The following is a 56489-nucleotide window of genomic DNA, read 5'->3' as shown; positions in this document are numbered from 1 at the left end:
CATGCGGCCGGTGCAGGCCGCGTAACCGTCGGCCTCCACGCCGGCCTCCGTGTAGCGGCCGGTCGGGGTGAGGGTGACCGGGCCGGGTTCCGTTCCGAGGCGGAACTCAAGGCGGCCGTCGCCGCCCGCCTCCCCTTCCGCTACGTGGCGTCGGTGGAGTTCCGCGTAGCGCGCCGTCGAGGCGGCGGCGGTTTCGATCTGCTGGGCGACCACAGTTACGTGCGCGGACGCGTTCCCCGCGAGCAGGATCTCGGCGACGGCCAGGGCGTCGTCCCCGCCTCCCGCCACGATCCAGCTGTCCGCCGCCGTCGCCTGGACCTTCCCCTGCGCCACCTCGTCGCCGAAGCAGAAGCGGCCCCGGCCGTGCGCGAGGGCGTGACGGAAGCCGACGAGCGCGCGCAGGGCGGCGACGGGCGCGGCGAGTGGATCATGCGGGCTGGGCGCGGTGGGTGCGGCCGGCGCGAGGCCATGCGCCTCCAGCGTTGCCAGAACCGCCTCCTCTCCGCCCCCGCGCGTCAAGACGTCCATCAAGGCGATGCGCACCTGGGACGTCGCGGCGCCCTGGGAGATCAGGTGGCTCATCAGCACGTCCGTCACGCGTTCGAGGGAGTGCAGGCCGTGGCACCCGGGCACCACCTGCGACGGGAGGCCCTGGGCGACGACGGGGATGCCGTCCACCTCCAGCATCAGCGGCTCGCCCTTGTTCGGGTGGATGACCGCGACCAGCTTCCGTTCCATGTTCAGGGCGATGTACGCGCCGCCGTCGATGGTCGGGCCCTGCACGGCGAGGTGGTCCAGCCATACGCGTACGGCGAGGGCGGGCACCCGTTCGGCGGGGGCGGCGTACTTGTACGGGTCGAAGCCGTGACGATCCAACTCCCGCAGCATGTCGGCGGATTGGGCGAGGCGGGCGTCTGGCTCGCTGTGGTGGAACAGGTCGCCGGACGCGCTCACGAGGAGGGCTCCGTCGGGCCGGGCGAGTACGGCGGGGCCGCCGCCGATCATGACGGGGACGGGGCGGGTGGCGTCCAGCGCGGAGTGCGTGGTGCCGTCGTTCTCCGGCGCGTTCTCGGGCAAGTTCTCGGACAAGTTCTCGGACAAGGTGATGCTCCTCCCGGCCCGGAGGGCCTTCGGGTCGTGTGAGGTGCACCCGATCTGATCGGGCACAGGATGTCGGGTGCGGCGGTGTGGCCGCCGCCTAGCGTGGTGGTCAGGAAAGAGGAAGGGAAAGGAAGGAAGGGGACCGCTCGTGCTGGAGCGTCTCAACCAGGCCCTGGACCACATCGAGGGCCGTCTCGACCAGGACATCGACGTGGCCGGGCTGGCGCGCATCGCGGCCACCTCGGAGTACCACCTGCGCCGCCTGTTCTCCGCGCTCGCGGGGATGCCGCTGTCGGAGTACGTACGCCGCCGCCGGCTCACCGTCGCCGGTGCCGAAGTGCTCGCCGGGCGTGAGCCCTTGCTGGAGATCGCGGTGCGGTACGGCTACGGGTCGGGGGAGGCGTTCGCGCGGGCGTTCCGCGCGATGCACGGGGTGGGGCCGGGGGAGGCGCGGCGCGAGGGCGCGGCGCTCGTGGCGCAGCCCCGGTTGACCTTCCGCCTCACCGTCGAAGGGAGAAGCAGTATGCGATACCGAGTGGTGGACAGGCCCGAGTTCGACGTCGTCGGGCTCAAGGCCCGGGTGCCGCTGGTGCACTTGGGGCCCAACCAGGCGATCATCGACTTCGTCCGCGCGATCGAACCGGCGACGACGGAACGCCTGGTGAAGCTGTCGGACCAGGAGCCGCGTGGGATCGTCGCGGTCTGCGACGACCTGGACCCGAGCCGGGCCGAAGGCACTGAACTCGACTACTACCACGGGGTGATCACCTCGGGGGAGGCGTCCGAAGGGGACGCGGTTCTTACTGTCCCGGCGGGGACTTGGGCGGTGTTCGAGACGTCCGGGCCGGCGCCGCAGGCGATTCAGGAACTGTGGCGGGACGTGTTCACGCAGTGGTTCCCGTCCAACCCGTACCGGAGCCGGCCGGGCCCGGAGATCCTGCGTACGCGTCTGTCGGCGGACAGGGCGGAGGCGGAGGCTGAGCTTTGGCTTCCGGTGGAACGGGAGGGGGAGTGAGGCGTACGCCTATGCCTCCGCCTGTGCCTGTGCCTGTCGGCCTCGGGCGATGTAGGCGCGCAGGTTGGCGCGGGGGTCGGAGGGGTGGGCCCGCTTCTTGTTGAGTTCTTCGGCGTACCTGATGCCGGAGAGCAGCCACTCGCGCATCTGAGTGACGGCGGCGCTTCTCGCGCGGGCCATACGGGCTCGCCCTTCTTCGGGGTCGTCGGCGTCGGCGGCGGCAGCCAGCTCGCGGAGCAGGTCCTGCTGCCAGCCTCCGACCCGGTCGAGGGCGTACATCTCGCCCTGCGAGGACCCCATGTTCTGCAGGTAGACCAGCGTCCGCCCCTCGTCCATGGTCAGGGGGTGCTCGACGGTGACCCAGCCGGTGACCACTTCTGCGGCGTACTCGGCCAGCTCTTCGTCGGTCATCTCATGGGCAGGGGTGGGGAGTTGTGAGGGGGCGTCGTTCATGACCGCGACCTTATCGTCGATCAGACGATAAAGGCAAGGGTGGGTCGGTAGGCTGCGCTGCGGGGAAATGGGAGGCTGAAGCGCAGATGCCGGTCGGTGAGTTCCTGAGGATGGTTCCGGGCGCGCAGGTCGTGCTGGACGAAGTGGTCGCATCGGACCCCGAGTTCTACGGGCCCTGGGCGTGGGGGAGTGTCGACGACAGTCTGGAATTCCTGCTCCAGGCGTTCTCCAGGCCTGTGTTGCTGCCCCTGCTGAGGGCCGGCGCCGAGGCCGACGAGGCGGCCGTTCGGGCCTGCTTCGCGTACGTCGAATTCCTGGTGTCCGACCCGAATGCCTGTCTCGAAAGCTCCGTCTACTTCGGGATCCTGGAGCAGTTCCTGGAAAGCCGGGAGGTACTGGTGCGGGCTTGGCGGCACAGCCTTCCGGTGACGCGCGAGAAGCTCGCGGCGATGCTGGAGCACTATCCGGCGACGTACCGCGAGCTCCGGGAGTCGGGGGATCTCGGGTGACCGGGGCTCGTGTCGGCAGGGGGCAGATTCCCGGGCTGTTCTTGCGTACCGTTCCAGAGGCGCGGGGCGGGATCGAGGCGCAGGCGGGGCTGCCCGCCGAGGCGGCCGTGGCGCGGAGCGAGGAGTGGTTCGACCTCTACGACTTCCTGCGCGAGGTCGTCTACCGCGGGCTCGTCCGGCCCGCGCTGCGCACCCCCGCTGCCGAGCGTGATGCCGAACTCCTCGGCCGCTGCGCGTGGTTCGCGGAGGAGCTGTTCGTCAACTCCACCGAGACCGTCGCCTCCGCCGCGTTCTTCCAGCTCGTCGAGCCGCTCTACGCGAGTGAGGACCTGCTCGTCGCCGCGATTCCGCTGATGCTGCCGCGCACGCTGCATGTGGCGCTGGAGGACCTCGACGTGGACCGCCTCACTCCTGGTGCGCGGGCCGATTTGGCCCCCTACCTGACCTGACGTGATGCCACCCGGTCGCTACACGACGCACGACCGGCCCAAAGGTTGTACGGGCTTTGCCAATTGGTCATGTGAGAAGCGACTCGCGTGGGGTGCGTGATGCTTTGGTGACGGGATCCGCTGGGGCATGTACGGGGAGTGACCGCTTCCCTTTGACCCGAGTGAGGGACGGACAGCATGGGTGTCGGCCAGCAACCTCAGCCGCGCGCGGCGGACATGCGGCACCATGCCGCCGGATTCGTCGTGCGGGCCACCGCGCGGCACCGGCTTCCCCTCGACTTCACCGTCGCCAGCCTCCGCGTCGCGGACTTCCTCGTCGACGGCCTGCGGAAGGGGGCTTCGGAGCGGGCGTCCGTCGCGGGAGTTCTTTTCGGGATCGGCGCGTATGTAGGGGAGGTGCTCGTGCGGCGGGCCGGGGCCGTGTGGGTCGAGTTCGACGACGCCCAGCGTGCCTACTTCGGGCAGCCCGTCGGCGTACGGATGCCCGACGAGCGTGTGTGGAACCCCCTCGGCAAAGTCGTCAACCGCTTCGAACTCGGACGCGAGGAATCCCTCCACACCTTCTACCTGACCCTTCACGGGCGGGGCCGGGCCTGCGCGGCCCTGTGACATTTCCGTGGGTCCCGGCGCTGATGACTTAGGGGGCGTATACGCGATGACCTGTGTGCGCCCGGGGAGCGGTACGAGAACGTACGAAAAGGACGACGGTTGGGCCAGGGTGGGGAGCCTCGTCGCGCGCACGCGAGCGACGAGGAGCTGGGCACGGCCGTGGCGCGGGCGCAGGAAGGTGACGAGGCCGCCTTCGCGGTCGCGTACCGGCTTGTCCAGCCCGGACTCGTCGGTTATCTGCGCGGCCTCGTCGGTGACGAGGCCGAGGACGTCGCCGCCGACGCCTGGCTGGAGATCGCCCGCGACCTCGGACGCTTCCGCGGGGACGGCGCCGGGTTCCGCGGCTGGACCGCCACCATCGCCCGGCACCGCGCCTTCGACCTGCTGCGCCGCCAGAAGTCCCGCCCCCGCCCCTCGGGACTCGAAGCGGACATGCTCGAACTCCCCGGCACCCACAGCACGTCCGACCAGGCCCTCGAAACCCTCTCCACCGAGCAGGCGCTCACCTTGATCGGCGGTCTCCCGCGCGACCAGGCCGAGGCCGTGCTCCTGCGCGTCGTCGTCGGGCTCGACGGGCCGTCCGCCGCCCGCGTGCTCGGCAAGCGCCCCGGCGCCGTACGTACCGCCGCGTACCGGGGCCTGAAGCGGCTCGCGACGCAGCTCGGCGCGCGAAGTGTGACGGAAGACGGCCCCACGACGCTGGGGGAGTCGAGATGACTGAAAAACCACCTGTGCGCGAGAACGGGCCGGCCGGCCCGCGGGGTGCCGGAGGCTTCGAGGACCTGCTCGCCGACGCGGTACGTGCCGCGGCCCTGCGCGGCGGCGTCGCGGAGGCCGGGGAAGCCGAGGAGAGGGCCGTCGCCGCGTTCCGCGAGGCGCGCGCCCAGGGCGCGCACGCCGCCAGGACGCGGCGCCGCGACGACTGGCGCCCGCGCCCGCGCGGCCTCGCCCGCTGGTCGCTGCGCACCAGCCTCGGCGCGCTCGTCGCCGGCGTGGCCCTCGGCGGCGTCGCCGTGGCCGGGATCGGTGTCGTCAGCGACGCCCGGGGCGGCGGCAGTGAACAGAGCCCCGCGCCCCGGCGGAGCGCCGCCGCTACTCCGGCGCCGACCGGACCCGGCGAGAAGATCAAGCCATCCGACGGGCAGGCGCCCCAGTCGGGGAAGGGCGTGCGCGGCCGTTCCGGGGGACACCCGGAGCACGCCCGCGACCTCGCCGCCAAGTGCCACGCGTACGACTCCGTACGGGCCCGGGGCAAGGCCCTCGACTCCCGCGCCTGGCGCCGCTTCCTCGAGGCGGCGGGAGGCGAGGCCGGGGTGGACGTGTACTGCCGGGACATGGGCAAGGGCAAGGACAAGGGCGGCGGCAAGAGTGACCGCGGAGGCGGCGGTGACCGGGGTGGCGGTGGTGACCCGGGCGGCGGAAAAGCCGCCGGTCACCGGCACGGCCACGCCGGCCCCAAGCCGAGCCGGGGCAAGAGCGCGGAGAAGCAGGCGGGCGGGGAGAGTTCGGCCGGGGCAGACCCCAAGCCGTAGCCGAGGCCGACCCCAAGACGTAAGAGAGACGTGACCTGCGGCTTGAGTCTGGCCTGAGCCGGGGGCGGGCTGCGCCCACACGCCCCTCAAGTGGCTCCCCGTACGCCCCCCAAAGGGCTCCGCCGGGACGACCGGGGCCGCCACCCCCCACAGGAGAGGCCCCGGCCGTCGCGCGGTACGGGCCGCGCGGCGGCCCGTACTTTCTTCAGCGCCGCGCGTGCCGTTTGTGTCACACCGAGTTGTGTCACGCGCTAGTTGCGACTTGTACAAACGTGGACGGGGAGCGGTATCAGGCCGTAGCGTGCTGATTCGCGCCGGTGAGCGGCGCGGGGTTAAGCACAAGGGTGGCGCAGTGCTGGGGGACGACGCGGAACTGACGGCCGCGGTGCATTCGGCGCAGGACGGGGACGAGACCGCGTTCCGGACTGTGTACCGCGCCGTGCACCCGCGCCTGCTCGGGTACGTACGGACGCTGGTCGGCGAGCCGGACGCGGAGGACGTCGCGTCCGAGGCGTGGCTGCAGATCGCCCGCGACCTCGACCGGTTCAGCGGCGACGCCGACCGCTTCCGCGGCTGGGCGGCACGCATAGCGCGCAACCGCGCTCTCGACCACATACGGATGCGGGGACGCCGGCCCGCCATAGGCGGCGACGAGACCGAGCTCACCGGCCGACCCGCGACCTGTGACACCGCCGACGAGGCCATGGAAGCCCTCGCCACCGGTGACACCCTCGCGCTCATAGCCCAGCTTCCGCAGGACCAGGCCGAGGCCGTCGTCCTGCGCGTCGTCGTCGGGCTCGACGCGAAGAGCGCCGCCCAGACCCTCGGCAAGCGGCCGGGCGCCGTCAGGACCGCCGCGCACCGCGGCCTCAAGCGCCTCGCGGAGCTGATCGGCGCGGAGACTTCGCAGTGTGCGGAAACTTCGCAACTGCAGACGGTACGGCCGGAGTGCGACGAGGCGCTCGGCGCCGTACCGCTCCCAAGGGAAGCGCGCGGGCACGCGGTGTCGTCCGCCGGTGTGACGCATTCGCTTATGCGGACGCAGAAGGACATGTGATGGCGGACGAGCAGAACAAGTGGCTGGACCGGGACGCGGCCGAGCGTCTGCTGCGCGGGGAGCCGCTGGAAGCCGCCGACGCAGCCACCCTCGCCCGTGCCGAACGCCTGGCCCGCACGCTTGACGCACTCGCCGTGACCCGGGACGACGGCGGTGAACTGCCGGGCGAGGCCGCCGCGATGGCCGCGTTCCGCGAGGCCCGAGGCGCCGCCGCGAAGCACGCTGCCGCACCCCTGAGGGGCGTCGCCCCCGCCGCCGACGCCCGCCGCGGAGACAGCCGCGCGCAGCACGTCGGGGCCCACGCCGGTACGGCGCCGCTCACCCTCGCCTCCGTCTCGCCGCTGCGCGGTTCCGCGGGCCGCGAGAACGACGCGAACGCGAATACCGCAACGGCGTTGGGTACGGACTTTGACGTGCGTGCCGGTTCCGACGTCGGCAGCGTGCGGATCGGGCGGCCCGCCGCGCGCCCCGTCCGCTGGGGCCGACCCGTGCGCCTCGGCATGGCCGCCGCGCTCGCTGGCTGCATGATCGGCGGTGTCGCCGTCGCGGCCGGAACCGGAGTGCTCCCTTCGCCGTTCGGCAAGCGGGACGAACCGGCGCCCGCCGCCAGCGTCTCGGCCGCCGCCACCCCGGAGCAGCCCGAGCCCTCCGCGTCGCCCGACACCTCGAAGGCCGACGGCGGGCGCCTGGACGGGGAGTTGGCCGGCGAGGGTTCGCAGGAGCCCGGCAGCGGCACCCCGACCAAGGAAGACGCGGCGGGTGTGCCGGACTCGCGGGCCACCCTGCCCGGCACCGGCGTCCGTACGCCCGGCGTCCCGGGCACCGACGCATCGGGACAGGGGCTCGGCGGCGCCTGCCGCGCCTACCGTGACGGCACCCTCAGCGCCGCCCAGACGCAGCGCCTCAAGGACACCGCGAAGCGGATCGCCGCCCGCAAGCAGGACCGTGACCTCGACCGGTTCTGCGCGAACGTCCTCGAAGGGAACGGCGCCGGGAACGGGAACGCGAACGGCGGCAACGAGGGCGGCGACGGGAACGGCAACAAGGACGACGGCAACGGCGGCGGCCAGGGCGGCCAGGGCGGCGACGGGGACAACGCGAACGGCGGCCAGAACACCGGCGCCGGCTTCGCGGCGATACCGACGGCCACCTGGAGCGCCGCGACCCCGGGCGCCCCGGAGAGGACCCTGCCGACGACGCAGTCCCCGTCCGCGTCCCCGTCCCCGTCCCCCTCCGCATTGGCGTCCGAGTCGGCCTCGGCGTCCCCCTCGGCGACGACTTCGGCCTCCTACAGTGCGGGTCCGACAGCCCCCTGACCTGCACGGAAAAAATTTTCTGCTCAGGGTGTGACGTTTTTGGTCGACCAAGCGCAGTACCAAGTGAGCCGACTGGTCATCGGCCGTGCACGAGCCGAGGTTCCCCCCGTACCTTCGGCTCTGTGCCCCTGGCGCGGGCGGGACACGTTCCCCCGGTCCCGCCCGCGCCCTTTCTCCCGACCCACACGCTGAGCGTCACCAGTAGACGACCACCTTGTCGCCCGTCCGCACCTGCGCGAACAGCGACGCGATCTTCCCCTCGTCCCGTACGTTGACGCAGCCGTGCGACGCACCGCTGTAGCCCCGGGCCGCGAAGTCCGCCGAGTAGTGCACGGCCTGGCCGCCGCTGAAGAACATCGCGTACGGCATGGGCGTGTGGTAGATCGTCGACACGTGGTGACGGGACTTCCAGTACACGTGGAACGTGCCCTCGCGGGTCGGCGTGAACTGCGAGCCGAACCGCACGTCCGTCGTCAGCCGCGCCTTCCCGTCGATCATCCACGTCAGCGTTCGGCTCTTCTTGCTGATGCACAGGGCGCGGCCCGTCATACAGCGCGGGTCCGGCTTCGCCGCCGGCTGCCCGCCGGACGCGTACAGCTCGTCGCGCGTCGGGGTGTGCGTCATCGCCACGAGCCGCGCCCACGTCACCGCGTCCGTGACCCCCGTGCGCGGCAGCCCCCGCTTGCCCTGGAAACCGGAGACGGCCTTGGCGGTCGCCGGGCCGTACGTCCCGGTCGGCCCCACGGAGAGCCACGCCACCTGCCGCAGCCGCGCCTGGAGTTCGCGTACGCGCTTGCCGGTGTTGCCCGGGGCCATGAGGACTTTCGGGGGCGGCGTGGGCTTGACCGAGGGGGTCGAGGTCGGGGCGGGCTCTTTCGCGTCGCCCGAATCCGAACCGGAACCCGAGGCCGCCGGCCCCGGTGCCGACCCACTCACGCTCACCGGCGGCACCTTCCCCCCGCCCCCGGTCGCCTCCACCCGGCAGCCGCCGACCAGGGCGATCGCCCCGACGACGGCCAGTGACGCACGTATGACGGTCGAACGCATCAGGACCCCCGAGCCTCGCGCTTTATCCGTTGTGTCGTGGAAGATGCCTTCCCGCGCGCGTCCGGTTGCGAACTCGGGCCTGTTGCCGCGCATGGTGAGATGCGGGAACACGCGGCGCGGCCTGTGAGCAAGGTCCCAGCCTGCCGCTCTCCACCGCGGGCAGACCCGCCGCTACAGTCCGTCGCGAGGGCCGGACCCGACTGGTGAGCAACACTTGAGCTGGAGGCACAACCATGGCGCGCGAATCCGAGTCGGGACTGCCCATCGAGCCGGTCTACGGCCCTGATTCGCTGGCGGGCTGGGACGCGGCCGAGAAGCTGGGCGAGCCGGGCAAGTACCCGTTCACGCGGGGCGTGTACCCGTCGATGTACACCGGCCGCCCGTGGACTATGCGCCAGTACGCGGGCTTCGGCACCGCCGTGGAGTCCAACGCCCGGTACAAGCAGCTCATCGCCAACGGCACGATGGGCCTGTCCGTCGCCTTCGACCTGCCCACCCAGATGGGCCACGACTCCGACGCGCCCATCGCGTCCGGCGAGGTCGGCAAGGTCGGTGTGGCCATCGACTCGATCGACGACATGCGGATCCTGTTCGGCGGCATCCCGCTGGACAAGGTGTCCACGTCGATGACGATCAACGCGCCGGCCGCGCTGCTCCTGCTCATGTACCAGCTCGTCGGCGAGGAACAGGGCGTTCCGGCGGAGCAGCTGACGGGCACGATCCAGAACGACGTGCTGAAGGAGTACATCGCGCGCGGCACGTACATCTTCCCGCCGAAGCCGTCGCTCCGGCTGATCGCGGACATCTTCAAGTACTGCAAGGCCGAGATCCCGAAGTGGAACACCATCTCGATCTCCGGCTACCACATGGCCGAGGCCGGGGCCTCGCCCGCGCAGGAGATCGCGTTCACGCTCGCGGACGGCATCGAGTACGTGCGCACGGCCGTCGCGGCCGGCATGGACGTCGACGACTTCGCGCCGCGCCTGTCGTTCTTCTTCGTGGCCCGTACGACGATCCTGGAGGAGGTCGCCAAGTTCCGTGCGGCCAGGCGTATTTGGGCCCGCGTCATGAAGGAGGAGTTCGGCGCGAAGAACCCCAAGTCGCTGATGCTCCGCTTCCACACGCAGACGGCGGGCGTGCAGCTCACCGCGCAGCAGCCCGAGGTCAACCTCGTCCGCGTCGCCGTCCAGGGCCTGGGCGCGGTGCTCGGCGGGACGCAGTCGCTGCACACGAACTCGTTCGACGAGGCCATCGCGCTGCCGACCGACAAGTCCGCGCGCCTCGCCCTGCGCACCCAGCAGGTCCTGGCCTACGAGACCGACGTGACCGCCACCGTGGACCCGTTCGCCGGGTCGTACGTCGTCGAGAAGATGACCGACGACGTGGAGGCCGCGGCCCTCGAACTCATGGGCAAGGTCGAGAACCTGGGCGGCGCGGTCAACGCGATCGAGCACGGTTTCCAGAAGAACGAGATCGAGCGCTCCGCGTACCGGATCGCGCAGGAGACCGACTCCGGCGAGCGCGTCGTGGTCGGCGTCAACCGCTACCAGCTCGACGCCGAAGAGCCGTACGAGCCGCTGCGCGTCGACCCGGCGATCGAGGCGCAGCAGGCGGAGCGGCTCGCGCGGCTGCGCGCCGAGCGGGACCAGGAGGCCGTGGACACGGCGCTCGCCGCGCTGCGGAAGGCGGCCGAGGGCGAGGACAACGTCCTCTACCCGATGAAGGACGCGCTGCGTGCGCGCGCCACCGTCGGCGAGGTCTGCAACGCGCTGCGGGACGTGTGGGGCACGTACATCCCGACCGACGCGTTCTGAGACGAATTACACAGGAGTTGGCCAGGCCTTCCGCCCGGGAGTGTCGTACTTGCGTGCGACACTCCCTTTCATGCTCGGTGTCATCAATCTCCCCACTTATCTCGCGGGGCTGGTCCTGATCGTCCTGCTCCCCGGACCCAACTCGCTGTACGTGCTCTCCGTGGCCGCCCGCAAGGGCATACGCACCGGATACGCGGCCGCCGCGGGCGTCTTCACCGGGGATACGATCCTGATGACACTGGCCGCGCTCGGCGCCGCCTCCGTACTCCAGACGACCCCGCTGCTCTTCCTCGTCGTGAAGTACGCGGGCGCGGGCTACCTGAGCTACATGGCGTACGGCATGATCCGCTCCGCCTACGCGATGTGGAAGCAGCGCGGCGAGCCGGCCGACGCCCCGGCCGAGACCCAGCCGGTCGCCGCCGGCGCCGAGGAGCGCCCGTACCGCCGGGCCCTGATCGTCAGCCTCTTCAACCCGAAGGCGATCCTCTTCCTGATCTCCTTCTTCGTGCAGTTCGTGGACCCGCACTACGCCTACCCGGCGCTGTCCTTCCTGGTCCTCGGCGGCCTGCTCCAGACCGCGAGCTTCCTCTACCTCTCCACCCTGATCTTCAGCGGCACCCGCCTGGCCGACGCCTTCCGCCGCCGCAAGCGCCTCTCGGCGGGCGCCACGACAGCCGCCGGCCTCCTGTTCCTGGGCTTCGCGGTGAAGCTGTCGCTGGCGTAGGGCGGCTACCCGCGAGCCCGTCGTATGGCTCGGGTCACCACAGGCGGGAGCAGGTCGGCCGCCAGGCGGCGGGTTCGGCTTCGAGGCGCGGGGCGCGTCGGGGTCGGGACCTGTTCGGGCGCTCGGGGCGGCACTTCCGCCTGGTCTGTCGGGTCCGACTGGTGGCGTGAGTGGGGGAACGCCGGAGGCCTGACCCCCTTCGACTTCGTGCGGATCAGGCGGTGGCCCGCCGCCTCCTGGACGCTCAGGGTGATGTCGTCGCGGTCCCTGAGCATTGCGAGGAGCTCTTCCTGGAGGGGTTCCGGGTCGGCCCAAGTCGCGTACAGCTTCTGGGTGCTCAGGCACAGGGGGCGCAGGCCGCGATTGAGGACCGCCTCCCATGCCGCGACGGAAACGCCCGGGGTGTGTTCCGAGCGGAAGTCGTCGAGGACCACGATGCCGGACGGGCCGAGCAGTTCGCGGGCCGCGGTGATGTCGCCGTACACATGCTCGTAGAGGTGTGAGGCGTCGATGTGCATGAAGCGGCAGGTGCGCGGGGCGACCTCCGTGGTGATCACGGAGCTGGGGCCCTGGACGACCTTCGGCAGGCCGTCGTGGAACGCGAGGTAGTTCTCCTCGAAGGCCCGCCGGGTCAGTGAGCCGTACGACTTGGTGGCCTCGGCCCGGTTCGCGTCGTCCGGGGCGTCGCCCTCGAACAGGTCGCAGACGGTGAACTTCTCGGAGTCCTGGAGATGGTGGCCGAGCAGTACCGCGCTCTTGCCGAGGTAGACGCCGAGTTCCAGGAGGTCGCCGTGGACCCCCTGCCGTGCCTGCCCTTCGAGGAACCAGGTGAACAGGAGTTGGTCGAGCGGGGGAAACCAGCCGGGGACGTCGTCGAGGACGACGGGACGCCGGGCGGTGTGGTGCACAGCAGTCATGGAACGCGAACCTACGAGCTGTTTTCGGACAGGGTCAAGGCGCTCGCGGATCGCATCCGCCAATCGATGAGCAAACGCCCACTCGCATGAATCCTCAGTGAAGTCTCGTCGAAATCGGGGCCAGCCGTTTGCGAAGGAAGGGTCCCAGAGGCTTCTCGATGAAGTGGTTGAGGAGCCAGGCAAGCGTCAGCATCGCGGCCACCGTCAGCACGAAGGTCGCCGTCGACGGCAGGCCCAGGTCGCGGTGGAGGAGGGTGATCGTCACCCAGCCCAGATGCTCGTGCACCAGGTAGAACGGGTACGTCAGAGCGCCCGCGACCGTCAGCCAGCGCCAGTTCACCCGGTTCAGGAACCCCAGCGCGATCGCGCCCACCGCCACGTACCCGAGCGTCACGATCAGGATGATCGTGGTCGACGAGCGGTACGAGAAGAAGTGCGGGTCCGGCGCGTGCCACAGGCGGGACACCGCGTAGTGCTGGCCGATCAGCCAGCTCACGAGGACGATGCCCCAGGCCGTCATGTCACGCCGGTCGAGGTGGAGGAGGTAGAGGCCGACACCGCCGATGAAGAACGGCGCGTACTCCGGCATCAGGACGACGTTCAGGGCCGGCTCGCCGGACGCCTGGGTGATGGCCGCCGCGAGCGTCCACACCGCGCAGAACAGCACGATCCGGCGCCGGTTCGCGCCCGGCAGGACGACGCACAGGGCGAACAGCGCGTAGAAGCGGACCTCGGCCCACAGCGTCCAGCACACACCGAGGACCCGGTGCACACCGAGCGGCTGCTGCAGCATCGTCAGGTTGAGCAGCGCCTCACTAGGCGAGACCGCCTTGTACGCGACCACCGGCAGCGCGAACACCGCCGTCACGAGGATCACCGCCGCCCAGTACGAGGGCAGCAGCCGGGACGCGCGCGACGCGAAGAACACCCGCAGGGGCTTGCCCCAGCCGCTCATGCAGATCACGAAGCCGCTGATGACGAAGAAGACCTGCACCCCGAGACAGCCGTACGCGAACCACTGGTGCAGCGAGGGGAACTGGACCTTCGGCGAGGTGCCCCACGCCCGGGACACCTCGCCGTCCCGGCCGCCGTAGTGGTACGCCGCGACCATCAGGGCGGCTATCAGACGCAGGCCGTCGAGCGCCCGAAGGCGGGGTGCGTGGCCGGTGCGCACTGGCGGACTGGCGGTGTCCGCTCCCGGTGAGCGCTTCGGGAGCGTGCTCTGTCCGGTGCTCACCCGAGCGCCGCCCTCTTGAAGGACCGCGCCCGCCGCGCGACCCGCCGCACCGTCGCGTTGCGCGGGATGAACGCGAGCTGCGTCGGGACGCCGCCGGGCAGCGCGAGCGACGTGAGCCGGCGGCGCTTGAAGTAACGCCACGTGTGATCGTCCAGACGCGTGGCGAGATACCGCTCGGCCGCCGCCCGCAGGCCCGGGTAGATCTTCGCCTGCATAGCGAAGCCCACGGCCCGAACGAGCTGGTTCAGTTCGGCGGTCGCCGTGCCGGGTTCCTGCGCGGCAACCGCCGCCGCGTCCGACAGCTCCGGCAGCAGCGCGTCCACGATCGTGACGGGGACGCGGTTGCTGTTCTCGTACGGCGTGAGGCGGTCGAGGAGGGTGCCGGTGCCGGTACGGGCGACCGGGATGCCGTAGAGCGCGGACGCGGTCAGCAGGGCGGTGGAGAAGCAGCCGACCACGAGGGCCGGGCGCATCCGCTGGAAGAGGACCTCGGCGAGCACGGGCGTGTCCAGGACCGTGAGTTCGGCGCCGAGCTTCTCGGCCTCCGCCTCAAGGGTGCGTGACCAGTTGGCCGGTGCCGTCGGGTGCGGCTTGAAGACGATCCGCGTGTGGCCGAGGGCGACCGCGCCGCGCATCATCCGCACGTGCAGGTCCTCTTCTTCCTGCGCGGTGAGGATGTCGAGGGCCGACAGGTACTGCCCGAGGAGCACCGCGGGACCGGGCTCGACCGGCGGCAACTCGCCGCTCTCGTCGGCCAGTTCGGCGAGCACCTTCACGAAGATGTCCGTCGGCACGACCTCCGGCTCGACCCCGAACTCCGTGAGCAGCAGCGGCTTCAGGTCCGGTACGAGGTCCAGGTGCAGCAGCCTGCGGACGCGTGTGCCGACCAGCGGGTCGAGCTTGTTGCGCGTCGGGCCGTAGCTCATCAGCCCGTCCGCGTACACGTCGACGGGCGCGCCCGTGAAGATCTGCGCGACCGCCATCGCCGGGTTGACCTGGATCGACTCCACGGCCAGCTCGACGTCGTCGTCGCCCAGGCCCCAGACGAGCCGCAGATGACGCTCCCACAGCGGGACGTCGTCCAGGCGCGGGGCCCAACCGCCCGGGTGGAAGGGCGAGATGGTCTCGTTCCACGACACGACGTCGTCGAAGCGGCCGCGCAGCCGCTCGAAGCCCGGCATCGTGTCGACCGAGGGCGTCGTCTCGGGTGTCGCCGCGTTGTTGGCGACGAGCAGGATGCGCCGGTCGGCGGGCCGGAAGCAGTCCGCGTCGAGGGCGGCGGCGAGCGTGGCCGTCCCGTACAGCGTGGACGCGAGGAAGATCTGAGTGGTGGTCACGCGGCATCCACTCCCGCCGAGACGGGACGGCGCCGCAGCCGGCGCAGGCGCGTCGCGCGCTGCAGGTCCATCGAGTCGAGCGCGTCGTCGAGCACGTCCTGCGGCATCCGCTTCAGCGCCGCCGAACTCATGGTTTTCAATTTGCGCGCCACTGCGGGTTCGAACCTTTCGATGGATCCCAGGTGATGGGAAATAATCGCGCAGTACGTACGCACGGCCTTCGGCAGAAGCAATTCCGCGTCTTTGTCCCGTGAGGTGTCCGCGATCACCTGGTCGAACGCCTTGATGAAATCGAGTTGCCGTACGTCGCCGATCTGCGTCAGAGAGGACGCGACACCGCGCCGGTAGAAAACTCCGAGAGTTCCTACCGCGGCAAAGGATTTCGCCTCGCGGTGCAGCCGCCAGATCCACGGCCGGTCCTCGGCCGTGCGCAGGCCGTCGGTGAAGTGCAGGAGACCCGCGTCGGCGAGCCGCCGGTGATAGATGCCGGCCCACGCGTACGCGTAGTCGACCGACGTCGACCGGTCGGCGGGCAGGATCGCCTCGCGCGGGTCCATGACGACACCGCGCCGGCCGTGCGGCACGCGGTGGACGGAACGCGCCCGCCCGGTGCACTGGACATGGTCCGTACGGACGAAATCGCAGCCCAGGCCCTCGATCGCGGCGAGAAGCTGCTCGTAATAGCCGGGGGCGATCCAGTCGTCGCCGTCCAGGAAGGTCACGTATTCGCCGCGCGACGCGTCGAGTCCGGTGTTGCGCGCGGTGGCCAGGCCTCCGTTCTTTTCATGTCTGACCAAGGCGGCGCCGGGCAGCTCGCGCTCGGCGCGCGCGAGAATGTCCGGGGTCTCGTCCTTCGAACAGTCGTCGACGAGAATGAATTCGAAGTCGTCGCGCGCGTTCGCACGGAGACTTCTCAGGGTGTCGGGCGCGTATTGCTGCACGTTGTAGAACGGCACGATGACGGAGAGCTTGACCACGGGCAGGACGCTAGGCGGCCCGTCCGGCATTCGTCCTGACCGGCGGTGAGATGCCAGGTGAACGACGTGTGGCGGAACCGTTAACCGGCCTGATTCCCGGCGGCTTCCCGGCCCGATTCGCCATTCGTCGGTGCGCTGTTAACCGTTTGTTGAGGTCTGGTTGGGCCGCGGATATCCAGGCCTTCCTAGCTTCTTCCGTGTGCCAGCAAGTACCCCTGAGACCCGACGGGTCGCCGTGCTCGCGGACTCCGACACCCGGTGGAAGTGGGGCGCGCTCACCGCGCGCCGCCTCACCCCCGGCGAGAGTCCGCTCCGAGGATTCCTCCTGCGCGGCCGGGCCACCCCGACACCCCGCCAGCTCGACGAGGTCGGCGTCCGCGCCGACAGCCTCGACGAGGTCACCGCGGTCGAGTTCCTGCGCGAGATGGAGCGGGACGCCGACCGGTACGACGTCGTCGTCCTCGCCCTCGTCGGCGGTGCCGTCCAGGCGATGCTGCACGGCCTCGCGCGGATCTGGCAGGGCCGGGCCAAGCGTCCCGTCGTCGTCACCGGCTACGTCGGCGTGGTCTACGAGAAGCTCGCCGACGGACTCCTCCTGCGGCACGGCGCCGACCTCGTCCTCGCCAACTCCCGCCACGACGCGGACCGTTTCCGCGCCGTGTACGAGGGTGTGGACGCCGACGCGTCGTCCGTCACGGAGTGCGCGCTGCCGTTCCTCGGGGGCGCGCCCTACGAGGACGAGCACGACCCGTACACCGTGGTCTTCGCCGCGCAGCCCTCCGTCCCCGACACCGCCGCCGACCGCGCCTACCTGCTGAAGCGGCTCGTCGGACACGCACGCCTGCACCCCGGGCGCGAGGTACTGCTGAAACTGCGCAGCAAGCCCGGCGAGCACACCACCCACATCGAAGAGGCGCCCTACCAGAAGCTCGCGCAGCGGATCGAGGGCGGACTTCCCGCCAACTGCCGCCTTGTGTATGGGCACATGGGAGAGGTCCTCGACCGCACCGACCTGCTGGTCACCGTCAGTTCGACGGCCGCGCTCGAAGCCCTGCACCGGCGCATCCCGACCGCGCTGCTCACCGACCTCGGGGTGCGCGAGGCGCTCGGCAACCACCACTTCACCGGTTCCGGCTGCCTCGCCTCCTGGGACCAGCTCGACGCCGGGCACCTGCCGAAGGCCGACCCGGAGTGGGTGGCCCGCCAGGGCGTCGCCGCCGACGGCACGTACGACACCGCCTTCGACGAGGCGCGCGCCCGCGTCGCCGGTCTGCTCGCCGCCGACCGGCTGCCGCCCCTCGCCCCCTACTACAGCCTCACCACCGCCCCCGGCTACCTGCCGCGCATCCTCAACCGCCACCACCTCGCCCCCGACGGGACACCGCTGCCCGGCGCGCCCGCGGCCGGCAAGGAGGCCGGGCCCGTACGGCAGATCGTGCGCCGCGCCGCCCGCGGCGCCTACCGCCACGGGGTGCAGCGCGTGGCGCCCGTCATCCGGCGGATGGGCGAGCTGTGAACGCCGACGCCAACACCGAGGCCTCCCGGCGAGCCGCGAACGCCCGCAGCCCGCACGGAGACCTTCAAGGAGACCTGATGACCAACCCGGAAGCGGGCACAGCGGCACCGGTCCGCCGTGTGCTCGCCGTGATTCCCGCCCGCGGCGGCTCCAAGGGAGTGCCCGCCAAGAACCTCGCCCCCGTAGGCGGCGTGCCCCTCGTGGCGCGCGCCGTCCGCGAGTGCCGCGCGACCCGCCTCGTCACCGACGTGGTCGTATCGACGGACGACTCCGCGATCGCCGCCGCCGCCCGCGCGGCCGGTGCCGACGTGGTCCTGCGGCCCGCCGCCATCGCCGGCGACAAGGCGAGCTCCGAGGCCGCTGTCCTGCACGCTCTCGACGCCCACGAGGCAGCCCAGGGCTCGGCCGTGGACGTGGTCCTGCTCGTGCAGTGCACCAGCCCGTTCCTCATCCGCGAGGACATCGACGGGGTCGTCGACGCGGTCGTGGGGAAGGGCGCCGACTCGGCGCTCACCGTGGCCCCGTTCCACGGCTTCGTGTGGCGCGACGAGCCGGCCGAGTCCGCCGCGACCAGCGGCGCGCACGGCGTCAACCACGACAAGTCCTTCCGCCAGATGCGCCAGGACCGCCCCCAGGACCTCCTGGAGACCGGCGCCGTCTACGCCATGGACGCGCGGGGCTTCCGCGAGGCCGGGCACCGCTTCTTCGGCCGGACGGAACTCGTCCGCACCGACCCCGCGCGGGTCCTGGAGATCGACGACCCGCACGACCTCTCCCGCGCCCGCGCCCTCGCGCCGCTCTTCGACGGCGCGCGACCGGGCGCGCTCCCGACCGCCGAGGACATCGACGCGGTCGTACTCGACTTCGACGGCACCCAGACCGACGACAAGGTGCTGATCGACTCCGACGGACGGGAGTTCGTCACCGTGCACCGCGGTGACGGCCTCGGCGTCGCGGCCCTGCGTGACGCGGGCCTGCCGCTGCTGATCCTGTCCACGGAACAGAACCCGGTCGTCGCCGCACGGGCCCGGAAGCTCAAGATCCCGGTCCTGCACGGCATCGACCGCAAGGACCTCGCGCTGAAGCAGTGGTGCGAGGAACAGGGCATCGCGCCCGAGCGCGTGCTCTACGTCGGCAACGACGTCAACGACCTCCCGTGCTTCGGCCTCGTCGGCTGGCCCGTGGCGGTCGCGAGCGCCCACGACGTCGTACGCGGCGCCGCGCGCGCGGTCACCGCCCTCCCCGGTGGTGACGGCGCGATCCGAGAGATCGCCAGCTGGATCCTCGGCCCTTCTCTCGACTCCCTCGACAAGTAAGGAACCCCTCAAGTCATGAGCTCCGTGATCACCGACTCCCGTCTGCGCACGTTCGGTTCGAAGCAGGCCGGCCCCGGTCAGCCCGTGTACATCACCGGCGAGATCGGCATCAACCACAACGGTGACCTCGACAACGCCTTCAAGCTTATCGACGCCGCCGCCGAGGCCGGCTGCGACGCGGTCAAGTTCCAGAAGCGCACCCCGGAGATCTGCACCCCGCGCGACCAGTGGGACATCGAGCGCGACACCCCCTGGGGCCGGATGACGTACATCGACTACCGCCACCGCGTCGAGTTCGGCGAGGACGAGTACCGCGCCATCGACGAGCACTGCAAGAAGCGCGGCATCGACTGGTTCGCCTCCCCGTGGGACACCGAGGCCGTCGCGTTCCTGGAGAAGTTCGACGTGCCCGCCCACAAGGTGGCCTCCGCGTCCCTCACCGACGACGAGCTGCTGCGCGAGCTGCGCGCCACCGGCCGCACGGTCATCCTCTCCACCGGCATGTCCACCCCGAAGCAGATCCGCCACGCGGTCGAGGTCCTCGGCTCGGACAACATCCTTCTCTGCCACGCCACTTCGACGTACCCGGCGAAGGCGGAGGAGCTGAACCTGAACGTGATCAACACGCTCAAGGCCGAGTTCCCGAACGTCCCGATCGGCTACTCCGGCCACGAGACCGGCCTGCAGACGACGCTCGCCGCCGTCGCCCTCGGCGCCACGTTCGTCGAGCGCCACATCACCCTCGACCGCGCCATGTGGGGCTCCGACCAGGCCGCCTCCGTCGAGCCGCAGGGCCTCACCCGCCTCGTCCGCGACATCCGCACCATCGAGGCCTCCCTCGGTGACGGCGTCAAGAAGGTCTACGAGTCCGAGCTCGGCCCGATGAAGAAGCTCCGCCGCGTCACGGGCGTCGTCGCCGAGTCGGAGATCGCCGTCGCCGCGGGCGAGCCGGTCGGCGTCTGACCGTCGATCGCCCGCCCGTTGGGGCCGGCGCCCGACCCGGCGCCGGCCCCACGGGCCCCAACCTCACCGGTCCCTCGGAGGGCCCATGTCAGCAGCACGCTCCGGAACCCTGTGTTTCGTGGAGAGTCCCGTCCAGCTCCTCAACGTCCTGGAATGGGCGCACCTCGCCGGCGCCGCCGGCACCCTCGGCGCGGACGGCACCGTCACCCTGGTCGTCCTGTCGCCCACGGACCCCATGACCCGGGGCCAGCTGCGCCGCATGGCCGAACTCGCCCGCGACGAGGGCCACATCGTCCGCTGGGAAGAGGCACGCGGCGGCGCCACCGCCCCCTTCCACACCATCGGCGGACTCGCGGGCCCGCTGCGCAGGGCCGCCCGGATCGTGATGGGCGACCCGTTCTCCCGCTACGTCCAGCTGCTCCTGACGATCACGAAGGCCGCCGAACTCGTCGTCGTCGACGACGGCACCGCGACCATGGAGTTCGTGTCCCAGCTGGCGCGCGGTGAGCGCTTGGTGCGCTGGCACCGTCGCGGCGGCCGCCCGAGCCCGCGCGACCTCGTCTTCGCCCCCGTCTCGGCCGCCGCCCGGCGCCGCCTCACCCCCGACGGCGAGCGCCGCTCCGTCGAGGTCTTCTCGGCCATGCCGATCGACTCGGTCCCCGACCGGGTGCGTGTCACCCGCAACGACTTCACCTGGACCCGCGCCCGCTTCGGCCCGCCCCGCATAACGAAGGGCGCCGACCTCGTCGGCACGTCCCTCGTCGAGACCGGCGTCGTCGACCCGGACCGCTACCTGGAGGCCGTCCGCGCGCTCGCCCGCACCCACGGCGCGACCCGCTACTTCGCCCACCGCCGCGAGAGCGCCGACAAACTCCACCGCCTCGCCACCGAGACGGGTCTCGAAGTCGTCCGCCCCGACCTCCCCCTGGAACTGATCGCCCGACGGGGCCCCATCGGCCGTACGGTCCTCAGCTTCCCCTCGACGGTCGTGCACACCCTGCCCCTGGCCCTGGCCGGCACGGACGTCCGCGTGGCGGTGTGCGACATAGACCCGGCGTGGCTGACGGAGAACGCGTCCCCGCGCGCGCAGGGCTTCCTCTCCGGAGTCACCGGCACGGCGAGGGACGTACACCGCCTGGCGTCGGTGGCCCCGGCCCTCTGACTTCCCGGCTCTCTGACTTCTTGGGGATCCCTTGGTGATCACATAGCCGTCCGCAGGGCAACGCGACGGGGCCCGCGCAGGTCAAACACACGCACCCCCCGATTCGCCGAACGCCCAGAGGAAACGTGACCCACTCCCGACACCGCCAGTCCAAGAGACGCCGCTACCTCGCCTGGTCCGCCGCCGGCGCGGCACTGGCCGCCACCGGAGCGATCGTCGCCCAGTCCGCGACCGCCACCACGCTCCCCGCCCCCAAGACGTACACGGGCCGCGCCTTCGACACCTGCTCGGCACCGTCCCTCTCCGCCATGAAGGCCTGGAAGACCGGCTTCTACGGCGCCGCCGCTGTCTACGTAGGCGGCAAGAACCGCGGCTGCGCCCAGCCCAACCTCACCGCGTCCTGGGTGAAGTCGGTCAACGCATCCGGCTGGAAACTGATCCCGCTCTACGTGGGAGCCCAGCCGCCCTGCCAGTCCGGCGCCAACCCCGAGAAGATGACGGCGACCACGGCCGCCTCCCTCGGCACGACGGACGGCACCGACGCGGTGGCCAAGGCCACCGCCCTCGGCATGAAGCCCGGCACGCCCGTGTACCTGGACATGGAGGCGTACGACACGGCGAACACGTCCTGCAACAACGCCGTCCTCACCTACGTCCGCGCCTGGGACAAGGCGGTCCACGCGAAGGGCTACTGGGCCGGCTTCTACGGCTTCCGCAGCTCCAGCGCCAAGGCCGTGGCGACGGCCACGAACCGCACCGACCTCCCGGACATCCTCTGGTACGCCCTCTGGGACAAGACGAACACGACGACCTCGGACTGGCCCTTCGGCTCAACCCAGTGGACCGGCCACCGCCGCGCCCACCAGTACATGGTCAACAGCAAGGAATCCCGGGGCGGCTACACGATCACGGTCGACCGCGACGCCTGGGACGCGCCGGTGGCGATCGTGGGCTGAGCATCGGCCGGATCCTCGGCCGGATCGTGGGCGGCCATCGCCCGAGTGGCGGCGGAACTGGGCACTCCGGAAAAATGTGGCTTCATACCCGCCCGGGGCCGAGTCCAAGCGCGCTTCGGCCGATTTTCTTACCTCCACCGGTTGAAATTTTGCCGATCGAGCGGCCGTCACCCCCTGCCCCGGCCTACCCTTCAAAGGGTGAACCAACTGATGTCCCGAGAGACCGAGGCCGATCAGGTCGGGGTGGCGGTTCCCGCTGCCGCGTTGCCCGGCACGCTGTCCGAAGAGCTCCGCGGTGAACTGGTGCTCTTCCGGCGTGACTTGCACATGCACCCCGAGCTGGGCAACCAGGAGTTCCGCACGACGGCGGCGATCAAGGCGCGTCTGGAACAGGCCGGCCTCGAGCCGCGTGTCCTCTCCATCGGCACGGGTCTCATCTGCGACATCGGCATCACCGAGGGGGAGGTCCGGGGCGGACGCCCCATGCTCGCCCTGCGCGCCGACATCGACGCGCTGCCCATCCCGGACACCAAGACGAGCTGCGCCTACCGCTCCACGGTGCCCGGCCGCGCCCACGCCTGCGGGCACGACGTGCACACGACGGTCGTGCTCGGCGCGGGCCTCGTCCTCGCCGAGCTGCACCGCCAGGGCCGGCTCCCGTACCCCGTACGCCTGATCTTCCAGCCCGCCGAGGAGGTGCTGCCCGGCGGCGCTCCCGACGCGATCGAGTCGGGGGTGCTCGACGGAGTCGGCCGGATCATCGGCGTGCACTGCGACCCGAAGGTCGACGCGGGCCGCATCGGACTGCGGCACGGTGCCATCACCTCCGCCTGCGACCGGCTCGAGGTCGCGCTCGACGGGGCCGGCGGCCACACCGCCCGCCCGCACCTCACCACCGACCTCGTGACGGCCGCCGCGAAGGTGGCCACCGAGGTCCCCGCGCTCGTGGCCCGCCGTATCGACGCCCGCTCCGGCCTCGCCGTGACCTGGGGCCGTATCGAGTCCGGGCACGCGTGCAACGTGATCCCGCAGCACGCGGAGCTGTCCGGCACCGTGCGCTGCCTCGACCTCGACGCGTGGCGGCAGGCGCCCGACCTGGTGCACGGCGCGATCCAGGAGATCGCCGACCTCTACCGCGCCAAGTCGGAGATCAACTACATCCGCGGCGTCCCGCCCGTCGTGAACGACCCGGAGGTCACCGACCTCGTCCACGCCGCGATGGCCGCCCGCCGGGGCGCCCAGTCCATCGAGGACACCCCGCAGAGCCTCGGCGGCGAGGACTTCTCCTGGTACCTGGAGCACGTCCCCGGCGCCATGGCCCGCCTCGGCGTGCGCACCCCCGGCGAGCGCGGCGGACGCGACCTGCACCAGGGCGACTTCGACGCCGACGAGGCCGCGATCACGGTCGGCGTCGAGCTGTTCACCGCGGCAGCCCTGATGGACGCCGCCGCACGCGCGTAGGAACGGCCGAACCCGGACAGGGCAAGGGTCGGTGTGGGCACCACGTAACCCACCCGACCCACCCCCGTAACTCCCCGTAGCCCGCGCCGTCCTGCCCCGTTCGCGTCAATCCGATAACAAGCGCCGAAGGGCTCTTTATCTGACATCTACGCGCGTTACGATCCGTCCGAAAACCAGCGCCGGATCCCGGCGCTCGGGTCAGGTCAGGTCAGGTCGAAGGAGCCTCCCTTGCGCCGGGTAGCCAAAATCTCCGCCGCGTGTATAGCCACCGCGGCACTCGCTCTCACCGCCACCGCATGTGGCAGCACCTCCTCGGACAACAAGTCCACGGGTGACTCCGGCAAGAAGGGCGGCGTCAAGATCGGCCTCGCCTTCGACGTCGGCGGCCGCGGCGACCACTCCTTCAACGACTCCGCCGCGCGCGGCGCCGACAAGGCGAAGAAGGACTTCGGCGGTGACCTCAAGGAGCTGACCGCCAAGACCTCCGACACCGAGGCCGACCGCGAGCAGCGCCTGTCCGACCTGGCCGACGCCGGCTACAACCCCATCATCGGCGTGGGCTACGCGTACAGCCCCTCGATGACCAAGGTCGCCGCGAAGTACCCGAAGATCAGCTTCGGCATCGTCGACTCCGTGGTGAACACCAAGAACACCGACTCCATCGTCTTCACCGAGGAGCAGGGCTCCTACCTGGCCGGCGTCGCCGCCGCCCTGAAGACGAAGAAGGACCACGTCGGCTTCATCGGTGGTGTCGACGTACCCCTGATCAAGAAGTTCGAGGCGGGTTACGTCCAGGGCGTCAAGGACACCAACCCGAAGATCAAGATCGACGTCCAGTACCTGAGCCACGGTTCGGACACCTCCGGCTTCGCCTCGCCCGACAAGGGCAAGGAGGCGGCCCAGGGAATGCTCGACAAGGGCGCCGACGTCGTCTACTCGGCGGCCGGCTCCTCCGGCAACGGCGCCATCGAGGCCGTCTCCGGCACGAAGGGCGCCTGGGCCATCGGCGTCGACTCGGACCAGTACAACATCCCCGGTCTCGCCAAGTACAAGTCCTCGATCCTGACCTCGGTCGTCAAGAACGTCGACATCGGCGTCTACGACCTGATCAAGTCGGTCAAGGACGGCAAGCCGATCACCGGCACCAACACCTACGCCCTGAAGGACGGCGGCGTCTCGCTCGCCACGTCCGGCGGCTACATCGACGACATCAAGGCCAAGCTGGACGCCGCGGAGAAGAAGATCGCGAGCGGCGAGGTCAAGGTCAAGACCACCCCGTGACCTGAGGGTCCCGTGAGGCCCGGGCTCGGCGCGGGGGAGTGGTGAAACGCTCCCCTTCGCCGGGCCATAACAATGTGTCAACTCTACGCGTGTAGCTGGGAGTTGGCGTACTAGCGTCGCCGACGCACCACCCCCGTGCCGGCCTCGCCTGCCCCCTTCCCGTACGTCCTCCTGCTCCCCCGAGGAGAGTGCGCCATCAACGCGTCCAGCCCTCCCGCCGTCGAACTGCGCGGCATCACCAAGCGCTTCCCCGGAGTCGTCGCCAACCGCGACATCGACATCACCGTACGGCGGGGCACCGTCCACGCCCTGTGCGGTGAGAACGGCGCCGGCAAGTCGACCCTGATGAAGATCCTCTACGGAATGCAGAAGCCGGACGAGGGGACCATCGCCGTCGACGGCACCCAGGTCACCTTCGCCACGCCCGGCGACGCCATCGCGCGCGGCATCGGCATGGTCCACCAGCACTTCATGCTGGCCGACAACCTCACCGTCCTGGAGAACGTCGTCCTGGGCGCCGAGAAGCTGCACGGCATCGGCGGCAAAGCGCGTACGAAGATCCGCGAGATATCCGAGGCCTACGGGCTGGGCGTGCGGCCCGACGTGCTCGTCGAGGAGCTCGGGGTCGCCGACCGGCAGCGCGTCGAGATCCTCAAGGTCCTCTACCGGGGCGCCCGGACGCTGATCCTCGACGAGCCGACCGCGGTCCTCGTCCCGCAGGAGGTCGACGCGCTCTTCGACAACCTGCGCGAGCTCAAGTCCGAGGGCCTCACGGTCATCTTCATCTCCCACAAGCTGGGCGAGGTCCTGTCCGTCGCGGACGAGATCACGGTCATCCGGCGGGGGACGACGGTGGGCACGGCCGACCCGCGCACCACCACGACCAAGCAGCTCGCCGAGCTGATGGTCGGCAGCGAACTGCCCTCGCCGGAGACCGAGGAGTCCACGGTCACCGACACCCCGATGCTCCGCCTGGAGGGCCTGCGGCTCACGCAGACCGACCTCGACGGCGTCGAACGCGTCATCCTCGACGACGTCAGCTTCACCATCCACCGCGGTGAAGTCCTCGGCGTCGCGGGCGTGGAGGGCAACGGCCAGTCCGAACTCGTCGAGGCCATCATGGGGATGCGGACCGCCGACAGCGGCACCGTCTCCCTCGACGGCACCGACGTCACGAAGACCCCCACCCGCAAGCGCCGCGAGGCCGGCGTCGGCTACATCCCCGAGGACCGCCACCGCCACGGACTGCTCCTCGAAGCGCCGCTGTGGGAGAACCGCGTCCTCGGCCACGTCTCCGAACGCCCCAACTCCAAGGGCGCGTTGCTCGACCTCAAGGCCGCCCGCGCCGACACCGAGCGCATCGTCCGCGACTACGACGTCCGCACCCCCGGCATCGAGGTCACCGCCGCCTCCCTGTCCGGCGGCAACCAGCAGAAGCTGATCGTCGGCCGCGAGATGAGCCACGCGCCCAAGCTGCTCATCGCCGCGCACCCCACGCGCGGCGTGGACGTCGGCGCGCAGGCCCAGATCTGGGACCAGATCCGCCGCGCCCGCCGCGAGGGCCTCGCCGTCCTCCTCATCTCGGCGGACCTGGACGAGCTGATCGGGCTGTCCGACACCCTGCGGGTGATGTACCGCGGCCGCCTGGTCGCCGACGCCGACCCCGCGACCATCACCCCGGAGGAGCTCGGCTCCGCCATGACAGGTGCGGCCTCCGGCCACCTGGAGCACACGGAAGACGCCGAAGGCGGGGACGCCCGATGAAGACACTGATATCCCGGGGCACCGCCCGGATCGACAAGGAGCGGCTGATCCTCGCGGTCGCCGCCCCGCTCCTCGCGGTCGTCGCCGCGCTCGTCGTCACGGCGCTGATCATCACGGCCACGGGCAAGGACCCGTTCGCCGCGTTCAGCGACATGGTGACGTACGGCTCCGCGAGCGACAGCCAGGTCTACATCCTCAACAAGGCGACGACGTACTACCTCGCGGGTGTCGCGGTGGCCGTCGGCTTCCGCATGAACCTGTTCAACATCGGCGTCGACGGCCAGTACCGGCTCGCCGCGTTCGTCGCCGCCGTGCTCGGCGGGGCGCTCACGCTGCCCGGCTGGCTCGCCATCCCGCTGATCATCGTCGCCGCCATGGCGACCGGCGCGCTGTGGGCCGGTATCGCCGGCATCCTCAAGGTGACGCGCGGCGTCAGCGAGGTCATCGCGACGATCATGCTGAACGCGATCGCCACCGCGATCATCGCCTTCCTCCTCCAGCCCGGCCAGCTCGGCCAGCTCGACGACGCCGGCACCCTGGTCTCCACCAAGCCGCTGCCCAAGTCCTCGTACTTCTTCATGATCGACGCGGGACCGGCCGGCCAGGTCTGGGGCTTCATCGTGGTCGCCGTACTCGTCGGCATCGCCTACTGGTTCGTCCTCGGCCGCACCCGCTTCGGCTTCGACCTGCGGACGGTCGGCCAGTCCGAGTCGGCCGCCGCCGCGAGCGGCGTCAGCGTCAAGAAGATGATCGCCACCAGCATGATCATCTCGGGCGCCGTGGCCGGCCTCGTCGGTATGCCGACCCTCCTCAACGACAGCCACCAGTACGACAACAGCTTCCCGGCGGGCCTCGGCTTCACCGGCATCGCCATCGCGCTCCTCGGCCGCAACCACCCCGTCGGCATCGCGCTCGGCGCCCTGCTCTGGGGCTTCCTGGAGCGCACCACCAACCACCTGGAGTTCCAGGGCTACGACAAGGAGATCCTCGGCGTGATCCAGGGCGTCATCGTCCTGTGCGTCGTCATCGCCTACGAGGTCGTACGCCGCTACGGGCTCAAGCGACAGCAGCAGCGGGTCGGCGCCGAACTCGCCGCGCAGGCCACTGCCGTCCGCACCGAGAAGCAGGAGGTGGCCGGATGACCGCCACGACGACCGACACCCCGCCGCCGCCGGCGGCCCCCGCGGTGAGCGGCGAGGCCAAGAAGGCCCGCGGCCGGCGCTCCACCGGCCGGACCCTGCTCATCGTCGTCGGCGCGCTGTTCCTGGTCTCCGCCGTCCGCGTCATCACCGGCGCCGACCAGCTGACCTCCGGCGGCCAGATCGCCGCCGCGCTCGGCCTCGCCGTGCCCATCGGCCTCGCGGCCCTCGCCGGCCTGTGGTCGGAGCGGGCCGGCGTGGTCAACATCGGCCTCGAAGGCATGATGATCCTCGGCACGTTCGGCGCGGGCTGGCTCGGCTGGCAGACCAGCCCCTGGCTCGGCCTGCTCTGCGGCATCGGCTTCGGCGTACTCGGCGGCCTCGTGCACGCCGTCGCCACCGTCACCTTCGGCGTCGACCACATCGTCTCGGGTGTGGCCGTGAACCTCCTCGCGCTCGGCGCCACCCAGTACCTCGCCAAGCTGTTCTTCGCCGAGGGCGTGCCCGCGAGCAAGGGCGGAAACCCCAAGCAGTCCCCGCCCGCCGAGTCGCTCGGCGACATCACCGTCCCGGGCCTCTCCAGCGGGCTGCACACGATCGAGCAGCACCACTGGTTCCTGGTCTCCGACGTCGCCGGCATCCTCGGCGGCCTCGTCACCAACGTCTCCGTGATCACGCTCCTCGCCGTGCTCCTCTTCGTGGGCAGCTGGTGGATCCTGTGGCGCACCCCGTTCGGCCTGCGCCTGCGCTCCTGCGGCGAGAACCCGATCGCGGCCGAGTCCCTCGGCGTCAACGTGTACGCGCACAAGTACGCGGCCGTCGCGATCTCCGGCGGACTCGCGGGCCTCGGCGGCGCGTTCCTCGCCCTCGTCACCTCGCACAGCTACCTGGAGGGCCAGACGGGTGGCCGCGGCTACATCGGTCTCGCCGCCATGATCTTCGGCAACTGGCGTCCCGGCGGACTCGCCATGGGCGCCGGCCTGTTCGGCTTCTCCGACGCGCTCCAGCTGCGCAACGGCGGCGAGACCGTCCACGCGCTGCTGCTCCTGCTCGTCGTGCTGCTCGCGCTCCTCGCCGGCTGGAAGGCGTACCGCAAGGCCGTGCTCCAGGCCACGGTCAGCGCGGTGATTGCCGCGATCGTCCTGGTCTGGTACCTCCTGACGGATGAGGTGCCCGGCGACTTCGTCGGCGCCACGCCGTATGTCGTCACGCTGCTGGTGCTCTCCCTGTCCGCGCAGCGGCTGCGGATGCCGAAGGCGAACGGGATGCGCTACCGGAAGGGCCAGGGCAAGTGACCGAAGCCGGCTGGGAAGAACTCAGGGACGCGGCCCGCACGGCCATGTCCCGCGCGTACGTGCCGTACTCCGGCTTCCCGGTCGGCGCCGCCGCCCGCGTGGACGACGGCCGCACCGTCTCCGGCTGCAACGTCGAGAACGCCTCGTACGGGCTCGCCCTGTGCGCCGAGTGCGGGCTCGTGTCCCAGCTCCAGCTCACCGGCGGCGGCCGCCTCACGCACTTCACCTGCGTGGACGGCAAGGGCGAGATCCTCATGCCGTGCGGCCGCTGCCGCCAGCTCCTGTACGAGTTCGGCGGGCGCGAGCTGCTGCTGGAGACGGCGTCGGGGATCCGCCCGCTCGGCGAGCTGTTGCCGGACGCGTTCGGCCCGGACAACCTCAACTGAACGATCGCCCCGCAGAGTCGGCGGGTCTGGAAGGAACACCCATGGACGTCATCTCCGTCATCCGGACCAAGCGGGACCGGGGCGAGCTCACCGGCGAGCAGATCGACTGGGTCATCGACGCCTACACCCGCGGCGCCGTCGCGGACGAGCAGATGTCGGCGCTCGCCATGGCCATCCTGCTCAACGGCATGAACCGTACGGAGATCGCCCGCTGGACCGCCGCGATGATCGCGTCCGGCGAGCGCATGGACTTCTCGGCCCTGTCCCGCCCGACGGCCGACAAGCACTCCACGGGTGGCGTCGGCGACAAGATCACGCTGCCGCTCGCCCCGCTGGTCGCCGCGTGCGGCGCCGCCGTCCCGCAGCTCTCCGGCCGCGGCCTCGGCCACACCGGCGGCACCCTCGACAAGCTGGAGTCCATCCCCGGCTGGCGCGCGCTCCTGTCCAACGACGAGATGCTGAACGTCCTCGACACCGTCGGCTCCGTGATCTGCGCGGCCGGCGACGGGCTCGCCCCCGCAGACAAGAAGCTCTACGCGCTGCGCGACGTCACCGGCACCGTCGAGGCCATCCCGCTCATCGCCTCCTCGATCATGTCGAAGAAGATCGCCGAGGGCACCGGCTCGCTCGTCCTCGACGTGAAGGTCGGCACCGGCGCGTTCATGAAGACGATCGAGGACGCCCGCGAACTGGCCTCCACCATGGTCGAGTTGGGCACCGACAGCGGGGTGCGCACCGTCGCGCTGCTCACCGACATGTCGACGCCGCTCGGCCTCACCGCGGGCAACGCCCTCGAAGTCCGCGAGTCCGTCGAGGTCCTCGCGGGCGGCGGCCCCGCCGACGTCGTCGAGCTGACCCTCGCCCTGGCCCGCGAGATGCTCGACGCGGCCGGCATCACGGACGCCGACCCGGCGAAGGCCCTCGCCGACGGCTCCGCGATGGACGTCTGGCGCCGCATGATCACCGCCCAGGGCGGCGACCCGGACGCCCCGCTCCCCACGTCCCGCGAACGGCATGTGGTGGTCGCCGGCCAGTCCGGCGTCCTGACCCGCCTCGACGCGTACGACATCGGCGTGGCCGCCTGGCGCCTCGGCGCAGGCCGAGCCCGCAAGGAGGACCCGGTCCAGGCAGCGGCAGGCATCGAACTCCACGCCAAGCCGGGCGACTCCGTCGCGGCGGGCCAGCCCCTCCTGACCCTGCACACGGACACGCCCGAACGCTTCGCGTACGCGTTGGAGTCGGTGGAGGGGTCGTACGACATCTCGGCATCGGGGACGACGTACGCGGCTACGCCGGTGGTGCGGGAACGTATCGGCTGACCTGGTGTTTCCTCGTATGGGTGAACGGGATCGGTAGACCACTGCCGGTTCCATTCGTCATGCTGGACTCGGTGACGCACCGATAAGGAGACCGCCATGAGCGCACTCACCGTCCGCCATGACCCCGAGCAGAGCTGGGACGAACTGGTCCGGCTCTGGGAGGAGATGGAATGGCCGGAGGGCTGCAAGGTGGAGATCATCGACGGGAACATCACCGTGTCACCTTCACCCGCTTACCAGCACAACTTGATCGCCGAGCACATCCAGCGTCGCCTGTACTCAGTGGTCCCCGACGATTGGGGCATCTTCCAGACCCTGGCCATCGCCGTGCCATCCCGTATGGGAATGCTCATCCCGGACCTCCTCGTGGCTCCGAGGCAGCAGCACGTGGAGTCGGATTCGCACATTCCGGCGGCACTGGCCGAACTTGTCGTCGAGATCACCTCGAAGTCCAACGCCGTGCACGACCGCATCAGCAAGTGCGCCGCGTACGCGACTGCGGGCATCCCCTTCTACTTGCTCGTCGACCGCTGGTCGCCGGAAGGGCCGACTGCGACCCTCTACGGCGAACCCACCGGCGATGTGTACCGGCCGCTGAGTGTCGTGAAGTTCGGCGATCCCCTCCAGCTCCCGGCACCCTTCGGCCTCACCATCGACACCGCCGATTTCCCCACCCCCTAGATCACCCCAACACCGCCGCCACCACCACAAGCCCCGGCACCGAAGCCAGTGTCGACAGCAGGATCGACTCTCTCGCCAGTTTTTCCGCGACGCCGTAGCGGGAGGCGTAGGTGAAGAGGTTCTGGGCTGCCGGGAGGGCTGAGGTCACCACTACGTCCAGGAGTGGGGCGCCGTGCAGGCCGAAGGCTCCTGATGCCAGGGCCCAGGCCACCGTCGGCTGGCCCGCCGACTTGAGGGCCACCGAGAGCAGTACCGGCGCCCGGTCGCTGCCGCGCCCGCCCGGCAGCGAACTCCCGCACAGCGAGATCCCGTACGCGAGCAGCACCACCGGTACGGACATCTTGCCGATGAGGTCGACCGGGTTGAAGACCGGGCCCGGCAGCGTCCACCCCGTCGCCGCCACCGTGACACCCGCCAGCGCGCCGACCGCGATCGGGTTGCGCAGCGGCGTGACCAGGCGCCGCCACAGCGACTGCTTCTCCGCGGCCTCCGCCAGATCGAGCACCGTCAGCGCGATCGGCGTCACCACGATCTGCTGGAACAGCAGCACGGGCGCGACCAGCGAGGCGTCGCCGAGGACGTACACGGCGATGGGGATGCCGAGGTTCCCCGAGTTGACGTAGCTGGAGCACAGGGCCCCGATCGTCGTACGGCTCACGCCCCAGCGGCGGGCGACACCGACCGCGATGAACACCCCGGCCGCGGCCGCCGTGCTGAGCGCCGTGACCAGGAGTCGCGGCGAGAGGATCACCGACAGGTCGGCCTTCGCGAGCGTCGTGAACAGGAGCGCCGGGGTGGCGACATGGAAGGCGAGCTTGGTGAGGACCTCGCGCCCGTTCTCCCCGAGGTAACCGCGCCGCCCGATCACATAGCCGACGGCGATGACCACCGCGATGACGGCGAAGCCGTTCAGCACGCCTGCCACGGTGCCCCCTGACTGTCTCGCGCGGACGGTCTGGAGGGCAGGCGATCAAGGTGCATTTCCCAAGCGTCGGAGGGCGTCCGACGCCGGGTCAACGTGATGCGTGTGACACCGGGCGACACCGGAGATATCGGCGATACCTGGGCAGCGTGATGCACGGCACCCTGCGCCGAGCCGGATCCGTGCCGGTTCGCCGATGAGTTCGGGGGTCCTCGCCGGTCTCCCTTGCGTGGCTGCTTACCGACCTCCCGACCTCGCTGTCGCCGGTGCCCTGTGCCGTGACGACGTGCCCCGCCTGTGCGACCAGGTGAGCACGGCGTGCGCCCGCGCCCCCGGCCGCCAGATCGTCCTCGACGTCACCGCGGTGACCTCGGCCGACCTCGCCACCGTGGACGCCATCGCGCGGATGCAGCTCGCCGCCCGCAGAGCCGGGACCGGACTGCGCCTGCGCGATCCGTCCCCGGCCCTGCGGGCACTCCTCGAACTGGTCGGCCTGACCGCCCTCGGCGGACTAGCCGTCGAGGTGCATCGGCAGACCGAACAGCGGGAAGTAGCGCGGGACGTCCAGGAAGCAGTGGAGTCCGGTGATCCGGCCCTCTGAGATCTCCAGGACCTGAACGGCCCACGGCGAGAACCCGCCGTTCTCCGGGTCGGGCTTGTAGTGGGCGAACGCGGGCGAGCCGTTCGCCTCGACGGCCACCAGGCGGCTGCCCGCGCACGAGGCGCCGATCGTCGTCATGAAGCCCGTGATGTCCGGCGTGCCCAGCAGCCACAGGTCGAACGGCGGCATCGTCATGATGGCGTCCTCGGCGAGCAGCGCCGTGAGGGCCTTCATGTCGTAGCCCTCGAACGCGGCGACGTACCGCTCCAGGAGCGCCTGGTGCTCCTCGTCCAGCTCGCCGTCCGCGCTCTTCTTCTCGGCGGGCGCCTCGGCGAGCGTCGCGCGGGCCCGCTGGAGCGCGCTGTTCACCGACGCCACCGACGTGTCGAGGAGCTCCGCGACCTCGTTCGCCTTCCAGGCGAGGACCTCGCGCAGGATGAGGACGGCCCGCTGCTTGGCCGGCAGGTTCTGCAGGGCGGCGACGAAGGCGAGGCGCACCGACTCGCGGGCCACCGCGGCCTCCGCCGGGTCGTGCACGGTCGGCAGGACGCGCGCGTCCGGCATGGGCTCCAGCCACACGTTGTCCGGGCGGGGAGTGAGGGCGGCCTGCGCGAGCGGCGCCGCCGCGGTCAGGTCCATCGGGCGGGCCCGCTTGTTGCCCGCGTTCAGCATGTCGAGGCAGACGTTCGTCGCGATGCGGTACAGCCACGAGCGCAGGCTGGAGCGGCCCTCGAACTTGTCGAAGCTGCGCCAGGCGCGGACCATCGTGTCCTGCACCGCGTCCTCGGCCTCGAACGCCGACCCCAGCATCCGGTAGCAGTACCCGGTCAGCTCGACCCGGTACTCCTCGAGACGGACGTCCAGCTCCGTGGTCGTCCCCGCCATGTCACTCATCTCCACACCCCGCCCTGCGGCTTCCGCGAAGCCCCAGCAAGTCCCAGCAAGCTCTGGCAAGTTCCAGCACATCGGAAGCTACCGCAGCCCACTGACAACGGCCCCCGGACCGGCGAAATACGCCGGTCCGGGGGCCGTCGGCCATCAGAATGCGCCCCGTACAGGATGTGACCCGCACAGGATGTGACCCGCACAGGATGTGACCCGCACAGGATGTGCCCCGCGCAGGACGTGCCCCGCACAGGATGTGACCCGTACGAGCGTCAGTGCGCCGTCGCGAGCGGTGCCCGCTGCGACACCCGCGCCGCGTGCGAACCCCACAGGGTCACCGACACGACACCGAGCACCGCCACCAGGCCGAGCGTCACCGTGCCCTCCCAGCCGCCGGCGTGGAAGGCCATCGCGCCGAGCGTGCCGCCGACGCTGGAGCCGATGTAGTACATGGACTGGTAGAGCGCGGAAGCCTGCGCCCGCCCGTGCGTCGCCGTGTGGCTGACCGAGGACGACGCCACCGCGTGCCCCGCGAAGAACCCGGCCGTGATCAGGACGAGGCCGAGCAGGACGAGGACGATCGACTCGCCGAGCGAGAGCAGCAGGCCGGACGTCGTCGTGCCGACCGCCAGGTACAGCGCGCCGCGCCGCCCGAGGCGCGCGACGAGCTTGCCGGCGGCGGCTGAGGAGACCGTACCCACCAGGTACACCAGGAAGATCGAGCCGATGAGGCCCTGCGGGAGCGAGAACGGCGCGGCCGTGAGGCGGTAGCCGATCACCGTGTAGACGGCGCCGAAGACCGTCATGAAGAGGGCGCCGATCACGTACAGCCGGACCAGGAGCGGGTTCGCGAGGTGGCCGCGGACCGTGCGGGCCAGGACCCGGGGCCGCAGCGAGCCCGGCGTGAAGTGCCGGGGCGCGGGCAGCAGCAGGCGGAACGCGACCGCGCACGCCACGGCGATCACACCGACCGTGCCGAGCGCCGCGCGCCAGCCGAATTCCTGCGCGACCCAGCCGGTGATGACCCGGCCGCTCATGCCGCCGATGGAGTTGCCCGCCACGAAGAGACCGATCGCGGCGATCAGCGCCTTGGGCCGCACCTCCTCCGCGAGATACGCCATCGCGGAGGCCGGGAGCCCGGCGAGCGCCGCGCCCTGGAGCGCCCGCAGCGCGATCAGCACGCCGAGCGAGGGAGCGAAGGGCACGAGCAGTCCGACCAGGACCGCCACCGACAGGGACGCCGTCATCACCGTGCGCCGCCCGAACCGCTCGGACAGGGCGCTCATCGGCAGTACGCACAGGGCGAGCGCGCCGGTCGCGCCCGACACGGTCCAGCTCGCGGCGCTCGCGTTGACGCCGAGGTCCGACGAGATGAGCGGGAGCAGGGCCTGGGTGGAGTACAGCAGGGCGAAGGTCGCGACACCTGCCAGGAAGAGGGCGAAGGCCATCCGGCGGTAACCGGGTCCGCCCGGGGCGAGTCGGGTGTCGGTGGCTTCGGGGGATGACGGCGTACGGGCGGCGACCGCGTGGGTGGCGGCCGCCCCGCTACTGGCAGGAGGCATGGCACGAACGTAGGAGGTCGGAGGTTCATGCGTCCAATGCATGAAAACGCCATAATCGTTCCCATGGTGCATCAGCAGAGTTCAGGGCCTCGCCTGTCACCGTCCAGTGACATGGAAGACATCGTGACGACTCTTGCGCCCCGCCTGGCGTACTTCGCCGCGGTCGCCCGCACGGAACACGTCACGCGGGCCGCGCAGGAACTCCAGATCCCGCAGTCGACGCTCTCTCGCGCGCTCGTCCGCCTTGAGACGGACCTGGGCGTGGACCTCTTCGCGCGCCACGGCCGCACGGTCTCGCTCACCCCGGCGGGCCGTACGTTCCTCGCCTCCGTCGACCGCGCGCTCGGCGAGGTCGGCCGCGCCGCCGACTCGGTACGGGCCGACGCCGACCCCGCGTCGGGCAAGGTCGCCTTCGGCTTCCTGCACACGATGGGCTCCGAGACCGTCCCCGGCCTGATCCGCGCCTTCCGCGCCGACCACCCGCGGATCCGCTTCAGCCTCGTCCAGAACTACGGCGAGGCGATGCTGGAGCGGCTGCGCGCCGGCGAGCTCGACCTCTGCCTCACCTCACCCGTCCCCGACGCGCCCGACCTCGTCGCCCGCCGCCTCGACGAACAGCGCCTGCGGCTCGTCGTGCCCGACGACCACCGCCTCGCGGGCCGCAAGCGCGTACGCCTCGCGGAGGCCGCCGACGAGGCCTTCGTGACCCTGGAGCCGGGGTACGGCCTGCGCCGCATCACGGACGACCTCTGCCAGGAGGCCGGCTTCAAACCGCGCGTGGCGTTCGAGGGCGAGGAGGCGGAGACCCTGCGCGGCCTCGTCGCCGCGGGCCTCGGCGTGGCGCTCCTGCCGCCACCCGCCGTACCGCGCCCGGGAGTTGTGGAACTCACGGTCACCGGCCAGCGCGCCGTCCGCGAGATCGGCGTGGCCTGGCTCGACGGCCACCCGGACACCCCACCGGTCGCGGAGTTCAAGAAGTTCCTGCTGTCGAGGCGGGGGCGGCTGCTGTCCGAGTGACGGGATGGCCCCTTCTTGTCCGAGTGGCGGGACGACCCCTTACTTATCCGAGTGACGGGATGCCCCCGCTCCATCGGTGCTGCCCGGAACGACCCCGCCTTATCGGCGCTGCCCGAACCCCGAAGCCAGCGGCATCCGCAGCCCCAGCGGCGGCGGCGCCGCGAGCGCGTCCTGGAGGGGGCGGGAGTACGGGCGGCCGAAGAGCGAGCCCAGGACGAAGTCATGGGCCAGCGCCAGGACTTCGGCCCGGTGCTGGCGCAGCCCGTGCCCGTCGGAGTGCACCTCGAACCGGCAGATGGCGTGGTTGGCCTTCTTCGCGCGGGCGGCAAGCCGGAACGACAACTCGGGATCCGTACGCCGGTCGTTCGTGCCGTGCACCACGAGGACCCGGCGGCCCGCGAGCTGCTTCACCGGTTCCGGCGGCGCGGCCACATCCTCCTCCGGCAGCCAAGGGGCCAGCGCCAGAACGGAGTTGACCGCCCTGTGCCCGCCCGCGCGCAGCGCCGCCCGGCCGCCCATGTCGACGCCGGCGAGACACACGGGCACGTCTCCGTAGCGCCGTACCACCTCGTCCGCGGCCCATTCGGCGTCGCGCGCGAGCTGTGCCTGCGCGCCGTTCCAGCCGCGGTAGCGGTAGTGCACGACATGCGTCGCGAGCCCGTCACGCCTTCCTTCGCGCGCGAGGGTGCGGCTCAGCGTGCGTACGGCCGCCGCCGCCAGGGGTGACGGCCCCCGCGCGGAGGACTCCTCGCCCGGCGGAAGCAGCAGGACCACGCCGCTCACCGCCTGCGGAACGGGCCCGACCGTCTTCCCGAGCCGGGCCTCGCGGACCGTCGTCGCTTCCTCTGCCATGGCAGAACAGTGTCAGAAGGCCCGGTGTACGCCACCCGTCCTCGGGATCACTGTTACGTATCGACGGGTCGCCGACAGGTGGAATCTACGCGCGTAGGCAGTAGAGTGCGGAAATGACGAGCCAGATCAGCGGAAACTCGCAGATTCCGACCTCCGTGCAGATCGTTCGCGCCCCCAAGGTGCTGCTGCACGACCACCTCGACGGCGGACTCCGCCCCGGAACCATCGTCGAACTCGCCCGGGAACAGGGCTACGACAGCCTCCCCGAGACCGATCCCGACAAGCTCGGCATCTGGTTCCGCGAGGCCGCCGACTCCGGCTCCCTCGAGCGCTACCTGGAGACCTTCGCGCACACCTGCGCCGTCATGCAGACCCGCGAGGCGCTGTTCCGGGTCGCCGCCGAGTGCGCCGAGGACCTCGCCGAGGACGGTGTCGTGTACGCCGAGATCCGCTACGCCCCCGAGCAGCACCTGGAGCAGGGCCTCACCCTCGAAGAGGTCGTCGAGGCGGTCAACGAGGGCTTCCGCGAGGGCGAGCGGCGCGCCAGAGCGAACGGCCACCGCATCCGCGTCGGCGCCCTGCTCACCGCGATGCGGCACGCGGCCCGCGCCCTGGAGATCGCCGAACTCGCCAACGGCTACCGCGACTCGGGCGTCGTCGGCTTCGACATCGCGGGCGCCGAGGCGGGTTACCCGCCCACCCGCCACCTCGACGCCTTCGAGTACCTCAAGCGGGAGAACAACCACTTCACGATCCACGCGGGCGAGGCCTTCGGCCTGCCCTCCATCTGGCAGGCCCTCCAGTGGTGCGGCGCCGACCGGCTCGGCCACGGCGTGCGGATCATCGACGACATCACGGTCGCCGAGGACGGCACCGTCACACTCGGCCGCCTCGCCTCCTACGTACGCGACAAGCGCATCCCCCTGGAGATGTGCCCCAGCTCCAACCTGCAGACCGGCGCCGCCGACTCCTACGCGGCCCACCCCATCGGCCTGCTCCGCAAGCTGCACTTCCGTACGACGGTGAACACCGACAACCGCCTCATGTCCGGCACCAGCATGAGCCGCGAATTCGAGCACCTGGTCGAGGCTTTCGGCTACACGCTCGACGACATGCAGTGGTTCACTGTCAATGCGATGAAATCAGCATTCATTCCTTTCGATGAACGACTGGCCATGATCAATGACGTCGTCAAGCCGGGGTATGCCGAGTTGAAATCCGAATGGCTGTTCACGCAAACCGCTTCCACCAGCGGTTCTTCCGTGAAGTAGCGTCTCTTTGTGCGAATTCGGCGTGGCTGGGAGTGTGAACTCCCGGCCACGCTTTCGCGTATTTCGCTGGTTGCGACGGGCGCGCGCCGGTGTTTACGGTCGTGAACCGCTCAAACCCCCGTTCACGAGGACTCATTTCACAATGAAGCAGTCTGCTGCCAAGACCCTCGGTGTCGCCGCTCTCGGTGCCGCCTTCGCCGCCGCGGGTGCCGGTGCCGCGTCCGCCGCCCCCGCGCTCCCCGACGCGGGCTCCGCCCTGAACACCGTGACCAGCACGCTCCCCGCCGAGCAGGTCTCGCAGGTGCTGCCCGCCGGCACCACCGACTCCCTCGCCGCCGGCCAGCACGCCGTCGCCGGTGGCCTGAACGCCGCCGCGCCCGCCGCCGAGAAGGTCCTCCCGACCGACGGCAACAACCCGGTCGGCGGCCTCCTGGGCGGCCTGCCCGTCAAGCAGCTGCCGGCCGCCGGCGCGCTGCCCGTCGGCGGCTGACCCGACCGGCACCCGCAGAACACGTAGGAGGGGCGCATCCGCTGGCGCGGGTGCGCCCCTCCTTGTCGTCACCAGGCCTGGCGGGTCTTGTCCTCGCCGGGCAGCAGGATCCACAGCGCGATGTACAGCAGGAACTGCGGCCCCGGCAGCAGACACGAGAGCACGAAGATCACGCGCATCGTGGTCGCGGAGGTGCCGAAGCGCCTTGCCAGGCCTGCGCACACTCCGCCGATCATCCGTCCGTTCGTGGGGCGGGCAAGGGCGGTCATAGAGGGCTCCTTCGCGAAGCGTAGTGGTGGGGCGCCCTCCGTCGGGGCGTCCTCCATGACCTCAAAGCTACGGACGGGAAGCGGCTCGGGCGTCAGCTCACGGGGCGACGCCGACCCTGGAAATCGTCGGGGTCCGCCCCTGAGACGGCTCCTCCCTGCGAAGGCCCGCGCCCTCGGTCCTACGGCGGATGCTGCCCCTGAGAGCGGGGACCACGGCCGCGTGCGCGAGCGCCACGCCGAGCGTGTTCAGGAACAGCGAGTCGATGTCCACGACCTGCCCCGGCACGCCCGTCTGCACCAGCTCGATCCCGATCGAGATCATCGCCCCCGCAGCGACGGTTCGCACCAGTGAACCCAGCGGCGATGCGTCGAGCCGCCCTCCGGCGATCGGCAGCAGCACCCCGAGCGGGGCGAGCAGCAGCACTTCCTTGCCGATGCGTTCGGCCGCCTCCCACGCGCCCAGCGCGAGATCCGCCCTGATCCCGGCGAACGGACGTAGGTTCGCCGCGCTGACCCACGGGACGTCCAGTGGTCGCAGCGTGACCCAGCAGACGAGAAGCAGATGCGCGGCGAGCAGGAGTACCCCTGCCCTACGGAAGCGGATGGCGGTGTGATGACCGCCCGAGCGATGGCGCTGCACGCCCCCCAAGACGCGCGGTCCGGCAGGATCGGTTCCGCCGGATCCGCACGGACCACCCAGCCGGCCGACCCGCCGACCTCGCGCCCGAGGGGCCGGCGCGTCAGCGGACCGGGCTCGCCCTGAGGGCCAGCGTGTCAGCCGCCCGGGCTCACCCGAGGGGGCAGTGCGTCAGCCGACCGTCTCCGCCGGCGCCGGCATCAGCCCCGGCCGCGTCCGCATCTCCGGCGAGCACTTGTACGCCCGCAGCGGATCGCCGCCCGGCCCGCCCAGTACGACCTTGTCGTCCTTGGCCGAGGCCCCGCTGTTCGCATACGTACACACGATCTGGGCCAGCGCGTACGGGGAGAGGTCGTCCGGCAGGACGTTCAGGCGGAGCGCGTTGTCAGGGTCGCCCGCGGCCGGGCCCGAGACGGTCGTGCCGCGCCGGACGTCCGTCGTGTAGCCCGCCTGCCGCTCGTCACCGCCCGGCGTCTGCTCCAGCTCGTCGAGCAGCGCCTGCGCGAGCCGCACCCGGTCCGGAGTGCCCTGCCCCTTCGGCAGCGACACCGCCCGGTCGACGCTGACCAGCTGCGACGTACAGACCAGATACACCTGGACGGAGAACTCCCCGCCCGACCGCGAGCCCAGGTCCGGCCCCGACAGAGCACACGGCACCCGGGACGGAGCCGCCCCGAAGTCCGTCGGCACCTCCGTCGGCCGGATCCCGCACCCGGCGAGCAGCGCGGCAAGCACGGCCACCCCGAGCACCCCGCGACGCCGTCGTGTCCTGCGTACGGTCATCGCGTACTGCCCTTCTCACCTGATTCGTCACCCTCGGCCCCCGGACGTCCCCCGCCGGTCTCCTCGTCGGGCGGCAGCGTCAGCGGTGACGCGTCGAGCGGCAGCCGGAACGTGAACACCGCGCCGCCCTCGGACGAGTTGGCGGCCATGATCTCGCCGCCGTGGATGTGCGCGTTCTCCAGGGCGATCGAGAGCCCGAGCCCGCTGCCCTCCGACCGCGGCCGGGACGCGCTCGCCTTGTAGAACCGGTCGAAGACATGCGGGAGCACGTCCTCGGGGATGCCGGGACCGTGGTCGCGCACCCTGATGACCAGCGCCGATTCCTCCATGCGCACGGACACCCGCACCGGCGAGCCGCCGTGCTTGAGCGCGTTCCCGATCAGGTTCGCCATGATCACGTCGAGGCGGCGCGGGTCGATCCGCGCCATGATGCCGCGCTCCGCGTCCAGCTCCACCGCGTCGAGCCAGGCGCGCGCGTCGATGCAGGCCGTGATCTGGTCGGCGATGTCGACGTGGTCGAGGACGAGCCGGGCGGTGCCCGCGTCGAAGCGGGTGACCTCCATGAGGTTCTCCACCAGGTCGTTCAGTCGCCGGGTCTCGCTCACCACGAGCCGTACCGCCGGCTCGATCATGGGGTCGACGGAACCGGTCTCCGCGTCGAGCTCCTCCTCCAGGACCTCGGTCACCGCGGTGATCGCCGTCAGCGGCGTACGCAGCTCGTGCGACATGTCGGCGACGAAGCGCCGCGACGCCTCCTCGCGCGCGCTCATGTCCGCGACCTTCTTCTCCAGACTCTCCGCCGCGCTGTTGAACGTCCGTGAGAGATCGGCGAGTTCGTCCGTACCGGAGACCCGAAGGCGCGTGTCCAGCTTCCCCTCGCCGAGGCGCCGGGCCGCGATCCCGAGCCGGTGCACCGGCCGCAGCACCGTCGTCGCGGCGGCCTGCGCGAGCAGCGCCGAACCGATCAGCGCGAGCCCTGTGGCGATCCCGAGCGACCAGGCGAGCGAGTTGAGATCCTTCGCCTCCGGCTCAAGGGACTTGAGCATGTAGCCCGTCGGCCCCCCGTCGATCACCCGCGCACCACCGACCAGATACGGGGTGTCATGGATCGTGATCCGCTGCCAGTACAGGTGGTACGGGTGCTTGTTGCCGTCCTTGAGGGGCTGCTCGCGATTCACCGCGGCCTGCAGCGACTTCGGCACCTCGGCCAGCGTGATCGCGTCCAGATCGGAGTTGCCCGCGATCCGCCGCCCGCCCGCGCTCTCGGCGTCCTCGCTGATGAGCAGCACGCTGTAGTGCTGACTGCTGCTCGCCATCAGGTTCGCCGCGTGCTGCAGTTCACCCTGCGTCGGCTTCTGCGGCAGCGCCGCCGCGCGGTTCTGCATCTCCTGCTGGAAGTCACTGAGCGCCGCGTCCTGCGCCCGCGTCAGCACGGCCTCACGGTTCAGCCAGTACGCGATCCCCGACGCCGACACCGCCGCCGTCAGCGCCACCAGGGCGAACACGACGACGAGCCGCAGCCGCAGGCTCGTGAAACGGAGGCCGGAGAGTATCGCCTTGCGTGCGGCGGCCCAGCCCCGCGGTGTGCCCTGCGCTTCGCTCACTGAGGCGTGTCCAGCCGGTAACCCACCCCGCGCACCGTGCGGATCAGCGTCGGCGACGACGGCACGTCCTCGACCTTCGCCCGCAGCCGCTGCACACACGCGTCGACGAGCCGCGAGTCACCCAGGTAGTCGTGCTCCCACACCAGACGCAGCAGCTGCTGCCGGGACAGCGCCTGCCCCGGCCGGCGGCTCAGCTCGAGCAGCAACCGCAGCTCCGTGGGCGTCAGTTGGAGGTCCTCGCCGTTCTTCGTGACCGTCATCGCGGCCCGGTCGATGACGAGGCTGCCGAACGACGCCGCGTCGTTCGCCTCGCGCTCGCCCCGGCGCAGCACCGCGCGGATCCGGGCGTCGAGCACCCGGCCCTGCACCGGCTTGACCACGTAGTCGTCGGCACCGGACTCCAGGCCGACCACCACGTCGATGTCGTCACTGCGTGCGGTCAGCAGGATGATCGGCAACTGGTCCGTGCGCCGGATGCGCCGGCACACCTCGAACCCGTCGATGCCGGGCAGCATCACGTCGAGGACGACCAGATCGGGCCGCTGCTCGCGCAGCAGCTTCAGACCGTCCTCGCCGGTGGCAGCCGTGGCAACCCGATGGCCCTGGCGCGTCAGGGACAGCTCCAGGGCCGTCCGGATGGCGTCGTCGTCCTCGATCAGCAACAGGGAAGGCACGGGGTCATTCTGTCCCATGGCAAGCCAGGAGTTCGACTGTTGGAGCGGTCTCGGCCCGCGACGCCGGGGCAGGCGGCTTTTTCATGCACCCGGCGCGCACACCTCCGGCGCCTGTGACAGGTCTGTGACAGTCGACGGACACCGTCATGAAGTGACCCCGGCAAGCTTTTGGGCATCGCAAGGACGAGAGTCCCTGCGGACCACGGGAAACCGAGACTCCACGACGGGGGGCGCGAGATGAAACCGCTGCACAGCACCACCACTGGCGCAGTTGTCACGCGTCTGCATGACGCTCTCGTGCGGGGTCCCGGTTCCGGGAAGCACGAAGTGTCCGGTGCCGTGAGCGGGCGGGGGTGCGCTCGCGGCACCGGGCGTCAGCACACCACGTACATGTCGGTGGTTGACGCGAAGCCGGCGCAGGCCGGCGGGGGAAGCGCGTACGGGGAGGAGTCGGGGGAGCGGAAGTCCCTGACGGAGCGCGCGGACGCCGAAGCGGCGTTCACCGCCTACGTCCAGGAGCGCCGCGCCTCTCTCTACGCGACCGCCTACCACCTGACCGGTGACCGGTTCGAGGCCGAGGACCTGCTCCAGAGCGCCCTCTTCTCGACGTACCGGGCCTGGGACAGGATCAGCGACAAGGCGGCGGTCGGGGGCTACCTCCGCCGCACCATGACCAATCTGCACATCAGCGCGTGGCGCCGCCGCAAGCTGAACGAGTACCCGACCGAGGAGCTGCCGGAGACGGCGGGCGACACGGACGCGATGCGCGGCACGGAGCTGCGGGCGGTTCTCTGGCAGGCTCTGGCCCGCCTTCCCGAACTGCAGCGCACGATGCTCGTCCTGCGCTACTACGAGGGCCGTACGGACCCCGAGATCGCGGACATCCTCGACATCAGCGTCGGCACGGTGAAGTCCAGCATCTGGCGCTCGCTGCGCCGGCTGCGCGAGGACGAGTCGCTCAGCCTCGGCAGCGACCTGGAAGAGTCCTTCGGCGAGCTGGTGGCCTGAGGCAGGGGGAGGGACGCGGCCGTCGCTCCGGGGGGACGCGACGGCCGTACGGGGGAAGCGGTACCCGCGGGGATCACGGGGGATCTTCGCGGGAAATACGGGGGGCTACGGGGGACTACGGGGAAACACGGGGGAATCGAAGCGGGACCGGAGGGCCGGGGGGCCTTTCGGTCCCGTTCTCGTTTCCCGTGCTTTATCGGGGCCGGGTCTACGGAGTGTGGGCGCGGGCCTTCACGCAGCGGCCCGCGGCGGCTGCGGCGACCCGGCCCAGGGCCTCTTCCTTGCCGCACGCGTGCGCGCCGAGCGCCGTCTGACGTGCCACGATCGCCCGCTCCGCGCGCATCAGGCGCCAGCCTCGGCGCAGCAGGAACGGCACCGACTTACGGCCCTCCCGCAGGTCGCGCAGCAGACGACGGCGGAACGTCGTCGACGGGCGGCCGCGCAGGCACAGCGCGTCGGCGAGCAGTCCGAGCTCCCGGCAGCGCTCCACGATGTCCGCCGCGAAGATGCCCTCCGCGATGAACAGCGGCGTGCGCTCGATGTCGAGCTGCCCCTCGCCCGTCCGGGAGCTCGTCGCGATGTCGTACACCGGGACGCGCGTGCGGCCCGTGCGGCACAGCTCCACGATCGCGGCCACGGCCGTCTCCATGTCCCAGGACAACGGTGAGTCCCAGTCGATGTCCGAGCTGCCCGGCACCTGCGGCAGCGTCGGGTCGCCGGCCTCCTTGTAGAAGTCGTCCAGGCACAGCACGGGGAGCCCTGAGCGGGCGGCGAACGACGACTTGCCCGAGCCGGACGGTCCCGCCAGCAGGACGACCCGGGTCGGTATCGGGAGATGCGAACTCACGAGAGACCAGTGTGCGGCATCCTCCGGCCCACCGGACCCCGCGGGTCGGCCTTTGTGGCACAGCCGACGCTCAACTACTCTGCGTACGCGTACGATTACTCGACCCAGGGCGGCGGGCCGACCGGCCGCCGCCGGTACCGGAATCAGGCGGCACTCGATGGCACGACACACAGCGAAGAAGTCCTCGGCCGGGCGGCGTGCGCTGCTGCGCGCCGGGCTCACCCTCACCGCCGCGGGGGCGGCGCTCGGCGGGGGTGCCGTGACGGCCGGCGCGGCGGAGCCGGCGGCCACGCCTCTGGCGTCGCCGGTGGGGGATCTGGACGCGGCGGCTGCGGGGGGAGCGGTGACCGGGGCTCTGCATGACGCCACGTCTGGTGGGCTCGCGCCGGTGAAGCATCTGAAGCTCAATCCGCTTGCCGGTACGGGAGTTGATCCGCTGGACAATGTCGTCGGGACGCAGGTCGCCGACTTCAAGCCGGTGTCCACCGCTGTTGCCACCGGGCCGTTGTCCAAGGGTGGGGCGCTTGCTGATCTTCCTGTTGTCGGGCAGGTCACTTCTGTGTTGCCCGGGTAGGCGGTCTCGCTCCGGTTTGTGATGTGGCGAAGCCCCGGCTCCTCTGGATGAGGGGGCGGGGCTTCGTTTTGGGTAGGGCGGCGTCAATTAATAGGCGGAGCCCGACGCTCCCAGAGAGCCTGTCGGGTGCCACACCGTTTTGACCTCCAGGAACGACGTGAGTCGGTCTGTTCCGGGGTCCCTCGACCAGTCGCTGTCCACAGCTTGTGGACGGCGTACTCGCTTCAGGTTGTCCGCCGCCGCGATCTCCAGGTCGCGGGCCAGGTCCTTGTCCGCGCCCGTCAGGTCGATCGCGTTCACGTCCTGGTGGGCGGCCAGGGGTGCGGCGATCTCTGCCGTCTTGCCGGTGAGGATGTTGACCACTCCGCCGGGGACGTCTGAGGTGGCCAGGACTTCGCCGAGGGAGAGGGCCGGGAGCGGGGCCTTCTCAGAGGCGATCACCACGGCCGTGTTGCCCGTCGCGATCACCGGGGCGATCACCGAGACCAGGCCGAGGAGGGAGGAGTCCTGTGGAGCCAGCACCGTGACCACGCCCGTCGGCTCCGGTGTGGAGAGGTTGAAGAACGGGCCCGCCACGGGGTTCGCTCCGCCGACCATCTGGGCGATCTTGTCCGTCCAGCCCGCGTACCAGACCCAGCGGTCGATTGCGGCGTCCACGGTTGCTGCCGCCTTGGACTTGGACAGGCCCTCGGCGTCCGCCACCTCGTGGATGAACTGGTCCCTGCGGCCCTCCAGCATTTCCGCCACGCGGTAGAGGACCTGGCCGCGGTTGTACGCCGTCGCGCCCGCCCAGCCGGGGAAGGCCTTGCGTGCCGCGACCACCGCGTCCCGTGCGTCCTTGCGGGACGACTGCGGCGCGTTCGCCAGCCACTTGCCCTTTGCGTCGGTCACCTCGTACACCCGGCCGCTCTCGGAACGCGGGAACTTGCCGCCCACGTACAGCTTGTAGGTCTTGAAGACGCTCAGACGGTTGTGCTCAGACATCGAGGTACGCCTCCAGGCCGTGGCGGCCGCCCTCGCGGCCGAAGCCCGACTCCTTGTAGCCGCCGAACGGCGAGGTCGGGTCGAACTTGTTGAACGTGTTGGCCCAGACGACGCCTGCCCGGAGCTTGTTCGCCACCGCGAGGATGCGGGAGCCCTTCTCCGTCCAGATGCCTGCCGAGAGGCCGTACTGCGTGTTGTTCGCCTTCGCCACGGCCTCTTCCGGAGTGCGGAACGTCAGGACCGAGAGCACCGGGCCGAAGATCTCGTCCCGGGCGATCGTGTGGGCCTGCGTGACGTTCGTGAAGAGCGTCGGGGCGAACCAGTAGCCGGAGGACGGGAGTTCGCACTCGGGGGACCAGCGTTCCGCGCCCTCCGCTTCGCCTGTTTCCGCGAGGGTCTTGATGCGGGCCAGCTGTTCTGCGGAGTTGATTGCGCCGATGTCCGTGTTTTTGTCCAGGGGGTCGCCCAGGCGGAGGGTTGAGAGGCGGCGCTTCAGGCTGTCGAGGAGTTCGTCTTGGATCGACTCTTGGACCAGGAGGCGTGAGCCCGCGCAGCAGACCTGGCCCTGGTTGAAGAAGATGCCTGTGACGATGCCCTCCACCGCCTGGTCGATCGGGGCGTCGTCGAAGACGATGTTCGCGCCCTTGCCGCCCAACTCGAGGGTGAGCTTCTTGTTCGTGCCCGCGACCGTGCGGGCGATCTCCTTGCCCACCGCCGTCGAGCCCGTGAACGCCACCTTGTTCACGTCCGGGTGTGCCGTGAGTGCCGCGCCCGCGTCGCCGTAGCCCGGGAGGATGTTGACTACGCCCTTCGGGAGGCCTGCCTGGCGGCAGATGTCCGCGAAGAAGAGGGCTGAGAGGGGGGTTGTCTCGGCCGGCTTGAGGACCACCGTGTTGCCTGTGGCCAGGGCTGGGGCGATCTTCCAGGCCAGCATCAGGAGCGGGAAGTTCCAGGGGATGACCTGGGCTGCGACTCCGAGTGGGGTCGGGTTCGGGCCGAAGCCTGCGTGGTCGAGCTTGTCCGCCCAGCCCGCGTAGTAGAAGAAGTGCGCCGCCACCAGGGGGAGGTCCGCGTCGCGGGTCTCCTTGATCGGCTTGCCGTTGTCCAGGGTTTCCAGGACCGCGAGTTCGCGGGAGCGTTCCTGGATGATGCGGGCGATGCGGAACAGGTACTTCGCGCGTTCCGTGCCGGGGAGCGCCGACCACTTCTCGAATGCCTTGCGGGCCGCCTTTACCGCTCGGTCCACGTCGGCCTCGCCGGCCTGAGCGATCTCGGACAGGGCCTCCTCCGTGGAGGGGGAGACCGTTTTGAAGACCTTGCCTTCGGCTGCCTCGGTGAACTCGCCGTCGATGAACAGGCCGTACGACGGGGCGATGTCCACGACCGAGCGGGACTCCGGTGCGGGTGCGTACTCAAAGGTCATGGGTCAGTCCACCGTGACGTAGTCGGGGCCGGAGTAGCGGCCGGTGGCCAGCTTCTGGCGCTGCATCAGCAGGTCGTTGAGGAGGCTGGAGGCGCCGAAGCGGAACCAGTTGTTGTCCAGCCAGTCCGGGCCCGCCGTCTCGTTGACGATGACCAGGAACTTGACCGCGTCCTTGGATGTGCGGATGCCGCCTGCGGGCTTCACGCCTACCTGGATGCCCGTCTGGGTGCGGAAGTCCCTTACCGCCTCCAGCATCAGGAGCGTGTTCGCCGGGGTGGCGTTCACGCCTACCTTGCCCGTCGACGTCTTGATGAAGTCCGCGCCCGCGATCATGCCGATCCAGCTCGCGCGCTTGATGTTGTCGTACGTCGAGAGTTCGCCCGTCTCGAAGATGACCTTCAGGCGGGCCGTGCCGCAGGCCTCCTTCACCGCGCGGATCTGCTCGAACACCGTCATGTAGTCGCCGGAGAGGAACGCTCCGCGGTCGATGACCATGTCGATCTCGTCCGCGCCTGCGGCTACCGCCTCGCGTACGTCTCCCAGTTTTACGTCGATGGCTGCGCGGCCGGCGGGGAACGCTGTGGCCACGGAGGCGACCTTCACGTCGGTGCCGGTTACGGCCTGCTTGGCCGTGGCGACCATGTCCGGGTAGACGCAGACGGCCGCTGTGCGGGGGGTGCTGCGGTCGGTCGGGTCGGGGTTGACGGCCTTCGCGCCCAGTGCCCGGACCTTGCCCGGGGTGTCGGCGCCCTCCAGGGTCGTCAGGTCGATCATCGAGATCGCCAGGTCGATGGCGTACGCCTTCGCCGTGGTCTTGATCGAGCGGGTACCGAGTGAGGCGGCGCGCGCCTCCAGGCCGACCGCGTCGACGCCGGGCAGCCCGTGGAGGAAGCGGCGGAGCGTGCTGTCGGACGCGGTCACGTCAGCGAGTGCAGTGGGCATGGTCACGAGGGGAGCATATCTACGCGCGTAGCTGCTTGTACAGGGGCGGGGTGGGGGTGTGGTTTCGATCGGGAGGGTCGTTGGGGGGTCTGCCCAGTGGGCTGTGGGGCCTTGGGTTTTCTCGGGCTGTTTTTGCCGGTGGGGGACGGCGTTCTTTTGGGTGCGGGGCCGCGGGGGCATGTACGTGCTCGCTGTTCTACGGGTTTACGTGGGGTTGGCCTCGGCCTGCGTGTGGTGCTGGTGGCTCCGCGCGCACATGCCCCCACGGCCCCTCCTGTTTCGTACGCGGCTCTCCGCCGGTGGGGTGTGCCCTTGGCCCCTTGGGCCCCTCTTGTACGTGGGTGATCTCCCGTCGGAAATACCTCTCTGCCCCTCCTGGCTGGCTTCAGGCATCATCGGGGTATGAAGACCCCGAACTCCCAGCCCTCCGTCACGCAACCCGTGGTCGCGGAGCGGGCTTACCGTTCGCCCGCCGGTGTCGCGGGCGGTGTCCTGCTCCTCGGGATGGCCGCCTGGCTCGGTTCCGACGCCCTGATCACCGGTGACGGACGAACCCGTTTGCTGGCCGTCGCGGGTTTGTTGTTCATCGTCCCGCTTGTTGTGGCTTTTACTGTGCGGCCTGCCGTGTACGCGAATGAGGACCGGCTGAAGGTGCGCAACCCCTTCCGCATCATCACGCTGCCCTGGGCTGTCGTCGCCGATTTTCGCGCTGCCTATTCGAGTGAGGTCTTCACCGAAGGCGGGGACAAGTACCAGCTCTGGGCCATTCCCGTTTCCATTCGGGACCGGAAGAAGGCCAACCGGCGCCCCTCCGGGAGGAAGGGCGGCGGCATTTTCGGGGCGCAGGCCGCCGATTCGGGCGTGCCGCGGAAGGCCGCGGGAGATCGGTCCATGGATGAGCTTCGCGAGCTCGCCAAGGAATACGCCGACCGGCCCTCCGCGAAGGGAGAGCCGGCCGTCCGCTGGGCCTACGAGATCATCGCCCCGACGGTTGTGGGTGCGGTGATGCTGGGTGTGTTGTTCGGCCTCGGGTGAGGGGCCCGCTTGGGCTGACTCAGCTGATTTAGATGCCGGCCGCGGTCGAGAGGTCTCTCTTGATCGCGGTCAGTACGTTGGCCGCCCTTGTTTTGGCTGCTGGTAGCGCGTGGCGTTCCGTCACTGGGATGACCACCTCCAAGTAGCACTTGAGCTTGGGCTCTGTGCCGCTCGGGCGGACGATTACCCGGGCCTTGTACTCGCCTTCCAGTGTGTAGCGCAGGCCGTCCGTGGGCGGCAGTGATGCTGTGCCCTGGGTCAGGTCTTCTGCCTGTGTGACCTTGAGGCCCGCCAGTTGCGTGGGGGGTGTCTCGCGTAGCTTGCGCATTGCCGTCGCGATGATCGTCAGGTCTTCTACCCGGACTGACAGTTGGTCTGTGGCGTGCAGGCCGTGGGTCAGTGCCAGGTCGTCCAGGGCGTCAAGGAGCGTGCGGCCTTGTTCCTTGAGTGTGGAGGCGAGTTCTGTGATCAGTAGTGCGGCTGTGATGCCGTCCTTGTCGCGTACGCCTTCTGGGTCCACGCAGTAGCCGAGTGCCTCCTCGTAGCCGTAGCGCAGGCCCTCTACTCGGGCGATCCACTTGAAGCCCGTCAGCGTTTCCTCGTACGGCAGGTTTGCCTTTTCGGCGATTCGGCCCAGGAGCGAGGACGACACGATTGACTCTGCGAATACGCCCTTGGCGCCCCTGGCTACCAGGTGTGCGGCCAGTAGCGCGCCTACCTCGTCGCCTCGCAGCATTCGCCAGTCGTTGTTCTCTTTGACGGCTACTGCGCAGCGGTCTGCGTCCGGGTCGTTCGCGATGATCAGGTCGGGGGCGGCCTTGCGGGCTGTTGCGAAGGCCAGGTCCATTGCGCCCGGTTCTTCCGGGTTGGGGAACGCGACTGTTGGGAAGTCCGGGTCCGGGTCTGCTTGTTCGGGGACCAGGGTGGGGGGTGGGAAGCCCGCTCTGGCGAATGCGGCCAGGAGCGTTTCCTTTCCTACTCCGTGCATCGCCGTGTAGACCGTGTTCGCCGTGCGGGGGGACGTGGGGGACAGGACCGCGTCCGTGCGGGTCAGGTAGGCGTCGACGATTTTGGTGTCCAGGGTTTCCCAGCCTGCGTCTGGGCGGGGGACGTCGTGCAGGCTTTGGATTGCCTTGATTTCTGCTGCGATCTCTGTGTCTGCGGGGGACACGATCTGCGAGCCGTCGCCCAGGTAGACCTTGTAGCCGTTGTCTCGTGGTGGGTTGTGGCTGGCTGTGACTTCCACGCCTGCTACTGCGCCCAGGTGCCTTATTGCGAATGCCAGGACCGGGGTGGGGAGCGGGTGGGGGAGGAGCGCTGCTCGTAGGCCCGCGCCCGTCATCACTGCTGCGGTGTCCCTGGCGAAGTCTGCCGACTTGTGGCGGGCGTCGTAGCCGATTACCACGAGGGAGTTGGGGGCGTTTTTCTTGGTCAGGTAGGTCGCCAGGCCTGCTGCTGCGCGGATCACTACTGCGCGGTTCATTCGCATGGGGCCCGCGCCCAGTTCGCCGCGCAGCCCGGCCGTGCCGAACTGGAGCGTGCCGGCGAAGCGCTCGGCCAGGGACGTCGTGTCGGCGTTTCCGATCAGGGTCGCGAGTTCTTCGCGGGTCTGCGGGTCCGGGTCCTCGGCCAGCCAGGTCCTGGCCTGTGCGAGCAGTTCGTTTTCCTGCACGGTTTCTCCAGCCTCTTGCGTGTCAGATGCGGCCCAGGACCTGGCCCAGGAGCGCGCCCATGCGCGTCGCCGAGTCGCGGCCCGCCTGGAGTACCTCTTCGTGGTTCAGCGGTTCGCCCGTCATGCCCGCCGCCAGGTTCGTGACCAGGGAGATGCCCAGGACCTCGGCGCCCGCCTCGCGGGCCGCGATGGCCTCCAGGACCGTCGACATGCCGACCAGGTCCGCGCCGATCGTGCGGGCCATGCGGATCTCGGCCGGGGTCTCGTAGTGCGGGCCCGGGAACTGTGCGTAGACGCCCTCTTCGAGCGTCGGGTCGATCTCCTTGCACAGGGCGCGCAGGCGCGGGGAGTAGAGGTCCGTCAGATCGACGAAGTTCGCGCCGACGATCGGGGACGTGGCCGTCAGGTTCAGGTGGTCGCTGATCAGGACCGGCTGGCCGGGGCGCATTCCCTCGCGCAGGCCGCCGCAGCCGTTCGTCAGGACGATCGTCTTGCAGCCGGCGGCGACCGCCGTGCGGACACCGTGTGCCACGGAGGCCACGCCGCGGCCCTCGTAGTAGTGCGTGCGGCCGAGGAAGACGAGCGCCCGCTTGTCGCCGATCTTGTACGAGCGGATCTTGCCGCCGTGGCCCTCTACGGCCGGCGGCGGGAAACCGGGCAGCTCGGTGACGGCGAACTCGGCTTCGGGGGAGCCGAGCGCGTCCACCGCGGGTGCCCAGCCGGAGCCCATCACGAGGGCGACGTCGTGGGTGTCGGCGCCCGTGAGCTCGCGCAGGCGCGAGGCGGCGGCGTCGGCGGTGGCCCGGGGGTCGGTCGGGGCGGCGCCCTGGAGGTTCTCCGGAGTAACAGATGCGTTCACGCGGTCGAGGGTAGCCGGTTTGGGCCTACGCGCGTAGATGGCGGAGTGACGGTGTCGGGATTGTTGTGTTGTTGTTTTCGACGAACCGCGGTGTGTCGGCTCAGCAGGGGCGCTTGCGGAGTTCCATCACGTAGTCGTGCGGGGCGCCCGCCGATTCCGCCGCGTCCGCCAGTTCGCCCAGGTAGCGGGCCGACGGGAAACCGCCCTCGTAACCGTTGAGCACGTACACCCACGCGGACTCCTCGCCCTCCAGGGTGTCCACGCGCACGCGCATCCGCCGGTAGATGTCCAGGCCCACGCCCTCCCAGCGGTCCATGGACTCCTCGTCCATCGGCGCGATGTCGTAGAGCGCGACGAAGACCTGCGAGCGGGGGGCCTCGACGAGGGTCGCGAGCGCGCCCTCCCAGCCCATGTGCTCGCCCCCGAACGTCAGCCGCCAGCCGTTGAGCCAGCCCGTCGCGCGCATCGGCGAGTGCGGTGCGCGGCGCGTCATCAGCCGCGCGTCGAGATTGCCGGCGTAGGCGGTGTAGAGCGACATGGAGTGAGAGTACGACAAGTGTGGCCGGGGTCACTCGCGTAACGGCGACGCCGCTGACGTGGGAAGTGCCCGGACACGGGCCCCCGGGGGCGAAAGCGGCTGAAGCGTGCGGGAGAATGGAGTACGTGACTCGGATCGTGATCATCGGTGGCGGACCAGGCGGATATGAGGCGGCGCTCGTCGCCGCTCAGCTCGGCGCGGAGGTGACCGTCGTCGATGCCGACGGTCTGGGCGGAGCGTCGGTGCTCACCGACTGCGTCCCGTCGAAGACTCTGATCGCGACGGCCGAGGTGATGACCACCTTCGACTCCTCGTACGAGGAGCTGGGGATCATCGTCGCCGACGACACCCCGTACATCGACACTCCCGCGAGGGTCGTCGGGGTGGACCTCGGCAAGGTCAACCGGCGTGTGAAGAGGCTCGCGCTCGCGCAGTCCCACGACATCACCGCCTCCGTCACGCGCGCGGGCGCCCGCGTGATGCGCGGCCGTGGCCGGCTCGACGGTCTGCAGGCCGCCGACGGCTCCCGCAACGTCATCGTGCGCGCGGCCGACGGCAGCGAGGAGACCCTCGTCGCCGACGCCGTCCTCATCGCGACCGGCGGCCACCCTCGCGAGGTCCCCGACGCGCAGCCCGACGGCGAGCGGATCCTGAACTGGACCCAGGTCTACGACCTGGACGAGCTCCCCGAGGAGCTCATCGTGGTCGGTTCCGGTGTCACCGGTGCCGAGTTCGCCGGTGCCTATCAGGCGCTCGGATCGCGCGTGACGCTCGTGTCCAGCCGTGACCGCGTCCTCCCGGGCGAGGACCCCGACGCCGCCGCCGTCCTGGAGGACGTCTTCCGGCGCCGCGGCATGAACGTCATGGCCCGCTCGCGCGCCCAGTCCGCCAAGCGCGTCGGCGACCGCGTCGAGGTCACCCTCGCCGACGGCCGCGTCATCTCCGGCACCCACTGCCTCATGGCCGTCGGCGCCATCCCGAACAGCAGCGGGATGGGCCTGGAGGAGGCCGGCGTCAAGCTCAAGGACTCCGGGCACATCTGGACCGACAAGGTCTCCCGCACCACCGCCCCCGGCGTGTACGCGGCCGGAGACGTCACCGGCGTCTTCGCCCTCGCCTCCGTCGCCGCCATGCAGGGCCGCATCGCCGTCTACCACTTCCTCGGTGACGCCGTGACCCCGCTGAACCTCAAGACGGTCTCCTCGAACGTCTTCACCGACCCCGAGATCGCCACCGTCGGCTACTCGCAGGCCGACGTCGACGCCAAGAAGATCGACGCCCGCGTCGTGAAGCTGCCGCTGCTGCGCAACCCGCGCGCCAAGATGCAGGGCATCCGCGACGGCTTCGTCAAGATCTTCTGCCGGCCCGGCACGGGCATCGTGGTGGGCGGTGTCGTCGTCTCCCCGCGCGCGAGCGAACTGATCCATCCCATCTCCCTCGCGGTCGACAACAATCTGACGGTCGAACAGATCGCGAACGCCTTCACCGTCTACCCGTCACTTTCGGGCTCCATCGCCGAAGTGGCCCGTCAGTTGCACACGCGTAAGACGACGGGTGAAGCCTGACAGTCCGGCAGGTTCTGTCGGCAGCCTTCAACTTCCCGCAGGTCACGGGGTGTTGTCGGGTTCGAGGCGGGTATACGCGTGAGAGTTCGGCGCGTATACCACTTCACGTCGTTCTGTGCGAACAACTTCGGTTATTCGGCGCATAGTGCTGAAAGCAGACGGTCGTTGGGGTTACTGTCAGTTTCGTGTTCGCTGCAGAACGTCGTCAATTGATCCTCGAAATGGTGCGGGCCAATGGAGCGGTATCGCTCCGGGAGCTCGCCCGCGTCGTCCAGACCTCCGAAGTGACCGTACGGCGGGACGTGCGCGCACTGGAGGCAGAAGGACTCCTCGACCGCCGGCATGGCGGTGCGGTATTGCCGGGCGGATTCACGCGGGAGTCCGGCTTTCCGCAGAAATCCCATCTCGCGACCGCGGAGAAGACGGCCATCGCCGATCTCGCCGCCGGCCTCGTCGAAGAAGGCGAAGCCATCGTCGTGGGCGCGGGGACCACCACGCAGGAGCTGGCCCGCCGGCTCGCGCGGGTGCCCGGTCTGACCGTGGTCACCAACTCCCTCCTCGTCGCCCAGGCCCTCGCCCACGCCAACCGGGTCGAGGTCGTCATGACGGGCGGCACCCTGCGCGGTTCCAACTACGCCCTCGTGGGCAGCGGGGCCGAGCAGTCCCTCCAGGGGCTCAGGGTCTCGCGCGCCTTCCTCTCCGGCAGTGGTCTGACCGCCGAACGCGGCCTCTCCACGTCCAACATGCTCTCGGCGTCCGTCGACCGCGCCCTGGTGCAGGCCGCCGCGGAGGTCGTCGTCCTGGCCGACCACTCCAAGCTCGGTACGGACACCATGTTCCAGACCGTGCCGACGGACGTGATCACCCGCCTCGTGACGGACGAACCGCCCACGCACGACGACCGCGCCGCCACCGAACTGCAGGCACTCGCCGACCAGGGGGTGCAGATCGCGATCGCCGGAGGCTCGGGGAGCGGATCGGGGCAGGCGGGGGGAGACTCCGTCCCGGCGCGCCAGACACGCCGGGACGTACCCCTGCCGGGCCAGCGCCGTACCCAGCTGCAAGGCGGCCCCCAGCTCCGCAGCGCCGCCGCCCTCGACCAGGCCCCGCCTGAACGCGCGGCGCGGGTGGCCGACCTGCGGCGGCGCTGAGCGTCAGCTGTCGCCGGACGGAGGCGATACGGGGCTGACCGGGGTCGGTACGCGGGTGCTCCACGGGGGAGCGCTCGGCCCGCGGTGACGGTGGGGTCAGCCCGGCGTGACGGTGAGGTCAGTCCGCGGTGACGGTGGGGTCAGCCCGCCGTGATGCCTCGGAGCGTGAGCCGCAGGAGCCGGTCGGCCAGTTCCGGGTCGTCCGGGGTCTCCTCCGCGGCCAGCGCGATCGCGTTCGTCAGTTGCAGCAGATCGCCGATCGACACGTCCACGCGCACTGCGCCCGCCCGCTGTGCCCTGGACAGCAGGGCCTGTCCCGCCTCGCGCATCGGCGTACTGCACCGCGACAGGGCCGAACTCGTGTCCTGCGACGCCGACATGAGGGCCCGTGACAGTCCGCGGTACTCACCCGCATGAGTGATGATGTCGCGCAGCCATGCCACCAGCGCCGCGCACGGCTGCGGGTCCGCGAGCAGCGCCCGCGAGCGCTCCAGCAGATCGTTCACCGCGTCCTCGAAGACCGCGCTCATCAGCGCGTGCCGGTTCGGGAAGTGCCGGTACAGCGTCCCGATACCCACGCCCGCGCGCCGCGCCACGTCCTCGAGCGACGCTCCCGTGCCGTGCTCCGCGAACGCCGTCCGCGCCTGGGCCAGCAGCCGTTCGTAGTTCCGCCGGGCGTCGGCCCGCATGGGGCGTACGGAAGAGGCCGGGCGGGTCCGGTCCGTCTGGTCCATGCCGGTCGTCATCGGTCCTCCCTGGTCGTCCGCGCGCTCTCAAGGATGCCTGATCGCGGGGCCGTGGTGGCGTGGTCCGGCAAGACGCGAGCGCCCGGCGGACCGTGAGGGTCCACCGGGCGCTCGTGTGGTGCAAGTGCGGGCCGGGATCAGCCCTTGGGTCCGGGCGTCAGTCCTTGATCTCGCAGATGGTGGCGCCGGAGGTGATGGAGGCGCCGATCTCGGCGGCGAGGCCCTTGATGGTGCCGGAGCGGTGG

General features: G+C 70.5%; 56 protein-coding genes (1 of these 56 running past the window's edge). 32 read left to right on the top strand and 24 right to left on the bottom strand.

All coding sequences use genetic code 11. The features are described 5' to 3' along the window. Window positions 1–1101 carry the 5' portion of a hypothetical protein gene (locus tag ABZ893_RS32145; protein WP_361411072.1) on the bottom strand. Its footprint begins 375 nt before the window's first position, so only the first 1101 of its 1476 coding nucleotides appear in the window; its start codon is at window positions 1099–1101; its stop codon lies off the left edge, out of view. Between the two features lie 148 nt (window positions 1102–1249). Here ABZ893_RS32145 and ABZ893_RS32140 point away from each other — a divergent pair, with 148 nt between their 5' ends. Next, window positions 1250–2116: an AraC family transcriptional regulator gene (locus tag ABZ893_RS32140; RefSeq protein WP_361411069.1), complete on the top strand. Its 867-nt coding sequence runs from the start codon at window positions 1250–1252 to the stop codon at window positions 2114–2116. A 9-nt stretch (window positions 2117–2125) separates the two neighbouring features. Here the strand turns inward: ABZ893_RS32140 and ABZ893_RS32135 are convergent, their stop codons facing one another. After that, complete coding sequence (locus ABZ893_RS32135; RefSeq protein ID WP_361411066.1) at window positions 2126–2569, bottom strand: hypothetical protein; 444 nt, start codon at window positions 2567–2569, stop codon at window positions 2126–2128. 86 nt (window positions 2570–2655) lie between these two features. On the opposite strand from ABZ893_RS32135, the gene ABZ893_RS32130 reads away from it, so the two are divergent. From ABZ893_RS32130 to ABZ893_RS32100, 7 genes are all read left to right on the top strand, one after another. Continuing rightward, window positions 2656–3078, top strand: a complete 423-nt coding sequence (locus ABZ893_RS32130) for a hypothetical protein (protein WP_361411063.1) — start codon at window positions 2656–2658, stop codon at window positions 3076–3078. Window positions 3079–3119: 41 nt separating this feature from the next. Next, on the top strand, window positions 3120–3527 hold the full coding sequence (locus ABZ893_RS32125) for a hypothetical protein (RefSeq protein ID WP_361411060.1): 408 nt from the start codon (window positions 3120–3122) through the stop codon (window positions 3525–3527). Between the two features lie 177 nt (window positions 3528–3704). Next, window positions 3705–4136: a hypothetical protein gene (locus ABZ893_RS32120; protein WP_361411057.1), complete on the top strand. Its 432-nt coding sequence runs from the start codon at window positions 3705–3707 to the stop codon at window positions 4134–4136. A gap of 99 nt (window positions 4137–4235) precedes the next feature. Next, the gene (locus ABZ893_RS32115; protein ID WP_361411054.1) at window positions 4236–4853 is read left to right on the top strand and encodes an RNA polymerase sigma factor; all 618 of its coding nucleotides are present in this window, start codon (window positions 4236–4238) and stop codon (window positions 4851–4853) included. Beyond that, window positions 4850–5668, top strand: coding sequence for a hypothetical protein (locus ABZ893_RS32110; RefSeq protein WP_361411052.1), 819 nt, complete (start codon window positions 4850–4852; stop codon window positions 5666–5668). Before ABZ893_RS32115 ends, ABZ893_RS32110 begins: the two co-directional genes overlap by 4 nt. Before the next feature lie 352 nt (window positions 5669–6020). Then, the gene (locus ABZ893_RS32105; RefSeq protein WP_361411050.1) at window positions 6021–6725 is read left to right on the top strand and encodes an RNA polymerase sigma factor; all 705 of its coding nucleotides are present in this window, start codon (window positions 6021–6023) and stop codon (window positions 6723–6725) included. Beyond that, window positions 6725–8041 (top strand): hypothetical protein, encoded by a 1317-nt coding sequence (locus ABZ893_RS32100; protein WP_361411047.1) that lies wholly within the window; start codon window positions 6725–6727, stop codon window positions 8039–8041. Before ABZ893_RS32105 ends, ABZ893_RS32100 begins: the two co-directional genes overlap by 1 nt. Window positions 8042–8236: 195 nt before the next feature. On the opposite strand, the gene ABZ893_RS32095 is transcribed toward ABZ893_RS32100, so the two are convergent. Beyond that, complete coding sequence (locus ABZ893_RS32095) at window positions 8237–9088, bottom strand: L,D-transpeptidase family protein (protein WP_361411044.1); 852 nt, start codon at window positions 9086–9088, stop codon at window positions 8237–8239. Window positions 9089–9321: 233 nt separating this feature from the next. Between ABZ893_RS32095 and ABZ893_RS32090 the strand changes: the two genes are divergently transcribed. After that, a complete protein-coding gene (locus ABZ893_RS32090) occupies window positions 9322–10902 on the top strand; it encodes a methylmalonyl-CoA mutase family protein (protein WP_361411041.1) in 1581 nt (526 codons plus the stop codon). Window positions 10903–10972: 70 nt separating this feature from the next. Then, window positions 10973–11626, top strand: coding sequence for a leucine efflux protein LeuE (gene leuE, locus ABZ893_RS32085; RefSeq protein WP_361411038.1), 654 nt, complete (start codon window positions 10973–10975; stop codon window positions 11624–11626). A gap of 5 nt (window positions 11627–11631) precedes the next feature. On the opposite strand, the gene ABZ893_RS32080 is transcribed toward leuE, so the two are convergent. The 4 genes from ABZ893_RS32080 to ABZ893_RS32065 all read right to left on the bottom strand — a co-directional run bounded on the left by ABZ893_RS32080 (window position 11632) and on the right by ABZ893_RS32065 (window position 16094). After that, window positions 11632–12543 carry a class I SAM-dependent methyltransferase gene (locus ABZ893_RS32080; protein WP_361411035.1) on the bottom strand — a complete coding sequence of 304 codons (912 nt, stop codon included), beginning with the start codon at window positions 12541–12543 and terminating at the stop codon, window positions 11632–11634. Window positions 12544–12637: 94 nt separating this feature from the next. Next, entirely contained in the window at window positions 12638–13717 is a 1080-nt protein-coding gene (locus ABZ893_RS32075) for an acyltransferase (protein WP_361411207.1), read from the bottom strand. 59 nt (window positions 13718–13776) lie between these two features. Further along, entirely contained in the window at window positions 13777–15117 is a 1341-nt protein-coding gene (locus tag ABZ893_RS32070; RefSeq protein WP_361411032.1) for a polysialyltransferase family glycosyltransferase, read from the bottom strand. After that, on the bottom strand, window positions 15114–16094 hold the full coding sequence (locus tag ABZ893_RS32065; RefSeq protein WP_361411029.1) for a glycosyltransferase family 2 protein: 981 nt from the start codon (window positions 16092–16094) through the stop codon (window positions 15114–15116). The genes ABZ893_RS32070 and ABZ893_RS32065 overlap by 4 nt, the downstream gene beginning before the upstream one ends. A gap of 199 nt (window positions 16095–16293) precedes the next feature. On the opposite strand from ABZ893_RS32065, the gene ABZ893_RS32060 reads away from it, so the two are divergent. The 13 genes from ABZ893_RS32060 (at window position 16294) to ABZ893_RS32000 (ending at window position 31333) form a co-directional block, all read left to right on the top strand. Beyond that, window positions 16294–17610, top strand: coding sequence for a DUF6716 putative glycosyltransferase (locus ABZ893_RS32060; protein ID WP_361411026.1), 1317 nt, complete (start codon window positions 16294–16296; stop codon window positions 17608–17610). Between the two features lie 77 nt (window positions 17611–17687). Then, window positions 17688–18926 (top strand): acylneuraminate cytidylyltransferase, encoded by a 1239-nt coding sequence (locus tag ABZ893_RS32055; RefSeq protein WP_361411023.1) that lies wholly within the window; start codon window positions 17688–17690, stop codon window positions 18924–18926. A 24-nt stretch (window positions 18927–18950) separates the two neighbouring features. Next, window positions 18951–19889, top strand: coding sequence for an N-acetylneuraminate synthase family protein (locus ABZ893_RS32050; protein ID WP_361411205.1), 939 nt, complete (start codon window positions 18951–18953; stop codon window positions 19887–19889). An 85-nt stretch (window positions 19890–19974) separates the two neighbouring features. Beyond that, window positions 19975–21051, top strand: a complete 1077-nt coding sequence (locus tag ABZ893_RS32045; RefSeq protein WP_361411020.1) for a hypothetical protein — start codon at window positions 19975–19977, stop codon at window positions 21049–21051. A 125-nt stretch (window positions 21052–21176) separates the two neighbouring features. Beyond that, on the top strand, window positions 21177–22007 hold the full coding sequence (locus ABZ893_RS32040; RefSeq protein ID WP_361411017.1) for a glycoside hydrolase domain-containing protein: 831 nt from the start codon (window positions 21177–21179) through the stop codon (window positions 22005–22007). Between the two features lie 210 nt (window positions 22008–22217). Further along, the gene (locus ABZ893_RS32035; RefSeq protein ID WP_361411014.1) at window positions 22218–23468 is read left to right on the top strand and encodes an amidohydrolase; all 1251 of its coding nucleotides are present in this window, start codon (window positions 22218–22220) and stop codon (window positions 23466–23468) included. A gap of 228 nt (window positions 23469–23696) precedes the next feature. Continuing rightward, on the top strand, window positions 23697–24749 hold the full coding sequence (locus tag ABZ893_RS32030; protein WP_361411011.1) for a BMP family ABC transporter substrate-binding protein: 1053 nt from the start codon (window positions 23697–23699) through the stop codon (window positions 24747–24749). Between the two features lie 171 nt (window positions 24750–24920). After that, entirely contained in the window at window positions 24921–26513 is a 1593-nt protein-coding gene (locus tag ABZ893_RS32025) for an ABC transporter ATP-binding protein (RefSeq protein ID WP_361411203.1), read from the top strand. 8 nt (window positions 26514–26521) lie between these two features. Beyond that, window positions 26522–27655, top strand: coding sequence for an ABC transporter permease (locus tag ABZ893_RS32020; RefSeq protein ID WP_361411202.1), 1134 nt, complete (start codon window positions 26522–26524; stop codon window positions 27653–27655). Further along, window positions 27652–28947 (top strand): ABC transporter permease, encoded by a 1296-nt coding sequence (locus ABZ893_RS32015; protein ID WP_361411008.1) that lies wholly within the window; start codon window positions 27652–27654, stop codon window positions 28945–28947. The genes ABZ893_RS32020 and ABZ893_RS32015 overlap by 4 nt, the downstream gene beginning before the upstream one ends. Beyond that, on the top strand, window positions 28944–29333 hold the full coding sequence (locus ABZ893_RS32010) for a cytidine deaminase (RefSeq protein WP_361411005.1): 390 nt from the start codon (window positions 28944–28946) through the stop codon (window positions 29331–29333). Before ABZ893_RS32015 ends, ABZ893_RS32010 begins: the two co-directional genes overlap by 4 nt. A gap of 41 nt (window positions 29334–29374) precedes the next feature. Beyond that, window positions 29375–30652 carry a thymidine phosphorylase gene (locus ABZ893_RS32005; RefSeq protein WP_361411002.1) on the top strand — a complete coding sequence of 426 codons (1278 nt, stop codon included), beginning with the start codon at window positions 29375–29377 and terminating at the stop codon, window positions 30650–30652. Between the two features lie 96 nt (window positions 30653–30748). After that, window positions 30749–31333 (top strand): Uma2 family endonuclease, encoded by a 585-nt coding sequence (locus ABZ893_RS32000; RefSeq protein WP_361410999.1) that lies wholly within the window; start codon window positions 30749–30751, stop codon window positions 31331–31333. A 1-nt stretch (window position 31334) separates the two neighbouring features. Here the strand turns inward: ABZ893_RS32000 and ABZ893_RS31995 are convergent, their stop codons facing one another. Continuing rightward, window positions 31335–32258: an AEC family transporter gene (locus ABZ893_RS31995; protein ID WP_361410996.1), complete on the bottom strand. Its 924-nt coding sequence runs from the start codon at window positions 32256–32258 to the stop codon at window positions 31335–31337. A gap of 226 nt (window positions 32259–32484) precedes the next feature. Between ABZ893_RS31995 and ABZ893_RS31990 the strand changes: the two genes are divergently transcribed. Further along, window positions 32485–32856, top strand: a complete 372-nt coding sequence (locus ABZ893_RS31990; RefSeq protein WP_361410994.1) for an STAS domain-containing protein — start codon at window positions 32485–32487, stop codon at window positions 32854–32856. Here ABZ893_RS31990 and ABZ893_RS31985 read toward each other — a convergent pair. Together ABZ893_RS31985 and ABZ893_RS31980 are read right to left on the bottom strand one after the other, a co-directional pair. Then, window positions 32767–33750, bottom strand: coding sequence for a sigma-70 family RNA polymerase sigma factor (locus tag ABZ893_RS31985; protein ID WP_361410991.1), 984 nt, complete (start codon window positions 33748–33750; stop codon window positions 32767–32769). The two genes, ABZ893_RS31990 and ABZ893_RS31985, sit on opposite strands and share 90 nt — an antisense overlap. A 263-nt stretch (window positions 33751–34013) precedes the next feature. Beyond that, entirely contained in the window at window positions 34014–35303 is a 1290-nt protein-coding gene (locus ABZ893_RS31980; protein ID WP_361410988.1) for an MFS transporter, read from the bottom strand. Between the two features lie 63 nt (window positions 35304–35366). Between ABZ893_RS31980 and ABZ893_RS31975 the strand changes: the two genes are divergently transcribed. Continuing rightward, entirely contained in the window at window positions 35367–36320 is a 954-nt protein-coding gene (locus ABZ893_RS31975) for a LysR family transcriptional regulator (protein ID WP_361410985.1), read from the top strand. A 99-nt stretch (window positions 36321–36419) separates the two neighbouring features. Here ABZ893_RS31975 and ABZ893_RS31970 read toward each other — a convergent pair whose 3' ends face one another. Next, a complete protein-coding gene (locus ABZ893_RS31970) occupies window positions 36420–37172 on the bottom strand; it encodes a prolyl oligopeptidase family serine peptidase (RefSeq protein ID WP_361410982.1) in 753 nt (250 codons plus the stop codon). A 113-nt stretch (window positions 37173–37285) separates the two neighbouring features. On the opposite strand from ABZ893_RS31970, the gene ABZ893_RS31965 reads away from it, so the two are divergent. Together ABZ893_RS31965 and ABZ893_RS31960 are read left to right on the top strand one after the other, a co-directional pair. Continuing rightward, entirely contained in the window at window positions 37286–38443 is a 1158-nt protein-coding gene (locus ABZ893_RS31965) for an adenosine deaminase (protein WP_361410979.1), read from the top strand. Window positions 38444–38585: 142 nt separating this feature from the next. Further along, window positions 38586–38933: an ATP-binding protein gene (locus tag ABZ893_RS31960; RefSeq protein ID WP_361410976.1), complete on the top strand. Its 348-nt coding sequence runs from the start codon at window positions 38586–38588 to the stop codon at window positions 38931–38933. A gap of 68 nt (window positions 38934–39001) precedes the next feature. Here the strand turns inward: ABZ893_RS31960 and ABZ893_RS31955 are convergent, their stop codons facing one another. From ABZ893_RS31955 to afsQ1, 5 genes are all read right to left on the bottom strand, one after another. Continuing rightward, entirely contained in the window at window positions 39002–39202 is a 201-nt protein-coding gene (locus tag ABZ893_RS31955) for a PspC domain-containing protein (RefSeq protein WP_361410972.1), read from the bottom strand. A gap of 97 nt (window positions 39203–39299) precedes the next feature. Further along, window positions 39300–39842: a VanZ family protein gene (locus tag ABZ893_RS31950; protein WP_361410969.1), complete on the bottom strand. Its 543-nt coding sequence runs from the start codon at window positions 39840–39842 to the stop codon at window positions 39300–39302. A gap of 168 nt (window positions 39843–40010) precedes the next feature. Next, entirely contained in the window at window positions 40011–40622 is a 612-nt protein-coding gene (locus tag ABZ893_RS31945) for a hypothetical protein (RefSeq protein ID WP_361410966.1), read from the bottom strand. Then, window positions 40619–42226 carry a HAMP domain-containing sensor histidine kinase gene (locus tag ABZ893_RS31940; RefSeq protein ID WP_361410964.1) on the bottom strand — a complete coding sequence of 536 codons (1608 nt, stop codon included), beginning with the start codon at window positions 42224–42226 and terminating at the stop codon, window positions 40619–40621. The genes ABZ893_RS31945 and ABZ893_RS31940 overlap by 4 nt, the downstream gene beginning before the upstream one ends. Beyond that, window positions 42223–42900 carry a two-component system response regulator AfsQ1 gene (gene afsQ1 / locus ABZ893_RS31935; protein ID WP_361410961.1) on the bottom strand — a complete coding sequence of 226 codons (678 nt, stop codon included), beginning with the start codon at window positions 42898–42900 and terminating at the stop codon, window positions 42223–42225. The genes ABZ893_RS31940 and afsQ1 overlap by 4 nt, the downstream gene beginning before the upstream one ends. Before the next feature lie 237 nt (window positions 42901–43137). On the opposite strand from afsQ1, the gene ABZ893_RS31930 reads away from it, so the two are divergent. Then, window positions 43138–43908 (top strand): SigE family RNA polymerase sigma factor, encoded by a 771-nt coding sequence (locus ABZ893_RS31930; RefSeq protein ID WP_361410958.1) that lies wholly within the window; start codon window positions 43138–43140, stop codon window positions 43906–43908. A 208-nt stretch (window positions 43909–44116) separates the two neighbouring features. Here the strand turns inward: ABZ893_RS31930 and ABZ893_RS31925 are convergent, their stop codons facing one another. Continuing rightward, window positions 44117–44755, bottom strand: coding sequence for an ATP-binding protein (locus ABZ893_RS31925; protein ID WP_361410955.1), 639 nt, complete (start codon window positions 44753–44755; stop codon window positions 44117–44119). A gap of 157 nt (window positions 44756–44912) precedes the next feature. On the opposite strand from ABZ893_RS31925, the gene ABZ893_RS31920 reads away from it, so the two are divergent. Next, window positions 44913–45329: a hypothetical protein gene (locus ABZ893_RS31920; RefSeq protein WP_361410952.1), complete on the top strand. Its 417-nt coding sequence runs from the start codon at window positions 44913–44915 to the stop codon at window positions 45327–45329. Between the two features lie 87 nt (window positions 45330–45416). Here ABZ893_RS31920 and ABZ893_RS31915 read toward each other — a convergent pair whose 3' ends face one another. Genes ABZ893_RS31915 through deoC form a run of 3 tightly spaced genes read right to left on the bottom strand, consistent with a single transcriptional unit; the run spans window position 45417 to window position 48678 of the window. Continuing rightward, the gene (locus tag ABZ893_RS31915; protein WP_361410949.1) at window positions 45417–46313 is read right to left on the bottom strand and encodes an aldehyde dehydrogenase family protein; all 897 of its coding nucleotides are present in this window, start codon (window positions 46311–46313) and stop codon (window positions 45417–45419) included. After that, window positions 46306–47736, bottom strand: a complete 1431-nt coding sequence (locus tag ABZ893_RS31910; RefSeq protein ID WP_361410946.1) for an aldehyde dehydrogenase family protein — start codon at window positions 47734–47736, stop codon at window positions 46306–46308. Before ABZ893_RS31910 ends, ABZ893_RS31915 begins: the two co-directional genes overlap by 8 nt. A gap of 3 nt (window positions 47737–47739) precedes the next feature. After that, a complete protein-coding gene (deoC, locus tag ABZ893_RS31905; protein WP_361411201.1) occupies window positions 47740–48678 on the bottom strand; it encodes a deoxyribose-phosphate aldolase in 939 nt (312 codons plus the stop codon). 402 nt (window positions 48679–49080) lie between these two features. Between deoC and ABZ893_RS31900 the strand changes: the two genes are divergently transcribed. Continuing rightward, window positions 49081–49713: a PH domain-containing protein gene (locus ABZ893_RS31900; RefSeq protein WP_361410943.1), complete on the top strand. Its 633-nt coding sequence runs from the start codon at window positions 49081–49083 to the stop codon at window positions 49711–49713. 28 nt (window positions 49714–49741) lie between these two features. Here ABZ893_RS31900 and ABZ893_RS31895 read toward each other — a convergent pair whose 3' ends face one another. From ABZ893_RS31895 to ABZ893_RS31885, 3 genes are all read right to left on the bottom strand, one after another. Beyond that, on the bottom strand, window positions 49742–51385 hold the full coding sequence (locus ABZ893_RS31895) for a phospho-sugar mutase (protein WP_361410941.1): 1644 nt from the start codon (window positions 51383–51385) through the stop codon (window positions 49742–49744). A gap of 22 nt (window positions 51386–51407) precedes the next feature. After that, complete coding sequence (locus ABZ893_RS31890; protein ID WP_361410938.1) at window positions 51408–52244, bottom strand: purine-nucleoside phosphorylase; 837 nt, start codon at window positions 52242–52244, stop codon at window positions 51408–51410. Window positions 52245–52344: 100 nt separating this feature from the next. After that, window positions 52345–52782 (bottom strand): gamma-glutamylcyclotransferase, encoded by a 438-nt coding sequence (locus tag ABZ893_RS31885; RefSeq protein WP_361410935.1) that lies wholly within the window; start codon window positions 52780–52782, stop codon window positions 52345–52347. A 116-nt stretch (window positions 52783–52898) separates the two neighbouring features. Between ABZ893_RS31885 and ABZ893_RS31880 the strand changes: the two genes are divergently transcribed. Beyond that, window positions 52899–54347 (top strand): NAD(P)H-quinone dehydrogenase, encoded by a 1449-nt coding sequence (locus ABZ893_RS31880; RefSeq protein ID WP_361410932.1) that lies wholly within the window; start codon window positions 52899–52901, stop codon window positions 54345–54347. Window positions 54348–54532: 185 nt separating this feature from the next. Further along, window positions 54533–55498 (top strand): DeoR/GlpR family DNA-binding transcription regulator, encoded by a 966-nt coding sequence (locus ABZ893_RS31875; RefSeq protein ID WP_361410929.1) that lies wholly within the window; start codon window positions 54533–54535, stop codon window positions 55496–55498. Window positions 55499–55638: 140 nt separating this feature from the next. Here the strand turns inward: ABZ893_RS31875 and ABZ893_RS31870 are convergent, their stop codons facing one another. Beyond that, window positions 55639–56244, bottom strand: coding sequence for a TetR/AcrR family transcriptional regulator (locus ABZ893_RS31870; RefSeq protein ID WP_361410926.1), 606 nt, complete (start codon window positions 56242–56244; stop codon window positions 55639–55641). Window positions 56245–56489 lie beyond the last annotated feature (245 nt).

Origin of the sequence: Streptomyces sp. NPDC046821, assembly GCF_040645335.1 — a bacterium.
In the GTDB taxonomy this organism is placed as follows: domain Bacteria; phylum Actinomycetota; class Actinomycetes; order Streptomycetales; family Streptomycetaceae; genus Streptomyces.
This window is presented reverse-complemented; position numbering and strand designations above follow the sequence as displayed.

Coding starts and splice junctions, on each gene's coding strand:
- ABZ893_RS32135 (WP_361411066.1), bottom strand. CDS start 2,569: ATGAACGACGCCCCCTCACAACTCCCCACCCCTGCCCATGAGATGACC.
- ABZ893_RS32130 (WP_361411063.1), top strand. CDS start 2,656: ATGCCGGTCGGTGAGTTCCTGAGGATGGTTCCGGGCGCGCAGGTCGTG.
- ABZ893_RS32120 (WP_361411057.1), top strand. CDS start 3,705: ATGGGTGTCGGCCAGCAACCTCAGCCGCGCGCGGCGGACATGCGGCAC.
- ABZ893_RS32110 (WP_361411052.1), top strand. CDS start 4,850: ATGACTGAAAAACCACCTGTGCGCGAGAACGGGCCGGCCGGCCCGCGG.
- ABZ893_RS32100 (WP_361411047.1), top strand. CDS start 6,725: ATGGCGGACGAGCAGAACAAGTGGCTGGACCGGGACGCGGCCGAGCGT.
- ABZ893_RS32095 (WP_361411044.1), bottom strand. CDS start 9,088: ATGCGTTCGACCGTCATACGTGCGTCACTGGCCGTCGTCGGGGCGATC.
- ABZ893_RS32090 (WP_361411041.1), top strand. CDS start 9,322: ATGGCGCGCGAATCCGAGTCGGGACTGCCCATCGAGCCGGTCTACGGC.
- leuE (WP_361411038.1), top strand. CDS start 10,973: ATGCTCGGTGTCATCAATCTCCCCACTTATCTCGCGGGGCTGGTCCTG.
- ABZ893_RS32080 (WP_361411035.1), bottom strand. CDS start 12,543: ATGACTGCTGTGCACCACACCGCCCGGCGTCCCGTCGTCCTCGACGAC.
- ABZ893_RS32055 (WP_361411023.1), top strand. CDS start 17,688: ATGACCAACCCGGAAGCGGGCACAGCGGCACCGGTCCGCCGTGTGCTC.
- ABZ893_RS32045 (WP_361411020.1), top strand. CDS start 19,975: ATGTCAGCAGCACGCTCCGGAACCCTGTGTTTCGTGGAGAGTCCCGTC.
- ABZ893_RS32035 (WP_361411014.1), top strand. CDS start 22,218: ATGTCCCGAGAGACCGAGGCCGATCAGGTCGGGGTGGCGGTTCCCGCT.
- ABZ893_RS32015 (WP_361411008.1), top strand. CDS start 27,652: ATGACCGCCACGACGACCGACACCCCGCCGCCGCCGGCGGCCCCCGCG.
- ABZ893_RS32005 (WP_361411002.1), top strand. CDS start 29,375: ATGGACGTCATCTCCGTCATCCGGACCAAGCGGGACCGGGGCGAGCTC.
- ABZ893_RS32000 (WP_361410999.1), top strand. CDS start 30,749: ATGAGCGCACTCACCGTCCGCCATGACCCCGAGCAGAGCTGGGACGAA.
- ABZ893_RS31985 (WP_361410991.1), bottom strand. CDS start 33,750: ATGAGTGACATGGCGGGGACGACCACGGAGCTGGACGTCCGTCTCGAG.
- ABZ893_RS31980 (WP_361410988.1), bottom strand. CDS start 35,303: ATGCCTCCTGCCAGTAGCGGGGCGGCCGCCACCCACGCGGTCGCCGCC.
- ABZ893_RS31975 (WP_361410985.1), top strand. CDS start 35,367: ATGGTGCATCAGCAGAGTTCAGGGCCTCGCCTGTCACCGTCCAGTGAC.
- ABZ893_RS31970 (WP_361410982.1), bottom strand. CDS start 37,172: ATGGCAGAGGAAGCGACGACGGTCCGCGAGGCCCGGCTCGGGAAGACG.
- ABZ893_RS31965 (WP_361410979.1), top strand. CDS start 37,286: ATGACGAGCCAGATCAGCGGAAACTCGCAGATTCCGACCTCCGTGCAG.
- ABZ893_RS31960 (WP_361410976.1), top strand. CDS start 38,586: ATGAAGCAGTCTGCTGCCAAGACCCTCGGTGTCGCCGCTCTCGGTGCC.
- ABZ893_RS31955 (WP_361410972.1), bottom strand. CDS start 39,202: ATGACCGCCCTTGCCCGCCCCACGAACGGACGGATGATCGGCGGAGTG.
- ABZ893_RS31945 (WP_361410966.1), bottom strand. CDS start 40,622: ATGACCGTACGCAGGACACGACGGCGTCGCGGGGTGCTCGGGGTGGCC.
- ABZ893_RS31930 (WP_361410958.1), top strand. CDS start 43,138: ATGAAACCGCTGCACAGCACCACCACTGGCGCAGTTGTCACGCGTCTG.
- ABZ893_RS31920 (WP_361410952.1), top strand. CDS start 44,913: ATGGCACGACACACAGCGAAGAAGTCCTCGGCCGGGCGGCGTGCGCTG.
- ABZ893_RS31915 (WP_361410949.1), bottom strand. CDS start 46,313: ATGTCTGAGCACAACCGTCTGAGCGTCTTCAAGACCTACAAGCTGTAC.
- ABZ893_RS31910 (WP_361410946.1), bottom strand. CDS start 47,736: ATGACCTTTGAGTACGCACCCGCACCGGAGTCCCGCTCGGTCGTGGAC.
- deoC (WP_361411201.1), bottom strand. CDS start 48,678: ATGCCCACTGCACTCGCTGACGTGACCGCGTCCGACAGCACGCTCCGC.
- ABZ893_RS31900 (WP_361410943.1), top strand. CDS start 49,081: ATGAAGACCCCGAACTCCCAGCCCTCCGTCACGCAACCCGTGGTCGCG.
- ABZ893_RS31885 (WP_361410935.1), bottom strand. CDS start 52,782: ATGTCGCTCTACACCGCCTACGCCGGCAATCTCGACGCGCGGCTGATG.
- ABZ893_RS31880 (WP_361410932.1), top strand. CDS start 52,899: ATGGAGTACGTGACTCGGATCGTGATCATCGGTGGCGGACCAGGCGGA.
- ABZ893_RS31870 (WP_361410926.1), bottom strand. CDS start 56,244: ATGACGACCGGCATGGACCAGACGGACCGGACCCGCCCGGCCTCTTCC.